Annotated in this window: 42 protein-coding genes, 6 tRNA genes, 1 riboswitch and 1 other annotated feature (1 of these 50 running past the window's edge); of the genes, 5 read left to right on the top strand and 43 right to left on the bottom strand. The window is 39.2% G+C overall.

Annotation, left to right across the window (positions count from 1 at the left end):
• The 22 genes from FGQ66_RS07280 to FGQ66_RS07175 form a co-directional block, all read right to left on the bottom strand.
• Positions 1–32 carry the start of a GNAT family N-acetyltransferase gene (locus FGQ66_RS07280; RefSeq protein WP_138302069.1) on the bottom strand. The gene continues 436 nt to the left of window position 1, outside the view, so the window shows 32 of its 468 coding nt (coding positions 1–32); its start codon is at positions 30–32; its stop codon lies off the left edge, out of view.
• A 169-nt stretch (positions 33–201) separates the two neighbouring features.
• Entirely contained in the window at positions 202–1,455 is a 1,254-nt protein-coding gene (locus FGQ66_RS07275; protein WP_138302068.1) for a PTS sugar transporter subunit IIC, read from the bottom strand.
• Positions 1,456–1,489: 34 nt separating this feature from the next.
• The gene (locus FGQ66_RS07270; RefSeq protein WP_005877906.1) at positions 1,490–1,807 is read right to left on the bottom strand and encodes a PTS lactose/cellobiose transporter subunit IIA; all 318 of its coding nucleotides are present in this window, start codon (positions 1,805–1,807) and stop codon (positions 1,490–1,492) included.
• Positions 1,808–1,827: 20 nt separating this feature from the next.
• A complete protein-coding gene (locus FGQ66_RS07265; RefSeq protein WP_005877911.1) occupies positions 1,828–2,148 on the bottom strand; it encodes a PTS sugar transporter subunit IIB in 321 nt (106 codons plus the stop codon).
• 562 nt (positions 2,149–2,710) lie between these two features.
• The gene (locus FGQ66_RS07260; protein WP_113846485.1) at positions 2,711–3,706 is read right to left on the bottom strand and encodes an aldo/keto reductase; all 996 of its coding nucleotides are present in this window, start codon (positions 3,704–3,706) and stop codon (positions 2,711–2,713) included.
• A 409-nt stretch (positions 3,707–4,115) separates the two neighbouring features.
• Positions 4,116–4,910, bottom strand: a complete 795-nt coding sequence (gene msrA, locus FGQ66_RS07255) for a peptide-methionine (S)-S-oxide reductase MsrA (RefSeq protein ID WP_138302067.1) — start codon at positions 4,908–4,910, stop codon at positions 4,116–4,118.
• A gap of 180 nt (positions 4,911–5,090) precedes the next feature.
• Complete coding sequence (locus tag FGQ66_RS07250; protein ID WP_138302066.1) at positions 5,091–6,113, bottom strand: sugar kinase; 1,023 nt, start codon at positions 6,111–6,113, stop codon at positions 5,091–5,093.
• Between the two features lie 29 nt (positions 6,114–6,142).
• Positions 6,143–6,790 carry a bifunctional 4-hydroxy-2-oxoglutarate aldolase/2-dehydro-3-deoxy-phosphogluconate aldolase gene (locus FGQ66_RS07245; protein ID WP_138302065.1) on the bottom strand — a complete coding sequence of 216 codons (648 nt, stop codon included), beginning with the start codon at positions 6,788–6,790 and terminating at the stop codon, positions 6,143–6,145.
• Positions 6,791–6,995: 205 nt separating this feature from the next.
• Positions 6,996–7,802, bottom strand: a complete 807-nt coding sequence (locus FGQ66_RS07240; RefSeq protein WP_005877919.1) for a gluconate 5-dehydrogenase — start codon at positions 7,800–7,802, stop codon at positions 6,996–6,998.
• Between the two features lie 670 nt (positions 7,803–8,472).
• Positions 8,473–9,591 (bottom strand): non-hydrolyzing UDP-N-acetylglucosamine 2-epimerase, encoded by a 1,119-nt coding sequence (wecB, locus tag FGQ66_RS07235; protein ID WP_138302064.1) that lies wholly within the window; start codon positions 9,589–9,591, stop codon positions 8,473–8,475.
• Positions 9,592–9,740: 149 nt separating this feature from the next.
• On the bottom strand, positions 9,741–11,300 hold the full coding sequence (locus FGQ66_RS07230) for a phospholipid carrier-dependent glycosyltransferase (protein WP_138302063.1): 1,560 nt from the start codon (positions 11,298–11,300) through the stop codon (positions 9,741–9,743).
• Positions 11,297–12,598 (bottom strand): glycosyltransferase, encoded by a 1,302-nt coding sequence (locus tag FGQ66_RS07225; RefSeq protein WP_138302062.1) that lies wholly within the window; start codon positions 12,596–12,598, stop codon positions 11,297–11,299. The genes FGQ66_RS07230 and FGQ66_RS07225 overlap by 4 nt, the downstream gene beginning before the upstream one ends.
• A 547-nt stretch (positions 12,599–13,145) precedes the next feature.
• Positions 13,146–13,886 (bottom strand): tRNA pseudouridine(38-40) synthase TruA, encoded by a 741-nt coding sequence (gene truA, locus FGQ66_RS07220; RefSeq protein WP_005877929.1) that lies wholly within the window; start codon positions 13,884–13,886, stop codon positions 13,146–13,148.
• 72 nt (positions 13,887–13,958) lie between these two features.
• Entirely contained in the window at positions 13,959–14,594 is a 636-nt protein-coding gene (locus FGQ66_RS07215) for a DUF998 domain-containing protein (protein WP_138302061.1), read from the bottom strand.
• Between the two features lie 213 nt (positions 14,595–14,807).
• On the bottom strand, positions 14,808–16,247 hold the full coding sequence (locus FGQ66_RS07210) for a response regulator transcription factor (protein ID WP_138302060.1): 1,440 nt from the start codon (positions 16,245–16,247) through the stop codon (positions 14,808–14,810).
• Positions 16,222–17,979 carry a sensor histidine kinase gene (locus FGQ66_RS07205; protein ID WP_138302059.1) on the bottom strand — a complete coding sequence of 586 codons (1,758 nt, stop codon included), beginning with the start codon at positions 17,977–17,979 and terminating at the stop codon, positions 16,222–16,224. Before FGQ66_RS07205 ends, FGQ66_RS07210 begins: the two co-directional genes overlap by 26 nt.
• The gene (locus FGQ66_RS07200; protein ID WP_113846492.1) at positions 17,972–18,586 is read right to left on the bottom strand and encodes a YesL family protein; all 615 of its coding nucleotides are present in this window, start codon (positions 18,584–18,586) and stop codon (positions 17,972–17,974) included. Before FGQ66_RS07200 ends, FGQ66_RS07205 begins: the two co-directional genes overlap by 8 nt.
• Positions 18,587–18,802: 216 nt before the next feature.
• Positions 18,803–20,257: an ABC transporter substrate-binding protein gene (locus tag FGQ66_RS07195; RefSeq protein WP_005877944.1), complete on the bottom strand. Its 1,455-nt coding sequence runs from the start codon at positions 20,255–20,257 to the stop codon at positions 18,803–18,805.
• Between the two features lie 38 nt (positions 20,258–20,295).
• The gene (locus tag FGQ66_RS07190; protein ID WP_138302058.1) at positions 20,296–21,216 is read right to left on the bottom strand and encodes a carbohydrate ABC transporter permease; all 921 of its coding nucleotides are present in this window, start codon (positions 21,214–21,216) and stop codon (positions 20,296–20,298) included.
• Between the two features lie 12 nt (positions 21,217–21,228).
• Complete coding sequence (locus tag FGQ66_RS07185) at positions 21,229–22,176, bottom strand: ABC transporter permease (protein WP_005877947.1); 948 nt, start codon at positions 22,174–22,176, stop codon at positions 21,229–21,231.
• Positions 22,177–22,437: 261 nt separating this feature from the next.
• Positions 22,438–23,163, bottom strand: coding sequence for a pseudouridine synthase (locus FGQ66_RS07180; protein ID WP_138302057.1), 726 nt, complete (start codon positions 23,161–23,163; stop codon positions 22,438–22,440).
• Positions 23,164–23,238: 75 nt separating this feature from the next.
• The gene (locus FGQ66_RS07175; protein ID WP_138302056.1) at positions 23,239–24,885 is read right to left on the bottom strand and encodes a putative polysaccharide biosynthesis protein; all 1,647 of its coding nucleotides are present in this window, start codon (positions 24,883–24,885) and stop codon (positions 23,239–23,241) included.
• Positions 24,886–25,195: 310 nt separating this feature from the next.
• On the opposite strand from FGQ66_RS07175, the gene FGQ66_RS07170 reads away from it, so the two are divergent.
• On the top strand, positions 25,196–26,698 hold the full coding sequence (locus FGQ66_RS07170) for a UDP-N-acetylmuramoyl-L-alanyl-D-glutamate--L-lysine ligase (RefSeq protein WP_138302055.1): 1,503 nt from the start codon (positions 25,196–25,198) through the stop codon (positions 26,696–26,698).
• A 283-nt stretch (positions 26,699–26,981) separates the two neighbouring features.
• Here FGQ66_RS07170 and celB read toward each other — a convergent pair whose 3' ends face one another.
• The 8 genes from celB to FGQ66_RS07130 form a co-directional block, all read right to left on the bottom strand.
• Positions 26,982–28,328: a PTS cellobiose transporter subunit IIC gene (gene celB / locus FGQ66_RS07165; protein WP_005877960.1), complete on the bottom strand. Its 1,347-nt coding sequence runs from the start codon at positions 28,326–28,328 to the stop codon at positions 26,982–26,984.
• Positions 28,328–28,846, bottom strand: coding sequence for a hypothetical protein (locus FGQ66_RS07160; RefSeq protein WP_138302054.1), 519 nt, complete (start codon positions 28,844–28,846; stop codon positions 28,328–28,330). The genes celB and FGQ66_RS07160 overlap by 1 nt, the downstream gene beginning before the upstream one ends.
• Positions 28,847–28,859: 13 nt before the next feature.
• The gene (locus FGQ66_RS07155) at positions 28,860–29,186 is read right to left on the bottom strand and encodes a PTS cellobiose transporter subunit IIA (RefSeq protein WP_081134143.1); all 327 of its coding nucleotides are present in this window, start codon (positions 29,184–29,186) and stop codon (positions 28,860–28,862) included.
• Between the two features lie 12 nt (positions 29,187–29,198).
• The gene (locus tag FGQ66_RS07150) at positions 29,199–31,178 is read right to left on the bottom strand and encodes a BglG family transcription antiterminator (protein ID WP_138302053.1); all 1,980 of its coding nucleotides are present in this window, start codon (positions 31,176–31,178) and stop codon (positions 29,199–29,201) included.
• A gap of 16 nt (positions 31,179–31,194) precedes the next feature.
• Positions 31,195–31,509, bottom strand: a complete 315-nt coding sequence (locus tag FGQ66_RS07145) for a PTS cellobiose transporter subunit IIB (protein WP_005877971.1) — start codon at positions 31,507–31,509, stop codon at positions 31,195–31,197.
• A 176-nt stretch (positions 31,510–31,685) separates the two neighbouring features.
• The gene (locus tag FGQ66_RS07140) at positions 31,686–38,000 is read right to left on the bottom strand and encodes a cell wall associated biofilm protein (RefSeq protein ID WP_138302052.1); all 6,315 of its coding nucleotides are present in this window, start codon (positions 37,998–38,000) and stop codon (positions 31,686–31,688) included.
• Between the two features lie 352 nt (positions 38,001–38,352).
• Entirely contained in the window at positions 38,353–40,767 is a 2,415-nt protein-coding gene (gene leuS / locus FGQ66_RS07135) for a leucine--tRNA ligase (RefSeq protein ID WP_138302051.1), read from the bottom strand.
• Between the two features lie 127 nt (positions 40,768–40,894).
• Positions 40,895–41,102 (bottom strand) — a binding site (T-box leader).
• A gap of 70 nt (positions 41,103–41,172) precedes the next feature.
• Positions 41,173–43,146, bottom strand: a complete 1,974-nt coding sequence (locus FGQ66_RS07130; protein ID WP_138302050.1) for a LysM peptidoglycan-binding domain-containing protein — start codon at positions 43,144–43,146, stop codon at positions 41,173–41,175.
• Positions 43,147–43,523: 377 nt separating this feature from the next.
• On the opposite strand from FGQ66_RS07130, the gene FGQ66_RS07125 reads away from it, so the two are divergent.
• The 3 genes from FGQ66_RS07125 to mnmM all read left to right on the top strand — a co-directional run bounded on the left by FGQ66_RS07125 (position 43,524) and on the right by mnmM (position 45,791).
• Positions 43,524–44,171, top strand: coding sequence for a phosphatase PAP2 family protein (locus FGQ66_RS07125; protein ID WP_138302049.1), 648 nt, complete (start codon positions 43,524–43,526; stop codon positions 44,169–44,171).
• 82 nt (positions 44,172–44,253) lie between these two features.
• A complete protein-coding gene (gene mnmL, locus FGQ66_RS07120) occupies positions 44,254–45,210 on the top strand; it encodes a tRNA modification radical SAM protein MnmL/YtqA (RefSeq protein WP_113846500.1) in 957 nt (318 codons plus the stop codon).
• Positions 45,210–45,791 (top strand): tRNA 5-(aminomethyl)-2-thiouridylate-methyltransferase MnmM, encoded by a 582-nt coding sequence (mnmM, locus tag FGQ66_RS07115; RefSeq protein ID WP_081134137.1) that lies wholly within the window; start codon positions 45,210–45,212, stop codon positions 45,789–45,791. The genes mnmL and mnmM overlap by 1 nt, the downstream gene beginning before the upstream one ends.
• 689 nt (positions 45,792–46,480) lie before the next feature.
• On the opposite strand, the gene FGQ66_RS07100 is transcribed toward mnmM, so the two are convergent.
• Positions 46,481–48,250, bottom strand: a complete 1,770-nt coding sequence (locus FGQ66_RS07100; RefSeq protein ID WP_113846502.1) for an ABC transporter ATP-binding protein — start codon at positions 48,248–48,250, stop codon at positions 46,481–46,483.
• Between the two features lie 2 nt (positions 48,251–48,252).
• Positions 48,253–49,965, bottom strand: coding sequence for an ABC transporter ATP-binding protein (locus FGQ66_RS07095; protein ID WP_113846503.1), 1,713 nt, complete (start codon positions 49,963–49,965; stop codon positions 48,253–48,255).
• A gap of 116 nt (positions 49,966–50,081) precedes the next feature.
• Here FGQ66_RS07095 and FGQ66_RS07090 point away from each other — a divergent pair, with 116 nt between their 5' ends.
• The gene (locus tag FGQ66_RS07090) at positions 50,082–50,741 is read left to right on the top strand and encodes a TetR family transcriptional regulator (protein WP_138302048.1); all 660 of its coding nucleotides are present in this window, start codon (positions 50,082–50,084) and stop codon (positions 50,739–50,741) included.
• A gap of 107 nt (positions 50,742–50,848) precedes the next feature.
• Here the strand turns inward: FGQ66_RS07090 and FGQ66_RS07085 are convergent, their stop codons facing one another.
• The 11 genes from FGQ66_RS07085 to FGQ66_RS07035 form a co-directional block, all read right to left on the bottom strand.
• Positions 50,849–51,928: an FUSC family protein gene (locus FGQ66_RS07085; RefSeq protein ID WP_138302047.1), complete on the bottom strand. Its 1,080-nt coding sequence runs from the start codon at positions 51,926–51,928 to the stop codon at positions 50,849–50,851.
• Between the two features lie 63 nt (positions 51,929–51,991).
• Positions 51,992–52,534, bottom strand: a complete 543-nt coding sequence (locus tag FGQ66_RS07080; protein WP_115234827.1) for an acyl-CoA thioesterase — start codon at positions 52,532–52,534, stop codon at positions 51,992–51,994.
• 256 nt (positions 52,535–52,790) lie between these two features.
• On the bottom strand, positions 52,791–53,585 hold the full coding sequence (locus FGQ66_RS07075; protein WP_005877994.1) for an alpha/beta hydrolase: 795 nt from the start codon (positions 53,583–53,585) through the stop codon (positions 52,791–52,793).
• A 113-nt stretch (positions 53,586–53,698) separates the two neighbouring features.
• Positions 53,699–55,174, bottom strand: coding sequence for an MDR family MFS transporter (locus tag FGQ66_RS07070; RefSeq protein WP_138302046.1), 1,476 nt, complete (start codon positions 55,172–55,174; stop codon positions 53,699–53,701).
• A gap of 167 nt (positions 55,175–55,341) precedes the next feature.
• Positions 55,342–56,535, bottom strand: coding sequence for a methionine adenosyltransferase (metK, locus tag FGQ66_RS07065; protein WP_005877990.1), 1,194 nt, complete (start codon positions 56,533–56,535; stop codon positions 55,342–55,344).
• Positions 56,533–56,612: riboswitch (SMK box riboswitch) on the bottom strand. (Overlaps the previous gene by 3 nt.)
• A gap of 569 nt (positions 56,613–57,181) precedes the next feature.
• A tRNA-Glu gene (locus FGQ66_RS07060) sits at positions 57,182–57,253 on the bottom strand.
• Positions 57,254–57,266: 13 nt separating this feature from the next.
• Positions 57,267–57,340, bottom strand: a tRNA-Ile gene (locus FGQ66_RS07055).
• 14 nt (positions 57,341–57,354) lie between these two features.
• A tRNA-Gly gene (locus FGQ66_RS07050) sits at positions 57,355–57,425 on the bottom strand.
• A 4-nt stretch (positions 57,426–57,429) separates the two neighbouring features.
• Positions 57,430–57,502, bottom strand: a tRNA-Phe gene (locus FGQ66_RS07045).
• A gap of 3 nt (positions 57,503–57,505) precedes the next feature.
• Positions 57,506–57,578: transfer RNA gene (locus FGQ66_RS07040), tRNA-Asp, on the bottom strand.
• Positions 57,579–57,596: 18 nt separating this feature from the next.
• Positions 57,597–57,670: transfer RNA gene (locus tag FGQ66_RS07035), tRNA-Met, on the bottom strand.
• Position 57,671 lies beyond the last annotated feature (1 nt).

Here is a 57,671-nt window from a genome sequence, read left to right as displayed (position 1 = left end):
TCCCTTAACTTTATTAGTTGGTATCCTTTCATATTTCTCCCACTCCCATTCACATTTGCCCTATTATAGCATGCTTATTCGTGAACAACTCCCCTGTTGCTTTTTTCTACTAAAAAGCAAAGAAGATGAGATAAAAGTAAAGATCACTTTTATCTCATCTTCATATAAACTGCATTATCGTAATGCTCGATAATCAACTATTTAAGCGCTTAATTCTTCTTTTCTTTTTTCTTGGATCGTCGCTACTTTAACGAACGGTAGATAGATCAAGACTGATAATAGCAAGTTGACTGCGGCTAAGATACCGCCAGAAATACTTTTCGTTGCTAAGACCCCGCCAATGATTGGTGGTGTTACCCATGGTGGCATAACTGTAGCTGCTGGAACTAGACCAGTAGAAGTAGCAAAGTAAGCTACAGATACTAAAACCATTGGTGTCAAGATGAACGGAATGAACATGATCGGGTTCAATACGATCGGCAAACCAAACATTGTTGGTTCATTGATGTTGAAGATACCTGGTGCGATCGACAAGTTCGTCACGACCATGTATGGTTTGTTTCTGCGGCCAACTAAGTAAATCGCTAATAGAAGACCTAAAGTAGCTCCTGTACCACCTAAGTTAACAAAGCTGTCAAAGAAAGGTTTGTTAACGATGAATGGTGCGCTGTGTCCTGCGGCAATTGCATTCACATTTGCTTCAATTGCTGGTGCGTTGATTGTTTGCATCAATGGATCGACCATATTTGCACCATGTAAACCAAAGAACCATAAGAATGGTGTGATGAAAGCTAAAAGTAGTGCTGATGGGTAAGAGTTTGCTAATCCCATGAATGGTTCTTGAACAAGTGTATAGAATGCACCAACTATATCAGCCACGCCGAATGCAGCAAAGATTGCAGCAACCAATGCAAAGAATGAGATCGTGATCATTGCTGGTAATAGTGAAGCAAAAGCTTTCGCAACTGCTGGTGGTACACCATCAGGCATTTTGATGATCAATTTTTCATTTCCACTTAAACGAACAAAGATTTCTGTTGAAATAATCCCAACAATAATAGCAATAAATAAACCATTTGAGCTCATGCCCAAAGCTCCGCCTAGAGCGAAGAATGATCCTAAAGAAATAACGCCGGCAGATACGCCGTCTTTACGATAACCGTTTGCTAAATGATAAGCGAGTAAGAAAGCAATCAAAACAGAAAGGATCGCAAAAGTTCCGTTCCAAGCTGATGTTCCGAATCCTTTCCAAGCTTCTCCACCAAAGATGGAATTCATCAATTCTTGGAATCCTGGAATCGGTAAGTTATTGATCATTACCGCCAAAGCACCCAAGATCATTAATGGCATACTAACCATAAATGAGTCACGAATCGCAACTAAATGGCGCTGTGCCCCAATTTTAGATGCGACAGGTATAAAATGTTTCTCCATAAATGCAACAAATTTATCCATGTTTCTTTCCTCTTTTCTATTTTACCATTTCGATTTATGCGTCTAAGCGACGGTATAGATCGATAATTTCTTTTGCTAAATCAGTAAAAGCAATCGAAGTCATCAGGTGATCTTGACTATGAACAGTCAATAATGTTACTTCCACATGATTCCCTTGAGCTTCTTGTGTCAGCATTTCTGTTTGAGAATGATGCGCTTGTACCAAAGATTCTTCTGCATCTTTGATTTTTGCATCGGCTAATTCAAAATCGCCTTTTTTCGCAGCGGCAATCGCTTCCATTGCATCGCTTTTTGCATTTCCGCCAAACATGATCAATCCCATGATGGCTTCAAGATTTTTTTGATCCTCCATTGTGATTCCTCCAATCCTTCTTATTTATTGATTAATGATTCTGCTTGTTCCAATACTTTTGCACCATTCATCATTCCATAATCTTGCATATTGATAACATCCAAAGGAATACCTTTAGGTGCAAGTTTTTCAGCAAATTGATTCTGCATGAATCGTACTTGTGGGCCTAATAATAAAACGTCTACATTTTTTGATTCTAATTGATTATCTGCATCGGATGCTGATACAGCAAAGATATCCGCTTCGACTCCTTTTTCTTCGGCTGCTTTTTGCATTTTTGTTACGAGTAAACTAGTACTCATTCCTGCTGAACATACTAACATAATTGTTTTCTTTTCCATGTGGAACACTTCCCTTTCTTGTTTCTTACACTTTTATATAAAGCAAGTATCGTGCCAACTTTTAAAGCGCTTCACCCTTGATATAATAGCGTTTTCAACATTTTAGAGTGTACGTCCACATCTGTTTTTCGTTTGCACACTAAAAATAGTGTGCAAAAAAAAGAGAGTTAACCTCTTTTTGCGCCAATCTCCTAACACTATCTATCAATGCTTTTCAGCTACATGTGTGTTCTAGTGATGTTTTTCTTTCTATACTCACAAAATCAGTACTCTATGATAGTACTCCGGCAAAAAAAATATCGCTAATTCATACAGCACGTTAAATGAAATAAACTACGCCTCGACTTTTTTTAAATCCCACTTCATAACCACGACAAAAAGAGGTTGGGATAGAAGTGTTTAACTCCGAGAAATAAGAAGAAATTCACGAAAATTGTTTTTCAAATTTTTGTGAATTTCGGCTTATTTAAGAAGGAGTTACTTCTGCTCCCACCGTTTATTCGTTTTTAAAGAATGAGACAAAAGTATTTCTTACTTTTGTCCCACACTCAAACTGATTACTTTAGTCCTGTTGTAAAATCGTTTCGATTTTATCCTCTTCTTCTGGTGAAAAATGGAGATTGTCCATCATTCGAACACTTTCTTGTAATTGACTTAGACGACTTGCTCCCACAAGCACGCTCGTCACTGACTCCTGCCTTAAATTCCAAGCTAATGCCATCTGCGCAAGAGACTGATTTCTTGTCTCAGCTAATTCTTGCAACAAAGTGATTTTATGCAAAGTAGGCGTTACTTGATCTTCTGAAAGAAATGGGATCTCTTTGCGATGGGCACGAGAATCTTCAGGAATCCCATTCAAGTAACGTTTTGTCAGCAGACCTTGAGCTAATGGGCTAAAAGTGATTGCTCCAAGGCCATTTTCTTCAAGTACAGGGGCTAGATCATCCTCTAGCAATTCTCTTGAAAACATGTTGTAACGCATTTGGTGGATGATAAAAGGCGCCTCTTTTTTTCGAAGAATCTCAGTCATTTTCTGCGTATCTTCTCCATTATAGTTAGAGATCCCAACATACAGCGCTTTTCCTTGGCGAACCAGTTGCATCAATGCTTCTGCAGTCTCTTCCAAAGGTGTTTCAGGATCTGGACGATGGTGGTAAAAGATGTCCACATAATCAAGACCCATTCGTTGCAAGCTTTGGTCACAACTTGCAATGATGGATTTACGTGAGCCCCACTCACCGTAAGGACCTTCCCACATATGGTACCCTGCTTTACTTGAGATGATCATTTCATCACGGTAAGCAGTAAAGTCTTCTTTGAAGATCCGACCAAAGTTCTTTTCTGCAGCTCCAGCCGGTCCACCATAATTATTTGCTAAATCAAAATGAGTGATCCCCATATCGAACGCGCCTCTTAAAATCTCACGTTGATTACTGATTGGATCATGATCTCCAAAATTTTGCCATAGCCCTAAGGACAATAGTGGCAGCTTCAATCCAGATTTTCCCGTTCTTCGATACGTCATTTTTTCGTAACGATCCTGTTTTGCTACATACATTGCTATCTCTCCTTTATCTTTTTAGCATAGCCACTCTAAAAAAAGCGCTATCATTTTATTTGTTCATCGGTTTTCGATTTACCAATGGCACCTCTGTCAAACAGCGTCCATCACCCTCCTATATAGACTGAGTGATTCTAGTTCAACTGTTACAGTTAATTATACCCTTTGGAACCAAGCATTACTAATTTTTACAGCAACTATCATCTTGTATGCTTGCTATCTGCTGAAAAACTTTTTTCAACACCCTGACTTTCTAGCAACACTCCATTAGTCACTATATATAGTAGGATTCTTTAAAAAAATTCCAGAATTTAAATAAGTAGGTAAAACTTGATCGGTGCTTTTCAAATGAAGAAGCAGATTTATAATAGAAATTAGTGACTTTGATTCCTTCCCCTCCTGTATCTCATTTTTTCCGTTTAAAGAAAAGATAGAGTTCATGAGAATGCTTCATCTTTTTGTAGCGTTTAGGCTGTTTAAGATAGAAACGTTGATGGTAGTTTTCAGCAGGCCAAAAAGTTGTCGCATCGCGAATCTCAGTGATGATTGGCTGATTGAATCGTCCTGATTGGCTTAATCGTCTTTTTGATTCTTCTGCTTCGGCCCGTTGTTTTTCATTTTCAACAAAAATAATCGAACGATATTGTTTGCCACGATCCTGAAATTGTCCAAACGCATCTGTTGGGTCTGAAATTTGCCAGTAGATGTCCAGTAATTCAGTATAGCTGACCTTTCGTGTATCAAACAGGATTTCCACCGCTTCAACATGTCCTGTATAACCTCCGCTGACCTGATCATAACTCGGATGTTCAACCTCCCCACCTGTATAGCCTGATAAAACAGAAAGGATTCCTTCTTTCGTTTCAAAAGGTTCGACCATACACCAAAAACAACCTCCAGCAAAGATAGCTCTTTCTTGATACGTTGGATCGGTGAGCTGGTGTTTAGAAAAATCATAGATCGTTTCTTCGTCTTGTTCTCCCGTAATTTCCGCATAGAAATCCATGACATCAGGGGTTAAGTTTCTACGAATGGCTAAAGGACGCAAATCAGCCTCTAGTTTTTCTACTTCTTGTTTGACAGAAGCCTTCTCCCCTAGCCGTTCTTTTGTCTGTCGAAGTAGCGTCCTTTCCCATTCCCGCGTGTTAGGGTTCAAGATCAAATTATAAATAGTTGCAATTACTTCTTCTTCATCCAACATCATTCACTCCCCATTTCTGTTATATACTTTATCGCTTTTTTGAAATGATTTTATTGAAATTTAGCATAAAGAACAAGTTTACGCGAATAGTTGGTTTCTATTGGGATTATTGAAAAAGACTTTGGCGATATCCACTCAGGAAATATCATCAAAGTCTTTTTTTATAATAGAATGAATGTCTTATCTAGATAAACGTGCGCCATTCCCATTTTGGGCAACTTGATTGATTTCTGCTTCTGAAACTAAATTCAAATCTCCAGTGATCGTCAACTTCAAGACACTGGTAGCTAAAGCAAATTGGATCATTTTTGCTTCATCAAATCCGCTAACAAGTCCATGGATCAAGCCAGCACCAAATGCATCGCCGGCTGCTACACCTTCCATGACATGCATATTATAAGTCGTAGTTTCGTAAAATTTGCCTTCTGACAACAGTAGTGCCGTCCATTGGCTATCTTCTACTGAATAGATATTTCTCAAAATACTTGCAACTTTCTTACAGTTCGGGAATTTTTTTGTCACTTGCACCATTGCTTTTTTAAAGGTTTCTTTTTGATCGATGCCTCGGGAATCATCACCATCGAACGCTTTGATACCTAAAGTTGCTTCAAAATCTTCATCATGTGCAATACAAACAGTGACAAATTCCATGATTTTAGAAATCGTTGCTTGCGCTTGTTCTGGCTCCCACATCTTACGGCGGTAGTTCAAATCAGAAATAATCTCAATCCCATGTTCTTTACAATATTGACAAGCTTCCAAGACGATTTGTTCCAACTCTTTAGAAATTGCCGGAGTAACCCCTGAGAAGTAAAAGTAATCGACATCTTTAAAAATTGCTGGCCAGTCAAATTCCGTTGCTTTGACCTGCGCAAATGAACTATAAGCCCGATCATAGACAACATTCGTTGAACGGATACTTGCACCTTTTTCAAAGAAATAGATCCCTAAGCGATCACCGCCTCGCAAACATTTTGCTGTATCTACTCCATATTTTCTCAACGTATTTATAGCGCTCTCCCCTAAAAGATTTTCAGGAAATTTAGATAAGTATTCTACTTTATTGCCTAACAACGCTAAGGAAACGGCTACATTTGCTTCCGCTCCACCGTATGTGGCTTCAAAATTTTGTGTTTGCAGAATTCGTTCATTGGTTGGCGGTTTCAGCCGTAACATCATTTCCCCAAAAGTTAATATTTTCATCTTTCATCCACCTTTTCGTTTTTTATCTGTTATGCCTTCCGAATGCTCTTCAATTTATCGGCATATTGTGTGGCTACTTCAGTCACTTTTTCGAAATCGCCTGTAGCAGCTGGTGCTAGTAGGTTGCCGCCAACGCCTACAGCAACGACACCTGCAGCAAACCAATCCTGCATATTTGCAAGGCTGACACCACCAGTTGGCATGATATTCAAGTGAGGGAGTGGCGCTTTGAATGCTTTGACAATGCTAGGACCAAAAGCACTGCCTGGAAATAATTTGACGATATCTGCACCATAAGTGAGTGCTGTTTTCATCTCTGTAATGGTCATACACCCTGGTAAGTATGGGATTTGATATAAGTTACAAATTTTAGCTGTTTCTTTGTCAAAACAAGGGCTGACAATGAATTCCGCTCCAGCCATGATAGCTAATCGTGCGGTTACTGCATCAAGTACAGTACCTGCACCAATAACGATCATGGGATCTTTTTCATAATTTGCAGCTAATTCTGCAATCGCATGATCAGCATTTGGAACTGTAAACGTCAATTCGATCCCAGTGATTCCACCTTTAACAATCGCATTGCTTGCCTTGATTGCTTCTTCCACAGTTTCCCCACGGACAACTGCGATCACTCCGGCATTTTCTAATTTATTTAAAATAGCTGTTTTTTTCATAATTTTCTCTTCTTTCTATTTATCTGTTCGCCACACCAAAACCAATCACTTATTTGCATAAAATATTCGCCAATACCCACGATCGCGCCTTTAGAAAATACCTTTATTCACTTATTCACAAATCATTTTTAGTACTAAGCCTTAAACTTCCAAAAAGAACACGTTTTTTGAAAGATCAAGGCTCACTATTTTTACTATTTGATATTTATGGTTGTTTACCGATGTATGCCAAAATACCACCGTCTACATATAAAATATGCCCGTTAATAAAATTGGAAGCGTCTGAAGCAAGGAAGACTGCAGGACCTTGTAAGTCATCTGTATTTCCCCAACGCGCAGCTGGTGTTTTAGAGATAATAAATTGATCGAATGGATGACGAGAGCCATCAGCTTGGAGTTCTCTTAATGGTGCAGTTTGCGGTGTAGCAATATAACCAGGGCCAATTCCGTTACATTGGATATTCGCATCCCCATATTCAGAACAGATGTTACGAGTCAGCATCTTCAATCCACCTTTTGCAGCAGCATATGCACTTACTGTTTCGCGTCCTAACTCACTCATCATCGAACAAATATTGATGATTTTTCCGTGCCCATTTTTGATCATTCCTGGGATGACCGCTTTAGAGACAATAAAAGGCGCATTTAAATCTACATCGATCACTTGTCGGAAATCTTTAGCACTCATTTCTAACATTGGAATTCGTTTGATGATGCCAGCATTATTCACTAAAATATCAATCAAACCAACCTCATCTTCTACTTTCTTGATGAAATCAGTAACTGATTCTTCATCCGTCACATCACAAACATATCCATTTGCAATGATCCCATTTTCCTTATAAGCGGCAATTCCCTTATCAACTAATTCTTGTTTGATATCATTGAATACAATCGTCGCACCTGCTTTTGCAAAAGCTGAAGCAATCGCGAAACCGATTCCATAGGAGGCTCCAGTGACTAATGCTACCTTTCCTTTTAAGCTAAATGAATCTAACGAAAAACTTGACATAAAAATTCCTCCTCTTTTTAAATTTCTTATACAGAAATTATAATTACCTATTAGGAAATCACATGTTTATTATAGGACTAGGTTTTCCCTTTTGCAATCGCTTTTCAATTAAATAATCGAGGTTACGCTTTTTTTGATTATCCCTCTCCATGAAACCGTTATTCCATTTAAGTTCTTCCTATACAAAAAAAATATAAAATAACCAAAATCCTTAAACGGTCTTGTTTTTTACCTATCAGAATAAAAAAATACACAAAAAAGAGGTTGGGACAGAAGTGTTTAACTCCGAGAAATAAGAAGAAATTCACGAAAATTACTTTTCAAATTTTTTTGAATTTCGGCTTATTTAAGAAGGAGTTGCTTCTGCTCCCACCGTTTATTCGTTTTTAAAGAATAAGACAAAAGTGTTTCTAACTTTTGTCCCACGCTCTTGGAACAATTCTAAAAATCAGTTCTGCTACAGATTCTAGAATAAACGGCGTCCAAAAGTCAGGTTTTTCGGAAATTTCAAAAAAACGAGCAATACAAAAAGCGTATTGCTCGTTTTTTTCTCCAATTCCTCAAACCGAAACAACTTTTGTCTCGACCTCATTACAAATTTATTTAGTTTGATTCGTTCACTCTTTTTAGCGATTAGATGGTTTCATAAAATGACTTCTCCAAAGTTTTTTCACATCGCTACTTTTACCTCGGAAAAGGCTGCACTGATGATTTCAATAATCCGTTCACTCGCATGACCATCACCGTAAGGATTTTCTTTTTGAGACATTTCTTCCTGGATTTCTGGGTGCAGCAAAATATTTTTTGTTTCTTCATAAACAGATGTTTCATTGGTTCCAATCAGCTTGAGTACACCAGCTGCGACACCTTCTGGTCTTTCCGTAGTATCTCGCAACACGAATACGGGCACGCCTAATGATGGTGCTTCTTCTTGGACACCGCCAGAATCAGTCAAAACTAAGTAACTATGGGCAGCAAAATTATGAAAATCAAGTACATCCAGAGGTTCGATCAACTCGACATTTTCTAAAGAACCTAAGATTTCTTCAGCTGGTAGGCGTACTTGAGGATTCTTATGCATAGGGAAAATAATCGACACATCAGGAAATTCTCTCGCGATCTTAGCCAATCCCCTGAAAACATTGCGCATCGGTTCTCCGATATTTTCGCGGCGATGCATCGTCACTAAAATAATTTTTTTATAATCTTTAGGCAAACGCGCATGCTGATAATCCCCTGTAATCGTATAATTCATTGCGTCAATTGCCGTATTTCCAGTAACAAAAATCTGACTTTCTGGATGATTTTCTTTTAGTAAGTTATCCCGACTTAAATTAGTTGGTGTAAAGTAAAAATCGGCTAATACATCTGTCAATTGCCGGTTCATTTCTTCGGGAAAAGGCGCGTATTTCTGCCAAGTACGCAACCCAGCTTCCACATGACCGATTTTTATTTTTTGATAAAATGCTGCTGTTGCTGCGGCAAAAGTAGTAGTAGTATCGCCGTGGACTAAAACCAAATCTGGCTTTTCTTTTTTAAAAATCGGGAAAAGTTGTCGTAATATTTTAGTAGTGATATTAGTCAATGTCTGGGTGGTACTCATAATATCCAGATCATAATCAGGGGTTATATCAAAAATTTCTAAGACTTGATCCAGCATTTCGCGATGTTGAGCAGTAACTGTGATGAGTGAGTCAAAACGCGGATCATTTTCGAGAGCTTTTACTAATGGGGCCATTTTGATTGCTTCTGGTCGAGTACCAAAAACAGACATTACTTTTATTTTCATAAAATCACTTACTTTCCTACTTGAATAATTTCAAAAATAAACGCTACTGATTATTTTCCAAAAACTTGTACAGTTAAAACTACTAGATCATTACACGATGATATCAAAGTAAAAACATGTCGTGTAACTCTTATCCTAAACTCACCCTGTTATTCTTCTTTTATTTTTCTCAGGCTGTTGTTTTTTGAATAAAAACCAAGAGCTACAAATGAGGTCAAAGACAAATATAGCGGTACTTGATAACGTGATTGGATTTCCACGATCAGGTAAAAAACGATGATTGCTACATAAAGCATTTCAAAATAAAACAATCCATTGTCATTGTGGGAAGAAAGTCGTGGATGTCTATTCCAAAACAGTCTTTTTAGTAAAGCTAGTAAACTTGCGGCAATGAATAGCAATTGATTGCTAGTGATGATAGCATCCCAGATCTTGACACTCTTTTTTTGAATAAATACTTCATCTGAAGGATATAATTTGATATTTTGATAAATCAAACGTACCCAAGTTTCATCGGTCGCAAAATTTTTCATTTTTGCTTCTAAAAAACCTGTCCATTGTCCGAATGTTTTCCTTTGCGCAAATTGATTGTCACGATACTGGATCAAGTATGTTTGCATCTCATCAAATCGTTTGGCTTGGCTGATTGTTGTATCTTCTTTTATTTTTTCTAGTTGCTCGATGATTTTTTCATTGTACATACCATTTTTGTCACTATTTTGACCTGTAGCGATCGTGTAATCGATCCCTACATTGGCATTAGCCACCGGTAACTGATACCACAAGCGATCTAGCTGAGTTTGAAATCCGCTGACCACCAGAAAGGCTCCTAAAATAATCGCGGAGGTAGCGATCCTCTTTTTAGCCGAGTAACGCTGTGATGCTCGATCATTTCCATAACTAAAAATAGCGTATAAAAAGTTCGCAGCAGCAATGATCAACATCATCGGGCGAAATAGATTTCCCACGAGCAGACTAGCAATCACTGCAGCAGTAAACGCCCAATATTGGCGCGTAGTCCGCTCATATTCAGGCCTAAATAGTTTGTTGAAGAAGAAGACACTCAATAAAACAAAGGTTAACCAAAGAGGTTCAGCACCGATCAATCCACTGTAGATATAATAATTCGGGATCAAGTAAAAAAGTAGGGCAGCGATGATGCCTGCACGTTTTCCACCCCAAAATTCAATGATGTAGTAAAGTAAGATTGCATCAAGAAATGTCAACGTGATATTTAAGAATTGTAAAACCAAAACATTTTTCATTACTACCCAATAAAAAGCCCCAAACAGCGAACCAATATGCAAAACATGCGGATAAATCAAATCTAGATCCAACATTCCTCGTTTAAGCAATATAGGCCAGCTAAAGCCCGAAGCTCTGAGATCGGCTAACACATTGTAAGACCACATATCTGATACCGGTTCAAGTGGATAGATAAATATCATGATGATTTTAGGTATAGTCAGAAGAAACAATACCAGCAATAGCCAGCCTAAATAGTTTTTCTCTAACACTTTACTGATTTGTATGATCGCGATGAAAACACCAATACTAATTACACCGCCTATCACCAGCCATAGCCAATCAGCACGTGCATTTTCAAAATAAGCTTGCCACACGATCCAAAGAGAATTTCCTAAGACTACAAATGTCAAACACAGACCAAAATAGTGAACGATTTTTTTTAACCCTAATTCTTTTTTCACTTTACTTCCCCCAGTTCTTTGGAAGATTGACTGCCATCGTGACTGGTTTTTTCCCAATTGTTTTTACCTATCACTAAACGGAAAAAAGCGATGTAAGCTACTGGTGACAACAGCCATGTATACAAAAGATTGCCATAAGCAAACTTTAAAATCGATAGTTTATTATCCAGTGTTTTATCCACTTTTAACACATAGGCAGTCGAATAATACACTGTAAACGCAATGAGTCCGTTGATCAGAAGGATGCCACAAAAAATGAAAAAAGTAGATAACGGATAATGGAAGAATAGAATGATCATTACAATGATCGATACCAATGATGATGGAAAAATCAGCATCGAAAAAAAGGCAGAAATCATAAAAGCCACAATATCCGATTTTAATTGCGGACTGATCATTTTACTTTTGAAAACAGATTTTGTGTACCGAAAAAAGCATTGCATGCCGCCTTGACACCAACGAACACGTTGCTTGATCAACTTGTGATAACTCAAAACTCCTTCCTGTGGGACCAGTGTTTGGGATAAGAAACCACCATAATACCCTTTCAATAAACCATTGATAGAAAAATCCAAATCATCTAGCAATGTTCCTCGCCAACGAATTTCACTAGTCATTTTCAATGTCATGAATTGCCCATTTCCACTTGCCAAAGCTGAACCCCAATCGTTACGAATAATCTGTGACAACAAATTGATAATCTCAAATTCAAATTTTTGCATCAATGTTAAAAAGCTGTTGGCATTGACGATTTGAACGCCAGTTTGGATCAAATCATAGTTGGAATGAATAAATGCTTGGTAAACATTTGAAAAGAGTAAACTATCCGGGGTACTGTCACTGTCAATGACCCCAACGATTGTTTTATTTTCATCTAGACCTAGCGTTTCGATCCAGTCTAATCCTGCATTTAATGCTGCTCCCTTCCCTTCTTGTGCATCAGGTAGTTCTCGTGTAATCACTTTCAAATTTTGATGTCCCTGATAATCAGCAAGTACTTCGGCGGTTCCATCTGTTGAAGCGTCATTGATTACCACCAAGGTAATGGGAATCGCTTTTTTTAACTCGTTACTGATTTCCACTAAATTCTCAATCATCGCCCCGATTGTTTCCTTTTCATTTAGCGTAGGTATGAGGACAAACATTTTATCAAACGAACGTAAAACTTCTTTGACATAATGTTCTTTTGAACGTTTGTGGCGTAGGGCTAAAAAAAGCTCCCATATCCCGTAACCACTAACGGCAAACAATGAAATAAGCAATGGAATAAACAGATAGTTGACATGTAACTGTGACATAGGTTATTTCCTCCATAATTGAGACATACCATTTTTAACTTTGTGATTATTTCATGGTGCGTTGTGAAAAAATTTATGAAATAAGTTGTCCAGTTAATCCCTCATAAAATCGCCTTCTTATTATGTATATACAATATACTTACTTTGTGTAAGCCATTATAATCCTAGTCACTTTTTTCCGCCAGAAAAAATACTTTTTTCACAAAATCCGGAACATTGGTAGCGCTTCAATAAAATCAATTAGGAAAAATTATTCAAATAAGCGAAAGAAAAAGGAAAAAAAGCGAAAGAAAAAAATAGGCAATTTTAATGGGAAAAGAGTGGTACACAGCTAATCATATGTTGAATTTTATGCCGTTTATTTTCCTTGATCTATGACACGTTTTATTACAAGGAGAACAAAATCATTCTTCTCTATATACATGTACAATTTTTCACGATTCAATGCAAAATAGAACCTCCTAAAAATAGTGATCACTACTTTCGGGAGGTCCCATTGACTTTTCGACTTATATTTTTTACAAGCGCACTTGTATATTTATTCTATTTATTGATAATACACTTCATCTAGAAATAGACCTTGCGCAGGCACTGTTTCACCCGCTTGCTTTCGTATTTTGTTTTCAAAAATCTCATCGATTTCTGTGACTTGCATTTTGCCTGTTCCGATATCCAGCAAAGTTCCCATGATGATCCGCACCATCTTGTACAAGAAACCATCACCTACAAATGTAAAGTGCAACATTTGTCCTTCTTGTTCGATCGATAGTTCTTGAATCGTCCGAACCGTTGATTTTTTCGTCTTTTTCAATGCCGAAAAACCAATAAAATCATGTGTGCCTTCCAATTTTTGGCAAGCTTCCTTCATTTTAGCAAGATCTAACGTTTGGGGAAAATAAAAACTATGATTGCGTTCGAAAACTGTTGGAATTGTTTCATTCCAGACATAATAGCTATATTTCTTACCTTTTGCGTTGTAGCGTGCATGGAAACGTTCAGGCATTTCTTCGATTTGTTTCACCACGATATCTCTTGGCAGATAGCGATTCAAAAAAGCAAGCATTTCCTGTAATGCCATCTCCGAGGAAGTTTTAAAGTTTGCTACTTGTCCCCTCGCATGTGTTCCAGCATCTGTTCTGCCAGAACCAATGATTTCGATTGTTTCACCAGTCATCTTTGCTAACGTTGCTTCAATTTTTCCTTGGATCGTTTTATCGTCATCACCTAGCCGTTGCCAACCAGAGTATCGTTTACCATCATATTCGATCGTTAATTTTATGTTTCTCATCTAAATTTATAAGCTCCCTCATGGAATTTTTTATGCCTTAGTCGATTCATCTTATCATTTTGAAACTCAAAATCAAGGTTTTATTTGCAAGATACTTAATATTCCAATCGGCAAATAATTGAAGAAGAAACTAAGTCGTTGCCAGAAACCTAATTGATTCAACAGTGGCAACCGATTCACCCCAGGTATCCTAGCTAAACCGTACCCACTAGCAACTAAAAAGCTAATGATCGTCAACCCCAAAAAAAGCTGACTGAATTGCGTATTTCCCATTGTACGATAAATGAGAAAAACAATTAAGGGAAAGAGTAGGAAACCAGCATAACCGATCCCTGAACCTATATTGTGGACCCAAGTTGACAGATTCCATGAGGATTCGTTCGTATCCACACTGAATAGTCCAGTAAAAATACAGTCACATACCCCATAAAAACCAATAGCTGCAGCTAGTATCAAAGCCAATGGCCTTGATGCCGCTACAAAAGTCTGATACACAGCAGGAAGTGCTAGAACAAAGAAACAGCCTGAAACAACTGACCAAATCAAAAAGGCTTTTCTAACAGGACTGCCCACATCGCCAAAAACACTGATCACTGTGGTCATTTGATTTAATTGAGGATAGAAAAACCCTAAAATATAGGGTGTCAAAAAATCACTCACGACACCCGCCAATAAAAAATAAAAACCATATCTACGTAAAAATTCCATATTCTCCCTCTTCTCGTCTCTAAGAAAAACAATCTCAACCAGTTCATTTAAAGATTGCCTTACCTTACTCTATGGAAATTGTATCTAACTATGGAAAATTAGACAAGTTTCACTATATTCAGTTTTAGCTATATCTTTTCTTGAAATTGTTCCTAACAAAAAGGAGCCCAAGCGATTGCCTGATACTCCATTTCATCAAATGCATTAATTTGTTCAACCTCGTTCTTCTCGGTAATCTTTTGGAGATTTGCCTACGATCTTCTTGAATAGTTTAGAAAAATAAGTCGTGTTATTGTAACCTATCTCAGCAGATATCTCATTGATATTCTGATTGCTGTGGAGGAGCAGCCACTTTGCCTGTTCGATACGCAAATGATTGAGGTAGGCAGAAAAACTTTTTTTCGTTTCTTTCTTGAATAATTGTCCAAGATACATGACATTCAAATGCAAGTTCTCGGAGACATCTTTCAAGGTCAATGGTTCTTTGAACTGTTCATGTAAAATCGAGATCACTCGCTCAACATTCTCACTATATTTCTTTTGTTTTTGTTGAGCTTTGATCAGAGACAGCAATAATTCATGGAGTTCTTGCACTGTTTTAGCCTGATTGATGTACTGTATCCCTTTGAAGTATTCCTCATCTTCTAAACTGATCAATTCTCTTTGGATATCCATGAACAGTAAGAAGCTAAAATGCCGGATATCTTCTGGCGTCATGACGGCTGTCTGAAACTGCTCAAAAAAATCGGTCACCATCTGTTGTGCTACGTCCAGTTGACCACTTTGAAGTGAGCGGCTAAACGAAGAAAAGTCAATGGCCTGTTCTTCCGCTGCGGCTTGCTCTGCAAAAAAGATTTGTTGGTCTTTCTCCCCATAAAACTGGTGTAGCTGTAGATTATCCTTTGCATGTTGGTAACTTTCAGGTATCTTATCTGGATCTGCTGTTTCATCCCCTATACTGATGAACCACTCTTGATCGGTACACTGGTTTTGGATAAAACGGCAAAATCTTGAAATAGCTGTTTCATTCAGCAACAGCGTAAATAAAAGCATCTCACCGAAATTTCGTTGTGAATAAAAGGACTCTTGCTGATTTCTCAGCCACTCATAGACTGGTTTTTCCATCGTCCGTGGGAGTTGGGCCAATAAAATACGTCTTTGCTCTCCCCCTATTTTTGCTAACAGCTCTTCTTCGCTTGATTCATCAAGTTCCTCATTGAGCCATTGACTAAAAAGGACTTCTTGATAAATCTCTTGCTGGTTTTTTTGCTCATTTTGTTGATCTAACCGTTGCTTCACTTTTTTCAGGCTGTCACTTAGTTCTGCTTTATTGACTGGCTTCATCAGGTAATTGACCGCACCTAGTTGCATCCCGCTCTTTAGATAATCAAATTCCTGATAACCAGAAAGTATCATAAATTCAAATGTATGGTGTTCTTTTTGTGCCGCTTCGATAAATTCAAGACCATTCATCTCAGGCATCGTCACATCTGTTATGACTAAATCGATTTTCTGGTTTTCTAGTATTGATAGTCCTTGCATAGCATTTTCGGCAGTTGCTACCACTTGAAATCCTAAACTTGACCAGTCAATGATCTTTTTTAGTCCAGTCAAAATCATATATTCATCATCTACTAATAACACTCGATACATCTTTCTTCCCCTTTTCCTTGAATGTGATAGTAACCGTTAGACCTCCTTCTTTATTTTTTGTCAATCTCATTTGATAACTGCTGCCAAAGCTAGCACGCAACCGTTCATTGACATTTTGCAAACCAATCGACTGGTAAAGTTCGACTTTGGGTTGTGCCAGTCTAGCTTCGATCTCTTCAATGCGTTCTGGTGTGATCCCTTTACCGTTATCTTTGACGACGATCATTACTCGCTGCCCTTCATGAAAGACTTTGACACTCAATGCATTATCAAAACGAGTAAAGTCGATCCCGTGTTTGAAATAATTTTCGATCAAAGGTTGGATCACAAACTTGGGCACTTCGATTTTTTCTAGCTCAGGAGCAAGAGAAAAATGATAGGCAATGCGGTTCGGATAACGCATTTGATATAAATAGACATACTTTTCACAAAAATCCAGCTCTTCTTTTAAACTGATCGTTTTTTCCTGGTTTGTATTGTTCCGTAACAACGCCGAAAATGCGTAAACTACATCAGCTAGTTCTTCGCTTCCTTCACTTAGGGCATACATTCGGATATATTCCAGTGTATTATATAAAAAATGCGGGTTGATCTGCGCTTGCAGTGCACGCATATGCGCATCTTGTTGTTTGATTTCCAATTTATAGATGTCTTCCACAAACTGATTGATACTATCTAGCATTTCATTGATACCGACCGACAGATCCTTCAATTCATATTCTGTCAAAGTAGTATCGATGCGTGTATCCAGATTTCCTTTCGCAGTTTCATCCATTGCGGACATCACGATATCCACTTGTTGCGAATAACGTTTGAACGTGCGGTACAAAAAGTAAAGGAGGACGCCATCTAAAATGATCACTCCAACCACTAAAGGTGCAAGATTTCTGGCAATTGCCTGCCGAACAGACTGGCGATCCAAAGTAGCTAATACTCGATAATCATCTGGCAATCGCTGATAGCGGACAAAGTTGCGCTGATTCAACTCTTCGATCGGCAATGTAGAATTTTTTTGGAGGCTCTTTAGGATCGTCTGCTCTTGCATCGTCAATACTGTTTTAGGCATACCCTTGTCATGGAAAGTATAGAGCCGATTCGTCGTTCCTGAAATCATATACAACGACAACCCGTTGAAAGAATTCAGGCTTTCCAAGGTAGCGTCCAGTTCTTGTTTATCAAAGCCAACAAAGATACTCCCTACTTCACTCCCACCTTGTGTGATGGACAGTTTAATATAAAATGCATCTGAAAGCTTTGGCGTACCACTGTGAATAGTACCTCCTTTGTTCACCCTTGATGATTCAAAGTATTCAGGCAGTTGGCTAAAAACGACATACAAAGTACTGACTTCTTCATAATTCACATAGATATCCCGCATTTGATTGGGAAAGGATTGAAAATCTGCTATGTTTTGCTGTTGGTCATAGGCATACATCAAATACTGATCGATGGGTTTGGTCAAGTAAGTGGTCGCATTCTCGATTTTTTCTGAATTTCCGAATAACTGATCTTTGATGATTTTACTTAGGGTAGTTTTGTCGTTCAGTGTCCGACTTGTGCTTTGCAGTGCTTCATTCGTCATTTGTTCTGCTTGTGCTTGTGTTTGCATCCAAGTATGGACACTAATGATCCCTGTCGCTAACATCGTCAATAAGATCATGACCAGCGCATACTTTCTCAGCAACCGATTCAACAATGTCCCCTTCGCAAATAAGATACGTAGCTTACTCATAGCTTTCCAAGTGCGTGTCTAACTTTTCACGCCACTGTTTGGTCACCAAGCCGTTCCAAACGGTGAGCAGTCCGATCAAACCGAAAAGAATCAATCCCTTATAATTCCAAGTGATCCAGAAAATGATGCCCCCGCCGATCAATAATTTTAAAAATGCGGGAAAACTAGAAAAACTAGAGACAAAACTTAATTTTAGTAAATTAGGCAGTGAGATTTCATATTCGCTATCTAAGATCAAACTATATTGATACGTTGCATAAGCATAAAGCAAGGCAAAAATAAGTACAAAATCGATCACTAAAAACAAGATTCCCTTGATTTGAACGGATAGATACAAATTATAACCAAGCAAAAGTGCAACGACTAAAAATAAACCAAACAACAGATTTCCTCGCTTAAACGATTGCTTGAAAATTTTCCATCCCCGCTTAAACGTAATTTCTTTATACTCAAACTCGTACGTATAAAATAGTTCATTCACAGCCTTGCATGCTGGACCAATCCCTAGAACGATCCCTCCAAGTACTGTGTATGCCCAAAAATATAACGTCAGTTTCATAACGACCCAGACTCTGATAAATAATGTTTCCAATGCTTTCCCTAACATAACTATCCCCTCCAAGAACGACTTGTATTCCTTTTCATTATACAAGAGCAACGTATAAGTAAACCACACTTTTTCTACGATACCCTAATTTATTTTTCTTTTTATAAACGTTTACTTTACTAAAAAATAAGCAGAATCAACCAAAAATCTGAAGTGCAATTTTCGGAAAAATTCTGCTTATCTTTAGGAGCTTAGCACTTTGACTTAGCTTCTTATTTATTTACTTTCTTTTTGAAATGCATCGTATTGTTTTTGCATTTCCGTCAATACTTTGTCATAACCTGCTTTATCTAAAGCATCCATCAATTTAGGTAATGTTTCATCTGGATCAACTGTTCCTGTATTCAAGCCATCCAAATATTGGTTCATGACATTTGAAATGTTACTCATTTCTGTTTTCACGTTATCTGTATTGAAGCTGAATCCTAAGATTGGTGATACTTCTGCATCCGCAATCGATTGATCTCTTTTAGCGATCATTTCATCTGTGATCGTGTCTTGTGTGTAAAGGATCTTGTTGTTTCCTGTATTCCAAGCAGACATATGCATATTTGGTTGGTAGCCATCTAGCAATTTGATCTTGTCATTGCCATCTTTCTCCCATGCATCGCCTTCGATTCCCCATACTAAGCCATTCAACAGTTCTGGATCACTGTTTAGCAATCCCAAGAATTCAACTGCTTTTTCTTTGTTTTTAGAGGTATTAGAAACAACGAAGTTTGCCATTTGTGCTTGTGCTGTTGATTTCAATGGTACAGTGATTGCTTTTGAAACCAATTCTTGTTTTGCTGCATTCGTTAAGATCGTATCACCATAATCGTAAGGTCCTTGTGTTTCTCCACGCATCAACCAAGTGTTTCCTTCTAAAGGATAATCTTTGTTGCTTGTTGCAGCATCACTTGGGATCAATCCTTGTTTGTACCAGCTGTGCATCGTACGTAACATTTCGACAAATGATTCATTTTCATATTGATTGATGATTTTTGTTTTATCTCCGTTCAAGTCAACAGCAAACGGTGATACATTTCCTAATGGATAATCGAAATCTCCTTGGACTCTGAACCCCTGTCCAATCGCAAACGCTGCTGTGTTTGGTTCTTTTTCGTGGAATTCTTTCAAGACTTTTTCTGCATCTGCATATGTTTCAATTCCATCAATAGATAAATTGTATTTATCAAGCAACGGTTTATTGAATGTCAATACTTGTTGGGCAAAGACATTCCCGTTAACTGGCATGGCATACAATTTCCCATTGACTAAGTTTCCTTTTATATATGCCTCATCTAAAGAGTCATACGCTTCTTTTGCATATTTTGGTGCTAGATCTGTTAAATCAGTGAATGCGCCTTTTTGAGCGTTCGATACATAGTTATTGGCATAAGCAATATCATAATTTTCACCTGACGAGATGATGACGTTCATTTTTTTCTCGTAATCGCCCCAGCCAATGTAGTTGATATTCACTTTCACACCGATTTTATCTTCAATTCTCTTATTTGCGACATCCATCAATTGATCAAAATTATCTGGTTTGTCCCCAATTTGATACATTTGTAGCGTGGTTGAGTCACTTGCATCGGCCTTATCTTTTGAACCTGATCCGCAAGCTGCCAACGTTCCTACCATCAGTGCGGAAACCCCTGTAAAGGCTAGTTTCTTCCATAACTTCATTTTTCTTCCTCCTAAATAAGTTTTTATTTTTTGTTGCATTATTCTTTTACTCCACCAATCGTTAAACCCTTAACAAAATGTTTCTGGAAGAATGGATAGCTGATTGCGATCGGCAATGTTGAGATAACGACGATAGCCATTCGAGCTGATTCTCCCGGAACAGAAGCAAGTCCGCCTGATAATTGACTCCCCGCTCCTGAATTTTGTGTCAAATATTGAATGTTGCTTTGGATCTTCATCAATAAATACTGTAAAGGAACTAACTTATCATCTTGGATGTAAAGCAAGGCATTAAACCAGTCGTTCCAATACCCTAAGGCTGCGAATAAACTAATAGTCGCAATCCCTGGAATCGCTAAAGGTAAAACAATCTGAACAAAAATCCGTAATTCAGTCGCCCCATCGATCCTAGCTGATTCAATGATCGAATCAGAGACTGAACGCTTGAAGAAGGTACGCATCACAATGATATTGAATGGGCTGACCGCCATCGGTAAAATCAATGCCCAGATGGTATCTTTTAATTGTAAAAGGTTCGTCATGACCAAGTAGTTCGCTACCATCCCTGGTGAAAACAGCATGGTGATCAAACAAAAAACGGTAAAGAAGCGACGGAATGGAAAGTTCGATCGTGAAATCGCATATGCGTATAACGAAGTTGCGGTACTGTTGATCAACGTTCCTAGTACCGTTACGAGAATCGTCACGAACAAGGCTTGGAAAATCTTATCTTGCATTTGCCCGAAAAGATAAGTATAGCCAAATGTACTGAATTTTTCTGGCCAAAAGCTATATCCGTGTGTGGATAATGCTGATTCGTCGGTAAAAGAAATGGCAATAACAAACAGAAATGGCAAGATACAAGAAAGAGCAAAAATTGCAATCAATATATTGGAGAAGAAATTCGCTGTTTTATTAAATGAGCGAATTTGGACTCGTTCAACTTTCTTTTTTTTCATTTTTTCTCCCCCTTAGAACAATGCAGATTCGCTATCGAAGCGACGTGCAATCGTATTTGTGATCATCAATAAGACAAACCCTACAACCGATTGATACAGGCCAGCTGCGGCAGTCATCCCAAAGTCACCTGTAGAGGTCAAGCCATTATAAATATAAGTATCCAACACTTGTGTTACATCATAAAGTGCCCCCGAATTTCTCGGAATATTGTAGAACAAACCAAAGTCTGCACGGAAAATGTTTCCGACAGCTAAGATCGTCAGGATCGTCATTAATGGTACTAATTGAGGCAGTGTCACATGCTTGATCTGCTGCCATTTGCTTGCGCCATCGACCATCGCTGCTTCATAGTAAGTTGGATCGATCCCCATTACTGAAGCAAAGTAAATGATACTGTTATATCCGATACCTTTCCATGTTCCAATAAAGACTAAGATGAATGGCCAATACTTCGGTTCGTTATACCAATTGATTGCTTCGCCACCATGTCCCGTGATCCATTGGTTGAAGATCCCTTTATCCGGACTCAAGAAAGCGTAAACAAAATAGCTGATAATGACCCAAGATAAGAAATATGGAAGTAACGACATCGTTTGATAGACTTTTACTAAACGTTTATTTCTCAACTCACTCATGATGATAGCAAATACAACGGAAATCAATAAGTTTAATAGAATAAATGTCACATTATATAGAACGGTGTTTTTAGTAATCAAGAAAGCTTGATCCGAAGAGAATAAAAATTTGAAATTGTCCCAACCGACCCACGGACTCTCTCGTAAACTAGCTAAAAATCCGTCAGCTGAAATATGGAAGTTCTTGAAAGCTACAACATTGGCTAATACGGGGATATAAAAGAAAAAAATCATCCAAAGCATACCCGGGATCGCCATAAAAACTAATGCTTTATATCTCCATAAATTAGCAAAAAAATGATTTAACCCCTTTCTCTTTTTCATCTTAAAACTCCTTTCATGTCATTCACAACGCAATTATAGCGCTTACAAAAACAAGAATAAATAAACAAACTATAGATAAAATGAAACAAATTATAGAGAAGTTGTCGGATAGACGTGGTTCACTCTGAGAAATAAGAAGTGATTTATGGTAATTACTGCTGAACGAATGCTTGCTAAAATCGATGGATGCGACAATACAGCTAAGTTGATTGTAAAAAAGCAGAACATCAACGATGGCGCTGACATCCTGCTTTTCTCACTTTATTTATTCTGTTCTTGCAACTGGAGCAATTCATTTTCTGTCAGTTCCCGGTATTCGCCGTTGTCTAATGACTCTGGCAATAGGAAGCCACCCATGCGAAGCCGTTTTAAGTAGGTCACTTCTTTGCCGACTGCCTGTACCATTCTTTTTACCTGATGGAATTTTCCTTCATGAAGGATCAAGCGGATCGTTGACGTTTCTTCTTCATGATCGACGGAATCAATGAATAATTGTGCAGGTAATGTTTGCTCCCCTTTGTCAATGACTAGTCCACGTGCGAAACTGTCAATATCTTCTTCTGTCATCACACCTTTGACCTTCGCAAAGTATTCTTTTTCTACATGTTTTTTAGGTGAGAGCAACCGATGGGCCAATTTTCCATCATTGGTGAGGATCAATAATCCTTCGGTATCTTTATCCAAACGTCCTACAGGAAAAAGATCTTCTCGATAATCCTCATCACTTAACAGATCCATCACTGTTTGTTCATAGTTGTCTTGTGTCGCTGAAATGACACCTGCAGGCTTGTTTAAGACATAATAAAAATCTTTTTGATAGACTAACGGTTCATCCAGATAAGTGATTTGATCGTCAAATTCCTTCACTTGGAATTTATCACTTTTGATGACTTCTTCATTGACTTTTATTTGTCCTTTTTTGATAAGCACTTTTACTTCTTTACGACTGCCGATGCCGACTTCTGCTAAAAATTTATCTAAACGCATAGACTCACTTCCATTCTTTCATTGAAAAAGGAGTTAACGATAATGACACGCATGATCTTTAACTCCTTTGATTGGTTATTTGATTCTTAAACGATGACGTAACCGGATCATGCTTGGTCCTAATAAGCGTTCTGCTAATCGAAGTTTAAGGGCGAGGTAGGCATAGACAAAACCACCTACTCCTGCAACCAGTAAGATCAACAACAGGGATTGGAACTTGCTTTCTTGGCTCAAGAAGAGGCCGAAAAACAATTTTGTGATCCACGCTGCAAGTAACATCATCATTGTCAGGATAAAGATCAGTAAGGTTCTTCGCCAAACGAAACTTGGTTTAAAATGAGCGACTTGGTGGATTTTTTTCAAAATCAACGTACATGATACGGCAAAGCCGATCATCGTTGCAAATAAAGGACCGTAGACTTCGAATAGACGAATCATTGGGTACTGCAAGACCAGTTTTACGACAAAGCCGATCGCTAAGTAACGGATAGCAGCCGCATTTTCAAACATTCCTTGTAGCATATTGGAAACAAGCATATAAAGCCCTAAGAACAGACCGGCAAAACTTGCTTGGATCAATACATGACTGCCTAATCGATCTGGGGTATAAAACAAAGTATTCAGCGGGTAAGATAAAAGCATTACCCCAAACGTCGCGGGAAACATAAAGAAAGAGAAGAGTTGGAGGTTCCCACTCGTTAGTTTGGCTAGTCCTCGGTGGTCTTTCAATGTCACCGCTTCTGTGATCAATGGTAATCCAGTAGCTGCAATCGATGTCGCTAATGCGATCACGACCATTGTCAGCTTATCGGGGTTTGCACTAAAGATCGAAAAAAGATCTAACAACTGTGCTTTAGAGTACTCGGTAGTGGCAGACATGATTTTGATAAACGTAAACTGATCCACTAATTTAAAAATCGTCACACCAGAACCAACGATGATAAATGGGATCGCTTCTTTGATCGTATCTACCAGTAATTCTTTCGTTGCGATATTTACTTGATTATTGCTGTACTGCACACGGGCAGAGGAATAGCGTTGGTGTTTTTTCAAAAAATAAAGCAGGACGAGGATACTTGCCACCATTCCGATAAATGCGGCAAATGTCGATTGCGTAACTGCAGTGACATAATCCCCCTTCATGACCTTCATGATGATAAACGTCGTGAGTAACAAATAAAAGATCCGCGCCACTTGTTCAACGATTTGTGAGAGCGCATACGGCATCATTTCCTGATTGCCTTGGAAATATCCACGGATCACACTCATACAAGGAAAGACGAGGATAGCGATACTGAGCGAACGCATCGTCGGAATCAGGTCTTCCCCACCGCCAGAAGCATGTGCCAACCAAGGAGAAGCCACATACATAAATACGGAAAATATGATACCTAAGACACCCATCATCTGTAACGCTCGAATAAACAACTTCCGAGAAGTACCATATTCATTCAATGAGTTGTAACGAGCTGTTTGTTTGGCGATTGCAGCCGGTATCCCAGCCGTAGAAATCAGTAAGAACAATGCATAGATATTGTAGCCCATATTGAATAATCCATTGGCAGCTTTCGCATTTTCACCCATCCAGGCATACCATGGAATAATATACACAGCCCCAAGCAAGCGAGAAATGATATTGCTGGCAGTCATCCAAGCAGAACCTCTTGCCATCTTCTCTTGTGGGGACAAATCTTCAGTTGCTGATTTTCGTTGAGTATTCATCGATTCGATTCCAACTTTCTACAAAGCATTACCCCTATTTTAATTGCAAAAAGCAAAACTAGCAATCTTTTTTGTATGGATTTCCTGACAGCACCTTCAAAATAGATAGCGTTTTCTTATATCGCTGCTTTTTTATTTTTATATGTAGGAGATAAAATGGAACATTCGAAAAATCATCTTGCAAAATTTTGAGAACTCCTCGCTACATCCTGTGAATTTTCCTACCTGCCTTTCGTCATTCTAGCAAGTTGCCTTGAATGTGCTATAATGAATCAAGAAATCCAACGAAAATGAAGTGAGGGATGATCCAGTGAACTTCTCTTTAGAAGATGTCCGCAACTTATTATTAAAAGAAAACCTATTAAAAGAATTTGTTTCTGAAAAAGGGTGGCATTTAGACGCCCCTGATCAGTTTACCTTTAGAAAATTATGCTATGATTCCCGGCAAGTCGATGCCGAGACTTTATTTTTCTGTAAAGGATTAAACTTTAAAGAAGACTATTTAACAAGTGCCGTCTCACAAGGATTGCTGTATTATGTAGCAGAACAACCTTACGAACAGTCGGCAGTCGGCATCATCGTGACCGATATCCGGAAAGCAATGGCGATCCTTTCTATGGCATTCTACGGCTATCCACAAAATGATCTGCAGGTGATCGGTTATACTGGGACAAAAGGCAAAACCACTGCTGCCTACTTTACTAAAGCGATCCTAGACCATACAACAGCGAACAAAACAGCGTTGCTTTCCACGATGAATACAACACTGGATGGAAAAACGTATTTCAAATCTCATTTAACAACGCCGGAATCCTTAGATCTATATCGTATGATGGCCGAAGCTGTAAATAATGGGATGACCCATTTGGTGATGGAGGTTTCTTCTCAAGCTTACAAGACACAACGTGTTTATGGACTAACTTTAGATGTAGGGATCTTTTTGAATATTTCACCTGACCATATCAGCCCAATCGAACACCCGACATTCGATGATTATTTTTATTGCAAACGTCAGTTGATCTTAAATTCAAAGCAAGTGATCTTGAACCATGAAAGTGATTATTTTGATTTGCTGAAAGAAACAGCTACTGTCTATGGTATTCCTGCCATTGTTTATGGTCGTTCCACACAAGCAGATTACGAAGTCAAAAGTTTAAACGACGGGACCCATGCCTTCCAAGTGATCAATCATCATGGTAACTTAGCGATCGATACGACTTACACGATCAAATTAGCTGGTGATTTCAATCAAGAGAATGCGACTAGCGCGATCATTGCGGCAGCATTGACTGGTGCCTCTGCCACAGATGCGCAACAAGGTCTAAAAGAAGCCCGTGTTCCTGGACGAATGGATCAACTTGTACAAAAAAATGGCGCCCACGTTTACGTAGACTACGCCCATAACTATCTAAGTTTGAAAACCTTGCTCGAATTTGCTAAAAAGGAACATCCTAAAGGGAAAGTCATTGTTGTGCTAGGAAGTCCAGGCAATAAAGCCATTTCTCGCCGGCATGATTTTGGAAAAGTTCTATCTGAAACAGCAGATATCGTCTTCTTGACCGCAGATGATCCTGCATTTGAAGATCCACAAAAGATCGCAGAAGAAATCAATGAAGCAATCACTAATCCTGATTTAGACGTCCATTATGAAATGGACCGCCCAACGGCAATCAAAAAAGCCCTAGCGAAAAGTACCTCCGCAGATTCAGTTGTCATTGCTGGGAAAGGTGTTGACCCCTATCAAAAAATCAATGGGGTCGATGTTCCGTATGAAGGAGATTACGAGGTCGTCAAACGATTGCTTGAAGAGTAAAAAAAAAGAATGGCAACCCTAAAAATCAGGTTTGCTACAAACTCTCGAATAAACGAAAGTCCAAAAGTCAGGTTTTTCGGAAATTTCAAAAAAAAAACGAGCGTGGAACAAAACTAAAAATCAGTTTTGCCACAGACTCTAACTCCGAATAAACGGTGGGAGCAGAAGCAACTCCTTCGGAAATAAGCCGAAATTAACAAAAATTTGAAAAGCAATTTTCGTTAATTTCTTCTTATTTCTCGGAGTTAAACACTTCTGTCCCAACCTCTTTTTACAAAATTTGTTATTCAGCTGCTGCTAATTCAGCAGCTTTTTCTCTTTCTTCTGTCAACAATTTGTTGTCGTAGAATTTGATGAATGGCAACCAGATAAAGAAGGCAAGGATTGCGCATAGTACAGCTAACACAGCCGCTTTCCAGTCACCACCACTACCAACGAAGGCTCCGATACCAACTGGTGAAGGCCAAGGCATTTGTGCTAACATTGGTTTTACGATCTCAAATTTGATTGCGAAATAAGCAAGTGAAGCAGACGCCATCGGTGCTAGGAAAAATGGAACAGCTAAATATGGGTTATACACGATTGGCATCCCGAAAATAATCGGTTCGTTGATATTAAAGATTCCTGGCACCAGTGAAGCTTTCCCTAACACTTTTAATTGATCGGATTTTGCTAAGAAAGCAATGAAAATGATCAATCCTAATGTCGCTCCTGAACCGCCGACTGTTACATAAGAGTTGTTGAACTCTCCAGCTAGTGGGAAGTTAGCACCTTGTGCATTCGCTGCCATATTCGCTAACACGATTGGGGTCAAGAAGGAAGTGATGATATTTGCCCCATGGATCCCCACGATCCATAACGCATGGATCAAGAAATAGATGACCATGATCCCTAGCCAAGTATTTGTCAACTGCGTAACGAAACCAAATGGGATCGAGATCATTTTAAAGATATCTGTGCCTAATACAATCAAAAGTCCGTTAACGATCATTACAGCAAATGCAATGACAAAAGTAGGAATCAATGCAGTAAATGAACGAGATACACCTGGCGGAACAACATCGGGCATCTTGATGACCCAATTACGTTTGACACACATACAATAAAGTTCAACAGCAATGATCGACATGATGATCGCTGTAAAGATACCTGAAGTGCCTAAACGTTCAACAAATGCGCCCATCCGTATACCACTGACTACAGTTTCAGTATCTGTCACACTTGCAAGCAAGCGAACTTTTCCATCGCTCAAGCCCATTTCAGGAATACACATGAAGAAGGCGAAGACGGATAATAATGCACCTGTCAGCGGATTGACATTCAATCCTTGTTCTTCTTTTTCAATCGAAGTCAGTTCATAAGCAAAAACAATAGCAAAATAAATGGATAAGATCCCCATCGTCATTGTATTAACGATCATATATAAATCACTGACTTTGAAAAAGGTACTATTGAAAAAACCTTCAAGAAACGGAAATGGTAACGGTAAAATATTCAAAACCAAAAACATGGAACCTACGATCGTGAATGGGATAGACGCCATCCCAGCCGCCATGACAGCACGAACGATTTTAAACTGAGCGATTTTCCCCATTGGACCCATTAAGTACTTCTGCAAAAAATTAAACATTAGTTACTCTCCTTTCCTAAATACGCTGCTTGTTCAAATGTTTTGATCCTTTGATACTGACGATCTTTGTTTACCTGGATGCTTTCCAAACGTTTATGACACAGAGCACAAATCAGGCACCCACTCCCTAAAAATACGATCATCCCTAATTTCCCATATAGATTATCGACCATAAACGGAAACATTGAAGTATAAAACGGCGTAAATAATAGACCGCAGAGTAGCCCGTTCATGATCCCTTGCCACTTAAAGTACCGTTTTGTTCGTGGCACAGTGTTTTGATGTTGTCGATAGAGCCGGATTTGTTCACCCACAGCAGGTAAGATCAAACCGATTAGTCCAATCGGAACAATCAGAAAAATACTTTTGCTGACTAATAGAATAATCAACCAGTAAAGATTCATAAAAAAGAAGCCCGCTGTTAGATAACGAATGATCAGATAACGATTGAAATACATGATTTTCAAACTAAACTGTTTTTTCTCTATTACCAATTGTTTTTTTTCTGCATCTCCCATCTTACTTACCCCTTTATGAATGTTTTTGATACAGATACGCCATCTCAGTCGCCACTTCCAGTAAGGTCATCGTTGTCATCAAATGGTCTTGTGCATGAACCATGATGATCTCCATTTCGATTTTTTGTCCACTGGCGTATTCCTTCAATAAGTTCGTTTGTGCTTTGTGCGCCTGTAAAATCTCCTCATTGGCTTTGGTCAGCTGTTCATCTGCCTCTTCAAATTTTCCCTGACGCATGTCTTTGAACCCTTCATGAATCAACGTTCTTGCATTTCCGCTATGAAGAATGATATCGAAAGCGGTTACTTGCAACTCTTCACTACTGATAGTTTCAGACATTTTTTCTCCCCCTTACTCGACCATTTGGCTAAATTGATCATTAAAATTGTGAAATGTAGGTGTTGCTAAAATATGGTGCTGTAAATCAGTCCGATCAATAAATCGGACGATTGCTTTGGTCACTACAGTAATCCCTTCGTTTTCAATAAAAGAAGGTGAAACTAAAAATACAAACTGGATGTCTTCATGTTCATCCCAAGTCATGCCTCCTGGAATAAGGGCAACCGCGATTTTCGTAGTTGCTCCGATAGGAATCGCAGGATGAGGAACAACGATATTCTCACTAAAGATGATCTGCCCCATCTTCTCCCGTCTCTTTATTTGTTCCGTCATTTCAAAAAGATATTCATTTGCTTCTTCTTGTCCTAAAAGTTGGAGCAATTCTTGGATTACTTCTTCTTTTGTTGGTTGTTGTGCATAGACAGTGAACCATTTTTCCGAAAGCAACTGTTGGTAGTAGTGTTGCTTTTTCTCAGCTGGTAAACTGATGCTTTCCTTCTTTATACTCTGACAAGGCAGACATTCAGCAATCGTTTCACGAATTTTCTGAATATCTTGGCTATTCAAAAAGACACTGACATGCAAAACTGGTATTTTGAAAAATATGGTAGATAAATCAATCGAAGAGATGATCATATCGGCTTCTTTCAATACAGCTTCATTGATTTCGTAATATCCTTTTACATTCGTTACGACAATCGTTTCACCAAATTCGGACAACACTCGATTTTTGAGTAATTGGGCACTGCCGTAGCCAGTTGCACAAATGATCAATGCATGGATTTTATGCGTGGACTTGATTTTTTCCAATGCTGCCATGATATGCAGCGTTAGATATGCCCACTCATCGTCATTGATTTCATAATTACTTAGTAACGGCATTTGGCTAAAAAGCTGTTTTGTTTGTTCAAACGCTTGCCGATCTTCTTTCATTATTTCTTCTTTCAACGGATTTTCTAGCGTGATTCCTCGTTCTAGTCGGACGAGCATGGGTGCCAAGTGATTCAGCAAGCCGTTTTTCAGTTGATGGTCTTCATTCAATGGGCGATGAAAAAATTGAGCGAATTGATTCAATGTAACGGTTAATTCTGCAAGAAGTTCTTGATCGGTCACCTTTTCCTCTCGATTCGATTTTGCCATCAAATGTAGCGCTAGATAAAACACCTCTTCTTCTGGAAATACTACTTGCATTACTCGTTCGATTCGCGCCATTATATTTTTCGATACCTGAAATTCTAAGCGACTCGCAATATCTTCGGTCAATGGGATGCCTTCGATGTGAAACCCTTCTCTGACACGCTTGATCGCTAATGCTAAATGCAGTGTTAAATTTTGGATGATAAAATCCGATACTTTTAGATTCACTTCTCTTATCTCATCCAAAATGATGATCACTAACTCTTCAATGTTGATTTCTTTAAAAAAGTGACTCGTTCCTAAATATTCTTTGAGTGAATTGGTATAATGGTTCCCAAAAAATATATCCATGATAAAATGACGTTTGTCTTGCTCGTGCCCCTCGATCCACATTCCCTGATGCGGTTTCGAAATGATTCTCAGTGCATAGGGCAGTAATTTTTTCTTGATTTCATGAATATCATTGACTAGACTTGAACGACTGATGAATAATTCATCTTCTAAATCTTCAATGAAGATGGCTTCATCTTCCAACAATAACTTATTCAAAAGATACTTTTGCCGATCTTCTGATTCAAAAAATTCTGTGACTTGCAGATCACTACGAAAAGCAACTTCCCTTTGCTTCAAAAAACGAGAAAATTCCAAGTGATCAAAGATTTCTAGTTGGTAGCCCTGTCCCTGTTTTGCAGATAGTTTTCCGCCATGCTCTTCCACTTCATCTTTGATCACTTTCATGTAATTACGGATCGTTCGATCAGATAAAGATAATTCAGATGCGAGACTCCGACTGGTGACATATTCTCCTTGATGGTCGATCAACTGTCTCAATAACAATTTTTCTATCTGTTTCATCTTTATCCACTCCTAATTAAATATTCTCCTCAATTAGCCCTGCCAAATTTTGGATGCCGGATGGAATGGGTACATAAGCTTGAAATGGAATGCTTACTACTGGTTTATCCACCGTTTTACCTAGTTTAACAAATTTATCCAGAAACATTGTGGTTTGAGGGCTGATCAAGAATAAATCAAAGTCACTGTTCTTGATCATTTTATCACCTTCGGTAGCAGAAACAGCATCCACCATAATGTCTTCGCCTTTGTCTTTAAATAATTCTGTTGCCTTTGACGCCATCATAGAAGATGACATCCCTGCTGCGCAAATAATCAATGCTTTTTTCATTGTTTTCCACTCCTTATGTTTTATTCTTTCTATCTAAGAGTTTACAGAGTAAGCGTTTGCTTTTCAAAATAAAAACTTCCGTATCATTAAGGAAAGGAATTACATTTTCTTGAACGTACAAATGAACGTACAAAAAAAGCGTGTGACCACAAGTGATCACACACCTTTTAACAATGTTAGTTTATCTCAAAATTGAATTGTACAGCATACTGTGGCTTCAACGGATCAGTCAAACTATCAAAATCAAAGTTTTGGCCGACTGTACCGTAAAGTGAAAAGGCAAAGGAACTTGTCTTTTTCGGTAAAGTCACTAACTCTGTTTTCTGTGATAGATTTTGACCGTTCTCAATCAAAGGAATCTTAGCATCGTTGTAGTTATTCGACATTAAAAGATCGATGTCTGTTAGCTTCTCTGTTTGAGACTGACTCGTCATAGACGCCACTGACACAGTCAGTTCTTCATTAGAGTTGTTTTGGATTTGATATTTTGGTGATACGATTCCACCACTTTCTTTACTTTCAGCAAAAGAAATACGTGCTGGGATCGTCACATCGACATATCCTTTCAAATTCATTTGGATCTCTAACTCACCTGAAAGATCTGTTGTATTCCCATATTCATCCGCTAAAGTAAGGACAAATTTATGCGTTCCTACTGTTAAATCAGTGAAGTCCGCATTATTTTCATAGGCTACCGTTACTTTGATTGCTTCAGGTGCCGTCCAGTTATCGAAAGGTTCCCCATCTAAATAATCTCTTGCATTTGGTTCTGCACTCCCTTTTTGGAACGCTAAATTTTCTTTCAGTTTTCCTTGTGGCCCTGTTGTGTCCACAATGTTTGCTGATATCTTCATTGGTGAAGACTTGTTGCCTGCTTCGTCCTCCAGTTGGATATACGCATCAAGCGAAGTTCCTGGATTCATCCCTGCAATAGATGTTGCTGATCCGTCTGCATTGACTAAATGGAATCTTATATCCTTAGATAACGTCCAGTTGTCATTTACGGACGTAAAAAATTGGCGAAGTTCAGCTTGGCTTAAATCGCCAGTTCTACGAGCTTCGATATCCATATGCTCATTTTTTACAGTTCCCGTTGGCGCTTGCGTATCGTTGATCCGAACCAAGGCTCTTTCAAAACGTTTGCTATTTTTTTCTTCATCCGTTGCTGTGATTGCTAATATATAATGGTTATTTGCAGTATTTGGACCTAGTGAAGATAAACTACCTGAGCTCTTCAAAGTGATATCTTCGAGATAGCTCCAGTTATCTGATAACTCTTCAAAAAATTGACGCAATTCTTCTTGCGTGAAATTCCTCGATCGATCTGCTTCCATCGTCACCCTGGATGTTTTAACTCTTCCTTCTGGGGATTGTGTATCAACGACCGTATAGTTTGTTGTTGTCTGCTGTGTTGCATTTGTTACTTTGTTACGGATCGTAACATTTGCTTGACCTGCTTTCCCTGGTTCCCAGCCATTCGCTGATTCAGGTGTGGAAAAATCATAATGCTCATCGACCATACTAGGTAACCCTTGGAACCATGATTTGATCGTCTCTTTCGATAGTGCAGGCATCCGTTGTGCTTGGATAAGCACATTAGGTTCAATCACAAAAGACGTCAAGAAAAATTGAACAGGATAAGACCGCTTGTTTCCTGCCTCGTCGGTCAATGTCAATGTTGCTTGTTGCAAGATGACACTTGGTGAAAAATCTACGATGGATCGATCCATTGTAGGTGTGATGTTTTTATGTTCTGACCAGTTATCGGAAAGTTCACCACTAAAGAACGTCAACAATTCTTCTCGGCTCCAATCGCCTTGGGTACGATACTCAAAAGTAGGTATCACAGTGTTCAATGTGCCTGTTGGTGCTTGGGTATCCACGATTTTGAATTCTGCATATCTACTATATTTATTTCCAGCTTCATCATAGATATCGATGTACGCCCAGTTATCACCAGGACCTCTTCCAGCAAGTTGTATGATGCCATGATTATCTGTTGCTTCAATTCGAATATCTTCCGGCAAGCTCCAGTTGTCCTGCAAATCGCCATCAATGAATTTCAACAAATCTTCGCGTGTCCATTCGCCCGTTCTTCGTGCTTCGATTTCCACGCCCTTCGTTTTGATTGTCGCAGTTGGTGCTTGGGTGTCGACAATGCGGATAAAGCTTCCAATTGGAAATGACTGATTTCCTGCTTCGTCTTTTAATCGAAATACGCCCGTTACTGTTTTTCCTGGTGCTATGCCAGCAACAGTTGTTATCCCATCATAGAAGGATAACTGAACCTTCATATCTTCTGGCAACGTCCAATTGTCATTCATCGTCGTGTACATTTTCCGTAACTCTGCTTGGCTAAGGTCTCCGCTTCTACGAGCTTCAACCTCGATATTATCTTTCATGGTTCCTGTTGGGCGTTGTGTATCTACAATACGAATCGATACACTCATCCTTGATGACTTATTTCCTGCTTCATCTTCTAGTTGAAGGTGAAAATTATGCGTACCTGGTGCCTTACCAGCGACAGTTGCCGCTGCCCCGTTTGCATCGACTAAATGTATTTTTATGTTCTCTGATAATGTCCAGTTGTCACTTATCAGTATGATATGCCAACGTAGTTCTGCTTGGCTGAGATTGCCACTTCTACGAGCTTCTGCTTCCACATTATCTCTTGCAATTCCCGTTGGCGCTTGGGTATCTACAATACGGATCGGTATACTCATCCCCAATGACTTGTTTCCTGTTTCATCTTCCAGTTGAAGATAAAAAGTGTGGGTACCTGGTGCCTTACCTGCAACGGTTGCTGCTGCCCCATTTGCATCAACTAAGTGAACGTTTATATTCCCTTGTGACGTCCAATTATCACTCATTGTTGTGAGAAATCCTCGTAGTTCCGCTTGGCTAAGATCGCCACTTTTGCGAACCTCAATCTCCACCTCACCTTTTACAGTTCCTGTTGGTGCTTGGGTATCGCGAATGAGTAAACTCACTTGATTCTTAGGACCAGGGATCGTTTGATTTCCGAATTCATCCGTCATTAATAAATGCCCTGTAATGACTGTTCCTGGTTTTTGATTGACATCCACCGCAACATACCCAGTTCCTTGAGGTACGACTACTGCCAATGAAATATCAGCAGGCAGTGACCAGTTATCCGAAAGACCACCATCTACAAATCGAAGAAGTTCTTCACGCGTCAATCCACCAGTTCTGCGAGCTTCGACAGCGACTGTTTCGCCTTTGATTGTTGCTGTTGGTGCTTGCGTGTCCACGATACGTATCGTTGTGCTGGGATTTAATGACGTATTCCCTGCTTCATCCTCCAAACGTATATAGCCCAACAAACTAGAAAGTGGTGCCTTACCGACAATGGATAATGGGGTACCAGAAGGATTGACTAAATGAATTTTCAAGTTCTCTGGTAATGTCCAGTTGTCGCTCATCGTTGTAAAAAATCCCCGTAATTCCGCTTGACTAAGTTCGCCACTTCTACGAGCTTCAATGTCGATTGTTCCACTTTTTACAGTTCCCGTTGGACGTTGGGTGTCTACAATCCGTATACGTATATACATCTGAAAAGATTTATTTCCTGCTTCGTCTTCTAGTTGAAGGTAAAAAATACCGGTGCTTGGTTCCTTACCCGCAACTGTTGTCGCCGTTCCGGTTGCATCAAGGAGATGTACTTTCATATTTTCTGACAATGTCCAATTATCGCTTATCGTAGAGAAAAATCCTCGTAACTCAGCTTGGCTAAGATCACCACTTCTGCGAGCTTCAACCACCTCAACCTCACTTTTTACAGTTCCTGTCGGTGCTTGCGTATCTACAATCCTTATCGTCACACTCGTTCGTGCTGACTTATTCCCGGCTTCATCTTCTAGTTGAAGGTAAAAATCATGTGTACCTGGTGCTCTTCCTGCAATTGTTGTTGCCGTTCCGTTTCCATCAACTAAATGTACTTTCATATTTTCTGACAATGTCCAATTATCGCTCATCGTCGAGAAAAATCCTCGTAACTCTGCTTGGCTAAGATCGCCATTTCTGCGAGCTTCAATCGTAATATCGCTTTTTACGGTTCCTGTCGGTGCTTGTTTATCCACGATTTTGAATTCTGCATAGTTACCATTTTTATTTCCAGCTTCGTCATAAATATCTATATAAGCCCAAGTATTACCAGGTGCTCTTCCTGCAAGCGGATAAATCCCATTGTTATCTGTTGCTTCGATCCGAATATTTTCTGGCAAACTCCAGTTATCCTGTAAATCGCCATCAATGAATTTCAACAAATCGGCTCGTGTCCAATCTCCACTTCTTCGTGCTTCAATTTCAACTCCTTGAGTTTTGACTGTAGCTGTTGGTGCTTGGGTGTCTACAATGCGTATCCGCTTGCTTCCAACATTTCTCGAAATATTTCCTGCTTCATCCTCCAGTTGAAGGTAAAAAGTAGTTTCTGTACCCGGTGCCTTACCTACAACAGTTGTCGCTGTCCCAAAGTCATCCACCAAATATACTTTTATGTTCTCCGATAACGTCCAATTGTCATTCAGCGTCGTGAAAAGTTCTCGTAGTTCCTGTTGGCTAAGATTTGTACTTCTGCGAGCTTCCACATCGATTGTTCCACTTTTTACAGTTCCTGTCGGTGCTTGGGTATCCACGATTTTAAATTCTACATATTCACCATATTGATTTCCAGCTTCGTCATAAATATCTATGTAAGCCCAAGTATTACCAGGTGCTCTTCCTGCAAGCGGATAAATTCCATTGTTATCTGTCGCTTCGATCCGAATATTTTCTGGTAGGCTCCAATTATCCTGTAAATCGCCATCAATGAATTTCAGCAAATCGGCGCGTGTCCAACCTCCCGTTCTTCGAGCCTCAATTTCAACGCCTTGCGTTTTGAATTTAGCGGTTGGCTTTTGTGTATCTACAATCCGTATCCATACCTCCAGCCGAGAAGATTTATTCCCTGCTTCATCTTCTAGGTAAAGGTTAAAAATACGGGTGCTTGGTTCCTTACCTGCAACTGTTGCCTCCGCTCCGTTTACATCAAGGAAATGTACTTTCATATTTTCTGACAATGTCCAATTGTCGCTCATCGTCGAGAAAAATCCTCGTATCTCTGCTTCGCTAAGTTCTCCACTTCTGCGAGCTTCAATCGTAATATCGCTTTTTACAGTTCCTGTCGGACGTTGTGTATCTCTAACCGTATACCGAGTAGTGAATGTGTGTGTCGTACCATTCGAATTATGTTTCATAACCACTGTAGCAGTTCCTGTTGCGCCAGGTGCCCAACTAGCTGGACCTGTTGCGGAAAACGTATAGTCATTCGAATTTGACGGCAGTGTAGTAAACCAGGATTTGATCGTATCTTGAGACAATTCGTTCCTAGTAGCTTCTACATCAACGCTGTCTTTGATCGCAACAGATGGCTTTGGATTATTCACGACGATTTCTCCGATAACTGCATCGGAATAATTCACATCTGCGATTTTTTTGGAGTAGTTATTGACCTCTGGTGCAACAGCAGTTGTTCCCATTGTTAAGTTTCCTAAAAGACGTATAGTATCCTTTTCATTCGTATCAATAGTCGTGGCTTTCGTCCTTACGATCGTCACATTGATTGTCACTTGACGACCACTAATAGTAGGTGTTGCCGTAACAGACAAATAAGACGGCACACCGGACCACCTCAGATTATTCAACGTATATGGATTTGAGAAGGATGGATGATTTCCATAATACATCTGCTTAAAATAATAATCAGGTGCAGTGCTCAAATTACTAGCGATCCAAGAAATCCAATCGTTCCCTACGCCTTGCACCATCGCATACGCATCAAAAGTGACTGTAAATCTTTGAACTGCTCCTGCTTCTGCTCCTAAAGTCAATGTTCTATTCGTAGCTCTCTGCATCTTACCCTCAATATAAGCACTTCTTCCATTATTGACTAAATAAGGGCGATACGCGTTAAGGTTAGGTAACGAGTAAGTGCTCATCCGCATCGCTTCTGGCAAGACCATCAGCTGTTCTGTTTCCTCCTCTTTTGGCAAAACTGGCGAAGGTAGTCCATTTCCTTCACTACTTTCTTTCCCGTCTTCTGCAGAAGGAGTGGTCGTCTCTACTGTTTCTTCAGATGTTTCCGGAATAGGTGGTTCCGTAGTCTCTACTGTTTCTGGTTGTTTCGGTTGTTCTGGTTGTTCTGGTTGTTCTGGTTGTTCTGGATTCGAATCCTCTGTAGTTGGTACTTCAGCAGGTTCCGTATGTACAGGTTCTTCTGCGGTCGATTCAGTCGTTGGAGGGTTGCTTTCGATCGCTGGTAGTTCATTTTGCTCTTGTAAACGCTGAACCAATTCCGTGTCAATTTCAACTGGTGCCTCTTCTGCAAAAATGGTGACTGGAAAAAGGCAGTGTTGGAATAATAAGAGCGAAGTGGCTATTGTTCTAAAATTTTTCATTTGCAAATGTTCTGTCCCCCTTTCTAGTTCTAACATCATGAGCCTATCTAAAAATCATCTTATCTTAAAGCATTGCTTTTTCTTATTCATTCAAGTGCAGCCACTCATCGAAACGATGACTTACAAAAATCAACGGTTCTCTTATTTTTCATACATCCCCCCAAACATCATAAAATCCCCACACTAAAATTATCCATGATTCTATTATTAGAAGAAAACCTTTTTTTACCGACAGATTGGTAAAATAATACCTTGAGAAGGAAAAAAGAGCAGGAAAAAGTATGGGTACTTTTTCCTGCTCTAAATGGCGGGCTATCGTCTTTTTTTATTTTTTATCCCTGGATTCTGCTAATATAGTTACTTTTTTCTAGCTATATTGCCGAATTTCTTAGTTTGCTACGATGTTGACCAATTTATTTGGCACCACGATCACTTTACGCACTGTTTTGCCTTCGATATTTTCTTTGATCAACTCGTTTTCTAAGGCTAGTTTTTCCAAATCTTCTTTTGCTAGGTCACGAGCAACGTTGGCTTTTGCACGAACTTTTCCGTTGACTTGGAAAACTACTTCGATTTCATCTTCCACTAAAGCAGCTTCATCATATGTTGGCCACTTAGCATAAGAAATACCACCTTCATTGCCTAAGATCGCCCATAGTTCTTCTCCCATATGTGGTGCGATCGGTGCAAGCAACTGAACGAAACCTTCAATATATTCGTAAGGAAGAGCATCTACTTTATAGGCTTCATTGACAAAGACCATCAATTGAGAGATTGCCGTGTTGAAATGCAGTGTTTCATAATCTTCCGTTACTTTCTTCACTGTTTGGTTATACACTTTATCTAATTTGCCATCGTTCAAAGTAGTGATACGATCACGCATTTTGTTGTTTTCGTCTACGATCAAGCGCCAAACACGATCTAAGAATTTACGGCTACCTTCTAAGCCATTTTCACTCCAGGCAATCGATGCATCTAATGGGCCCATGAACATTTCATACAATCGTAATGTATCCGCACCATATTTAGCTACAACATCGTCAGGATTCACTACGTTCCCACGAGATTTAGACATTTTTTCATTGTTTTCGCCTAGGATCATTCCTTGGTTATATAGTTTTTGGAATGGTTCTTTTGTTGGAACGACACCGATATCATATAAGAATTTATGCCAGAAACGTGCATACAACAAATGAAGTACCGCATGTTCTGCTCCACCGATATAGATATCTACTGGTAACCAACGTTCTAATTTTTCGTAATTGGCTAGTTCTTTTTTGTTGTGTGGATCGATATAACGCAAGTAATACCATGAGCTGCCCGCCCATTGTGGCATCGTATTGGTTTCACGACGTCCTTTTTTACCTGTTACAGGATCGGTCACATTGACCCATTCATCAATGTTCGCAAGTGGTGACTCCCCTGTTCCACTAGGTTTGATGTTTTCCGTTTTAGGTAAGCGTAAAGGTAGTTCTTCTTCTGATAAAGCAGTGACTGTTCCATCTTCCCAATGGATGATCGGAATTGGTTCACCCCAGTAACGTTGACGTGAAAACAACCAGTCACGTAAACGATAGCTAGTTTCTCTTTTACCTACGCCATGTTCTTCCAACCACGTGTTCATTTTTTCGATTGCTTCTTGTTTGTTCATTCCATCTACGAAACCAGAATTGATATGCGCACCATCTTCTGTATACGCAGCTTCTGAGATATCTCCGCCTTCAATTACTGGCATGATTTCTAAATCAAATTTTCTAGCAAATTCATAATCACGTTCATCATGCGCAGGTACTGCCATGATTGCGCCTGTACCGTAAGAAGCTAACACATAATCTGCGATCCAGATTGGGATTTCTTTCCCGTTGACAGGGTTGATAGCGTACGCTCCAGTAAACACACCCGTCTTTTCTTTCGCTAGGTCTGTTCTTTTAAGATCCGATTTTTTAGCTGTTTCTTCAATATAAGCTTCGACTGCTTCTTTTTGTTCAGGTGTCGTGATTTCTCGCACTAAGTCAAGTTCTGGTGCTAATACAGAATAAGTTGCGCCAAATAACGTGTCGGGACGTGTCGTAAAGACCGTATACGCTTTGTCTGTACCCGCTACTTTAAATTCTACGTTGGTTCCAACTGAGCGACCGATCCAGTTTCTTTGCATTTCTTTGATGCTTTCTGGCCAATCGACTAACTCTAAATCATCTAAAAGGCGATCTGCGTAAGCTGTGATTTTCAACATCCATTGACGCATTGGTTTGCGTACGACATCATAGCCACCACGTTCGCTTTTTCCGTCGATAACTTCTTCGTTTGAGATAACTGTTCCAAGCTCTGGCACCCAGTTCACAGCTACTTCTGCTTCATACGCTAAGCCTTTTTCATATAGTTTTGTAAAGATCCATTGTGTCCATTTATAATATTCTGGATCAGTTGTATTGACTTCACGGTTCCAGTCATAACTAAACCCTAAAGAATTGATTTGACGTCGGAATGTTTCAATATTTTTTTGGGTAAATTCAGCAGGATCATTCCCAGTATCCAACGCATATTGTTCTGCGGGAAGACCAAATGCATCCCACCCCATCGGATGTAATACATTGAATCCTTGGCTTCGTTTGAAACGAGAAAGGATATCTGTTGCTGTATAGCCTTCTGGATGTCCTACGTGTAAGCCTTGTCCAGATGGATATGGGAACATATCCAATGCATAGAATTTAGGTTTTTCATGATCGTCATGGGTATTGAAGGTATTGTTTTTTGCCCAATATTTTTGCCATTTCTTTTCAACTTCTTTATGGTTATAACTCATTTTCTATCCCCCTGCTCTATTTTCCATCTTATAAAGATGAATACAACGAATGTCTTTGCACGAGCAATCCATTCGCCTGTTTTCTAATCAAAGAAAACAAAAAAATCCTATAAAAAGATTGCTCTTTTTATAGGACGTAAACTACGTGGTACCACCTAACTTTGCCTTTTTGAAAAGGCCTCGAACGTTGTAACGGTCGTCACCGCCTCTGCTTACTTCTATTTTCAGCAGATGCAACTCAAAGGCGAGTTCAAAAGCGTCCGTACACATTTCCACCAGCCATGTGCTCTCTAAAACTTTCGTCTTTTTACTACTTCCTTTTCAAACGTTGGTTTATTAAAAGTGTAGGTTCATAGTAACAAATAAATGACATAAGTTCAATTATTATTTGAGTGGTTCAAGCATTTATTTTGCTACGATCAATTGTTGGCCTGGATAAATGAAATTGTTCTTGATATTGTTCCATTCGATCAGTTGGTTCATCGTGATGCCATGGCTATCAGCGACTCCCCAGACAGATTCTCCCGCTTTGACCGTATATGTTTTTTGCCCAGTCGTTGGTGCAGATTGAGTAGTCCCTTTTTTGACGATTACTTGCTGCCCTGGGTAAATGAAATTATTCTTGATATTGTTCCATTGGATCAATTGATCCATCGTGATGTTGTGCTTATTCGCAACGCCCCAAACAGACTCTCCTGCTTTGACTGTATAAATCGTATCGCCAGTTGATGCAGTACTTGTCGTATTCGAGGTATTCGGCGTGCTTGGCGTTGTTGCTGTTGTAGTTGAAGAAGTGTTCGTGCTAGTTGCAGCACTTCCGCCTTTAACGATCAACTGTTGCCCTGGATAAATGAAATTGTTTTTGATATTGTTCCATTGGATCAATTGGTCCATCGAAATACCATTTTTATTCGCAACACTCCAGACAGACTCACCCGCTTTGACTGTATAGGTACTTCCTGTATTCGTTGTTGCACCTGTATTCGTATTGGTATTATTTGTCGTATTTTGGTTGGTCGTCGCTGAACTGCTTGAAGAACCATTCGAAACGACTAATTGTTGTCCTGGATAAATGAAATTGTTTTTGATGTTGTTCCACTGGATCAGCTGACTCATTGATATACCATATTTATTGGACACGCTCCAGACGGAATCGCCTGATTTGACCGTATATTTGGTACCAGAAACTGCCGTGTTCCCTGCATTAGAACTACTTGATGCGTTCCCAGTATTCGTCGTAGTGGAAGAAGAGCTTCCCCCATTTGACACAATCAATTGTTGCCCTGGATAAACAAAATTATTTTTGATGTTGTTCCATTGGATCAGTTGATTCATTGAGATACCGTGGTCATTTGCGATCTTCCAAACAGAATCACCTGATTTGACTGTATATTTTGCACCAGAAGTTTGACCAGTACCTGCGGAAGTATTACTGTTTCCAGAAGAATTGGTATTATTTCCAGAGTTGTTTGTTGAAGAACCGGTTGTTTGACCACCTTTGATCGTTAACTTTTGTCCTGGATAAATAAAATTATTTTTGATATTGTTCCATTCGATCAACTGTGACATACTGATGCCAAATGAATTCGAGATTCCCCAGACAGAGTCACCCGATTTGACTGTATAAGTAGTTGAAGTAGTTCCAGTACTCCCTGTATTGGTGTTACTACCCGTATTTCCAGTATTTGTGTTGCCACCAGTCGTTGCACCACCGCCAGCATTACCGCTTGCTGGTGTATCATATTTTGTTAAGCCGTAAGTTAAAATGATATTGTTCAATTTTCCAGCATAACTTGGGTCTGTTGCATAGCGTCCAGTCAAGTAAGCTGTTGCATCTGTATAGGATTTCGTATTGCTTTTCCAAGTACCTGCATAATAATAGCCATTACCAAATGAAGTATTACGTAAAACATAGGCGTTGTCACTGAATGATTCCGCAAAAGAAGGGTATTGACGGAATGGTTCTTTCTTAGTCACCCACTGATTGTTCAAGTATTCAAGTGTATCCATATAAACGGTTTGTCCTTGGTAGCTACCCTTGATACCAAATAAATTGTGATACGGTGCTTGGGACAACGCGCTACTACCCCAACCACTTTCAACGACCGCTTGGGCGATCATCACGGAGGCGTATAAATCATTGGCTTGTGCAATTGGTTGAGCATAAGTCGCGATTTCCGTAATAAATGCTGCAGTATTGATTCTTGCACCAAATTGAGTTGGCGTTTGATCAGCATTTACTGGCACTGGTTGTATCAACGGTGCCGCTACAGAACAGCCTACCATTGCAGTACCGACTAGTGCGGCACTACGTTTTACTTTGCGGAATCGCTTGGTCTCTTCTAAACGTCTGCGTTCCTTTCTTGCAATGTTTTCCATCTTCTATCCTCCAAATTCTGTTTACAATTTCTCTACTATTATAACAATTATAACTTCTCTTAAACTTTATTAAAAGTTATTTAAGACTCATTATCCTTATTGTAACCAGACTGTAATTTTTCGTAATTTTCCATATGTAGGAAAAAATAAAACGTTGGTATGACTAGACTGCGTGTTTTCAGCTAAACACATCGCTGTCTTTTATGAAAATAAGTATGTCGGTTATATTACCTGAAAATGTCTAAGTGATTACATTGGTGTATTGCCAAATAGAAATGTTGTTTTTTGCGTATAATTTTAACTCACATAACAGATATGAAAGTTTTTTATAAGTCTAAGAATGCTATAATGAATTATTGTTGAAAAGGAGGAAACTTATGAAACAAAAAACAACTTTTCATGTAGTCGGTACTCTTTTTTTATTCCTATTTTTCATATTAGGCTACATTGTTAAATATCGGATCAACTTATTATCAGGATTTGATCAAACAATAACTGAAATCATACGCACACCTTATCCTGATTGGAACCACTACCAGCTATTTATCACAACATTCGGAAATGCACTGACTGTGATTGTTGTATTTTTACTTGTTCTGGCATTTTTGTGGTGGAAGAAAAAACACATTGAACTGATTTGGCTTGCGACTAATTTTGTCGTGATAGCCGGAATCATCAATCCATTGATCAAATTATTCGTGATGCGGTTGCGTCCAACGCTTCCTCACTTAGTTGTTGAACACAGCTACAGTTTTCCTAGTGGGCATTCTGCTGCAAGTATGATTTTATATGGGACACTTTTATTTTTACTTCCTAGCCTGATCAAGAAAAAGGGAATCGCCACATTGCTTCAACTTCTGTTGGCGTTTATTATAGTAAGTGTTGGTGCAAGCCGAATATATCTAGGTGTCCATTTCCCAAGTGATGTTTTAGGTGGATATTTGCTCAGCCTAAGTTGGCTCTTTCTCACTTATCCAACCTATAGAGAAAAAAAGGAACAGATTGAACTTCAGACGATAGATTAACATTAACATTTCAACAATTATTTTTTAGATATTTAAAGGGGTACGAGAAGACTTCTCGTGACCTTTAGAAAGAAGGATTTTTATGGACTTTCCTTATTCAGATGGAAACAAACGTTACCATTCATGGAACTATGCTTTAAGAAATGAGTTTGGTGGCAAGATTTTTAAAGTACCGATAGACGGCGGTTTTGATTGTCCGAATCGTGATGGCACAGTCGCTCACGGTGGCTGTACTTTTTGTAGTGTTTCTGGTTCAGGAGATATGATCGTCGCTCCAGAAGATCCATTACCTATCCAGTTTCACAAAGAAATCGATATGATGCATAAAAAATGGCCTGGTGTGGACCAATATATCGTTTATTTCCAAAATTTCACCAATACGCACGCTCCTGTCGAAGTGATCCGAGAACGATTTGAACAAGTAATCAATTTACCTGGTGTTGTTGGATTATCCATTGGGACCCGCCCTGATTGTTTGCCAGATGAAGTGGTGGATTATTTAGCAGAGCTAAATCAACGTCTTTATTTGTGGGTGGAATTAGGCTTACAAACAACCTTCGAAGAAACCTCCACTCTGATCAATCGTGCCCATGACTATCAGACCTATTTAGATGGTGTGGCGAAGTTACGCAAACATGATATTCGTGTCTGCACCCACTTGATCAATGGGTTACCTGGGGAAACATTAGACATGATGCGGGAGAATGTTCGCCGAACGATTTTAGATTCGGATATCCAAGGAATCAAACTTCACTTGATGCACTTGATGCGTAAAACAAAAATGTTGCGTGACTATCATGAAGGACGATTGCAATTGATGAGTCGCCCCGATTATGTAAACGTCATTTGTGATCAATTAGAGATGATCCCTAAAGAAATCATTATCCACCGTTTAACAGGTGACGCACCGTGGGATTCACTGATCGGGCCTATGTGGAGTCTAAAAAAATGGGAAGTCTTGAACGCAATAGATGATGAACTTATTCGTCGTGATAGCTACCAAGGAAAATTCAATATAAGAGAAGGAGTACTCAGCTGATGTTACAGACGGCATTGCACTTTAGCCACTCTTTATTAGAAGAAATCCTCCAACCCGGTGACCACGTCATAGATGCCACCATGGGAAATGGGTATGACACAGTCTTCATGGCTGAAAAAATCGGCAAAACTGGACATGTCTATAGTTTTGATATTCAAAAAGAGGCTTTGCTTTCTACTAAGAGTAAGCTTACCGAACAAGATTTACTCGACCGTACCTCTTTGTTTTTACAAGGTCATGAAACACTAGGTACAGTAGTCGATGAAGCACAACCCATCAAAGCAGGCATCTTTAATCTAGGCTATTTACCAAAAAGCGATAAATCAGTCATCACCCTACCCGAAACCACTCGTACAGCAATGGAAGAAATCCTCAAGCGCCTCGTGCCAAGAGGTCGGATGATCCTAGTCGTCTATTACGGACATGAAGGCGGCGAAAAAGAATTAGATATGGTGCAAGACTATTGCCAATCACTACCACAAGAAAAGTACAATGTCCTAAAATACCAATTCATCAATCAAAAAAACAACCCACCGATTTTGTATTGCGTTGAAAAAAAGGTTGTGAAAAGAGCGCTTTGACCTGAGCGATAAGGAGGAAAATCTCGAAATAGCTTTTCATATTTTGAGATTTTTTGACTTATTGCCGAAGGTCAGCTCTTTGAACACCGTGGAAAAGGTTGTGAAAAAGCCCGTACAGCTCCGCTGACAATAAGAATGGATTTTTCGAAACAGCTTTTCATGTTTTGAAAAATTCAGACTTATTTCAAGGAGTTGGCTTTTGAACACCGTGGATTAGGTTGTGAAAAGGCTGCTCTGCATCAAGCAATAAGAATGAACAGAGAAAAACAGCTTTTCATGTTTTTCATCTGTTTAGGCTTATTGTTGAAGATGCAAGCTTTTGAACACCGTGGAAGAGGTTGTGAAAGAAGCGTACAGCTCCGAGCAAATAAGAACTAGATTTCTAAAATAGCTTCTCATATTTTGGAAATCTAGAACTTATTGCTGAGGAGTTGGCTTTTGAACACCGTAGATAAGGTTGTGAAAAAGCCGTACAGCTCCGCTGACAATAAGAATGGATTTTTCGAAACAGCTCTCCATGTTTTGAAAAATCCAGACTTATTTCAAGGAGTTGGCTTTTGAACACCGTGGATAAAGGTTGTGAAAAGCCTGCCCTGCATCAAGCAAATAAATATGAACAGCACCTTGTCAATAAAAAAACGTACGATGGAAAGATCACCAAAATCTTCCCTCGTACGTTTTTTCTTCTATTATTCAAATACAAATTGGTTGTGGTATAACTCTGCATAAAAACCGTCTTCTGCTAATAACTGATGATGATTTCCTTCTTCAATAACTTTACCATCTCGTAATACAACGATTCGATCAGCATTTAAAATCGTCTTCAAACGGTGAGCGATCACAAAACTTGTCCGTCCTTTGATGGCTTCGTCCATTGCTTTCTGGATTCTAGCTTCTGTCACAGTATCTACGTTACTAGTTGCTTCATCTAAGATCAGTAAAGCGGGATTTGTGATGATTGTCCGAGCAATACTGATCAACTGTTTTTGCCCCGTACTAAACAGATTATTTTCTTCAGATACTTCCGTTTCATATCCTTTATCTAAATTCATGATGAAATCATGGATATTTGCTTGTTGGGCTGCATTGATGACCTCTTCATCTGTCGCATCTGGTTTTCCGAATACGATATTGTCGCGAATCGTTCCAGAGAACAAGACAGATTCTTGTAAAACGATCCCAACATGTTTACGTAAAGCATCTAGATCGTATTCGCGGATATCTGTCCCATCAATCGTAACTGACCCGCTATTGACATCGTAAAAGCGATTGAGTAAATTCATGATGGTCGTTTTACCTGAACCAGTAGGCCCCACTAAGGCAACCATTTCCCCTTTGTCCACATTGATCGATACATCATTTAGCACCATTTTATCAGGACTGTAACCAAAATCTACATGATTTAACGCTAACCCTTTTTCAATGCCGTTAAACGGTTGTCCATGTTCTGGTTTCACTTCATCTTTTTCAGCAAACATTTCATTTAATCTTCTTGCTCCAGTAATCGCTAATTGAATCATGCTGTAACCAGAAGAAATCTGCATCAATGGTTGGTAATATTGTTGGGAGTATTGAACAAATGTGACGACTAATCCTAAAGCCACTGAACGTTCCAGATCCCCATTCAAGGCTAACCAACCGCCAAAGAAAATGACGATTGCAGTATTCACTAGTGACATTCCTTGCATCATCGGGAAGAGTAAACCAGAATAAGCCTGTCCTTTGAATGTTGCTTTTCGAACAGTTTCATTGTGTTCCAAAAATCCGTCAATCGTTTCTTCTTGCAGTCCATTGGTGATGATCACACGCTGTCCACTGATTTTTTCATCCATATATCCATTCAGTTTACCGACTTCGTCTTGTTGTAGATCAACATATTTTCTTGCTTTTCGAATAACCAGTACTGCGATTAAAATAGCAACTGGGGTGGACGCGATCGTTGCCCATGCTAATTCGACATTTTGACGAAACATCATGATCAAGATACCAAAAAGTAACACAATATTGGTAATTACTTGAAGCAAAGCTTGATTTAAACTGTTTTGGATGTTATCCAAATCACTGGTAAAGCGACTTAAAATTTCACCATCTTGATGAGAATCAAAAAAGCGGATCGTCAATTTTTCCAATTTATTGAATAGCCCGATACGCATGCGGTTGGTTGACTTGCCAACAACTTGTGTAAACAAGATACTGTAAATAAAATTCGCTGCACTCGCCAACACATAGAAAATCAACAGCTTCCAGATAATAGAAAGAAAACTACTTTTATCATCTACCCCTTGCATCAAGGCGCCAATATAGTTTGCTAATTCTTGGAAGGCTTCACCAATATACTGTGGTGCTTTGACCTGGAGATACGTCGCAATGATGACTGTAACAAAGATAAAGAAAAAGGAGACCTTATAACGTTTCAAATAATGATAGAAAAACTTACTTGCTTTGATCAAATCAGTCATGGTTACTCCTCCGTTCCTTTTTGAGTTTCAAAAATCTCTTGATAGATGCGGTTTGTTGCAGCTAATTCTTCATGTGTGCCTTCACCAACAAGTCTACCTTCATCTAAAACCAAGATACGATCTGCTTTCACAACCGAAGCAATCTTTTGCGCAATCACGATGGTTGTTGTATCTTTCAATTCTTTATTGAGTGCTTCTCGCACTAATTTTTCTGAACGTGCATCTAACGCACTTGTACTATCATCTAAGATCAAGATCTTAGGATCACCGATCACTCCACGAGTAATCGACAACCGTTGTTTCTGACCACCAGAGAAATTACTGCTGCGTTCTTCTACTGGTGCTTCGTAGCGGTCAGCCAGTTTTTCGATAAATTCCTTGGCTTGAGCGATGCCAGAAGCATGCTCCATGTCTTTTTCCGAAGCATCTTTCTTCCCTTGACGTAAGTTTTGTGCGATAGTACCAGAGAATAAAATAGCTTTTTGTAGGACAAATGCAACGGTATGGCGCAAGCTTTTTTCATTTACTTGGCGTAAATCGACACCACCGACTTCGACTTTTCCTGTTGTTGGGTCGAATAATCTTGGGATCAACTGTGCTAAAGTCGATTTACCTGCACCTGTTGCTCCAACGATCCCAACCATTTCCCCTGCTTGGATCGAAAAACTGATATCTTTTAATGTATCTTCATCGTCCCCAGGATAGCGGAAAGAGACATGATCGAACGTAACGGAGCCTGACAATTCCTGTTCTGGAACATCTGGATAAGTCAAATCTGGTTCTGTATCTAAAATTTCTTTGATTCGTTTTAAGGAAACTGCCGCTCTTGACGTCATCATCATCATCATTCCACCAATGATGATCGCCATCATGATCTGCATCAGATAATTCATGAATGAAGCAATCCCACCGATCAATGTTGGATCATCTTTGGCTATATCACTAACAAAGAAAATTGCGCCAACGACTGCTAGATTGGCCGCTAACATAAACGAAGGAATCATCACAGAAAATAAGGTCCCTACGATGATATTGTGTTTTGTTAAGTCTTCACTTACTTTACTAAAATTCTTTAATTGGTTTTCTTCTTGAACGAAAGATTTCACTACTCGAATCCCCATGAGGTTTTCTTTTGCGATACTGTTCACTTTATCGATCAATTTTTGGATGATCATAAAATGTTTTCCCATTCGCGTAAAGGATAACACCGTGATCAAAAATACTGCCACGATCAGCGCTACGATGATCCACCATAATTGTGGCATAGTCAACATTGCTAGGATAAATGCCCCAATAAATAGAAATGGGATTCTAAATAATGATTGCAACGAGATCATGACTAAGTTCTGGATCTGCGTAATATCATTGGTCAAACGTACAACCAAGTTTCCTGCAGAAAATTGTTCGATATTTCCAAATGAAAAGGTTTGGATTTTTCGGAAAGCTTCTTCACGGATGTCTGCACTGACACCTTGGGCAACCTTTGCAGAAAAAATCGTATTCGTCACCCCAGCCGCTAGACCTAACAAAGCCAAACTGATCAAATAGACCCCGATTGTTTTCATTTCGTCGTTATCTTCTGTAATGATTGCTTCAAGTACTTGCTGCAGCAGTTTTGGTTGCCAAAGTGTGGCAGCGACCATGATAGCCACAGACAACAATGAAATGAAGACAGCACTCTTATATTTTTTGGCATGTCTTAAAATTAAGTTCATTGGTCGTTACACCCCTTTTTTTCAAAATTGACAGGCCTTATTTAACACTGTAAAATTAGACCGACTAACAATTTACCATGTATAAAAAAATAATGCAATACAAGAGGTTGATTAAATTGGAAACAAAGCTTTCTCAAGAAATAATTATCCAAACTGCCTTTGCGATTCTGGCAGAAACACAGGAACTTTCAAAATTATCCATGCGTAATCTAGCGTTTAAAGCAAATGTCAAAGCACCTGCAATTTACTGGTACTTTAAAAATAAACAAGAATTACTGCAAAAAATGGCAGAATCCATGGAAGATCAGCTTGTTATTCCTGCTATCCAGTTATCTTGGGAAGAACGACTTTTTCAATTTATGGAAAATTACTATGATCTTTACACTACGTTCCCTTGCGGTGCTGAACTTGAGATCAATACCATTCCAGCCTACTCTAGTCGGTTAGAGCATTTAGAAATGATGATCCAAACTCTGATGGAAGCGGGCTTTTCGGTCACCCAAAGTCGGCAAGCCGTTTCCTCTCTGCATAATCTTTTGATTGGCCAGCTGATGGACCATCAACATGAACAACAGCTTCGTCAAAAAATCATTGCAGGCAACCCTTCCCTAAAAACCGCGATCCTGACAATGAAAAATTATGTCGAAGAAAATGAATTAACTGGCCTAAAAGCCAGTATCACTGCACATCAACACGCAGAGAGTGAAAAAAAGCTTTTCCTTTCAAGTATTTCTATATATATTGAAGGATTGAAACACATTAACTTCAAAGGTTAAGCTACGTCATCCCTCCCCCACACTTTTTGACTCACTAAAAAAGAATCCTTGATAAAATCGCAGCTCGAAATCATTCAAGTATTGCATTTTATCAAGGGTTCTTTTTATCATTCAAGAAGCGACTGTTTTCTTCTGTCTTTGTACCACTCCATTTTTTTACTATACCATTGAGTAAGCCAGATAAATAAGAGTGCCACTCCCACACCAATCATGTTATCTATTACTCTCATCATTGTTGCTTCTGTTAATCCAAACAAACTACTTGCGACAGTCAATGCCCCAAAGCAGTTGAAAACTGTCTTATAGCGATAAGTCGAACAGATGCCCAATATAAACCCGCCGCTAAGACTCAGTAAATCGCTTGGTAACAAGGAACTTGCGACTATAAACAAGGCGCTCCCTAATATAGTCCCAAGGATTCGATCAATTGCCCGCTCTTTGAAAGTGATTCCTAAAAATCCATAGCTGGAATATAAAGAAGAAAAAGCAAATCCAATCCACATGAAACGCTGAAAAGGACTATAGCGACTTAGCACAATCAAAATAGAAATACTTAGAGAATAACCAAATAGCCACACTAGTTGTCGTCTTTTTCCATTTCTCCATACAGCTAAAAATGAAGTCGTTTTGTTTTTTGTTCGATGTTTTTTGTATAATATCGCTGCAAACATCCCAAAAAAGAGAAGGAACAGGATACTTCGATTGAGCCATTGCTGCGGGGCTAATTTTTCTCCCCAGATAGAATACACAATAAAGATATACGCGAAACCATATAATCCTGCATTTCCCATTTTCGGCTCACTAGCAGTTACCAACAAAATGATCGTCAACAATCCAAAATACACAACTAAACGAAGCATAGCGGAAGGAATCCACTGTATTTCAGGTAAAATAAAAAAAGCACCCATCACGCCAGCTAAGCCCCAGATAGAATGCGTGATAGTGTAACCAAAATCAACAAACCGTAGGCTCAACAGCATACAAAAAAATACGACAGCCTCCGCCTTTACTTCTATACCAAATATCGCCGTGACAATAGAGATCATCAGGACCGCAAAAGCCACAATCAAGCAGGAACGGCTAATTAATGAAGCCAGCCATCTTCTTTTTTCTTTCTTTGTTTTCGCCTCTTTTATCTTTTGTTTCAAAATAATCGGGTCTAACTGTAGAGACTGATAAAAGCCCAAGGGTCTCTCCTCCTTTAAAAGATACAATTATTTTTCTCATTCAAATGAAAAATTTTTCTACCTCTAGCTTTCTTTTTCTGACTCGTTCCAAGGAAGCTCCAGCGACAATCCCTTGGCGAATTCTTTATACTCATCTCGTTCATGTAACCTCTGAGTTCTTCTTTTTTCATACCCTGAACAAACCATTGCTTCTTCCGTACTGCTGGGAAGGACTTTAGGAACAGTGAATTCCACTTCTTCATTCATATGAGAAGGAACTGCGACAAAGGTAGTGAAGCATGTAGCCGCAAGATAACGTTCGCCTGTTGTCAGATTCTCACCAATAATTTTGACGAAAACTTCCATTGATCTATGGTGCGTACCAGATACATAGGATTCCACACATACGGAATGATTTTCATGTAATGGTTTCAAAAAATTCAAGCTATCTAAAGAAGCCGTAACCGCTCCTCTTCGACAATGTCTCGTCACTGAAATTGATGCAGCATCATCGATCATCGTCATCAACTTTCCCCCAAACAAAAAACCAAACGGGTTCAGATCAAAAGGAAAAATCCGATGCGTCTGGATCACCATTGACTCTTTACAATACTTCGTTTCTTCCAAAAAATTCACCTCATAAAATTATTTCTATTTTTTGTATTGTTTGCGTAGAGGAATATACCATAAATCATCAGGAAAACAAATAGATAACGTTCATTCAAAATGACTACAAAAAACAAAGCCCTGTGTAACGAAATAAACACTTCACTACACACGACTCTCATTTTTCAACGCTCAAATTCAATTATAAGATAAAAAACGACTGACCATAAACGGTGCCAAAAATAAGCCTTTGGCAACCAGAAGTCAGCCGTTTCAATTAATTTTTATCTTCTTCAAAAAGCCAGTCAAGAGCCCGCTGGATCCATTGATCCCAGAAAATCCAATTGTGGTCTCCTGGTCCATGTTCAAAAGTGACACCAACGCCATTTTGTTTCATTGAATCCACCATTTCCTGATTGACATCATACAGAAAATCAGACTCACCGCAAGCTAGATACATACGAGGTGCGGTTTTTCCACTTTTGACTAATTGTTCCAACAGATACTGAGGATCATTAACCGAACCTTTGATTTGTTCTAATGGACCAAAAATGCCTTCCCAGAATTTTGCTTTACGGACCATTAAAAGATCATCCATACGGTTTCCAACAGAAATTGCTCCAGATAGAGAAATGATCGCAGCAAAATTTTCCGGTTTTGCTAAGCCAAGTTTCAATGCACCGTAACCACCCATTGATAACCCAGCAGCATACGTTTTTTCTCTTTTTGTCGTCAACTGTGGAAATAACTCATGACAGATTTCAGGAAGTTCTTCTGCTATAAATGTCCAATAATTCATGTCATAAGCCGTATCTGTGTACCAGCCAAGATCAGTAGAAGGCATGATGACTGCTAAGCCATGGTCTGCTACATATCTTTCTATCGACGTTCTTCGTTCCCAGACACTGTGATTTCCTCCCATTCCATGAAGAAGGTATAAAACTGGCACATCCATTGTTTCCTGCTCTGAACTCGTACCGATCACTTTTTTTGTCTTTTGCGGAAGGATCACATTTAGATTGACCTCCATCTCTAAGACATTCGAATAAATATTTGCTTGAATAAACGCCATGTTGAAACATCCTTTCTAAGGCTGTGAATGTAATCTTGTTTCTTATGTGAGTGGTATCTCTTCAAAATAATTACATGATTACCTTACGCCAATGGTTCTTTCGCTGTCTCATTTCAATACTCTCTTATTCTATCACTTTTATCTCGAACAAAAAACGTTAAGGCAAAAGCAATTACTACTAAGAGCAATCCTACAAAATAAACTTGATGTAACCCATCATACAATATTCCACGTAATGGTGTAAGTAATCCCGCTTCGATTTCTTTCGCTGTTTGCGGATTAACAAGCTTGTTCATGATATCTGGATCATCCGTCAGATTCCTTGCTGCTAGTTCGCTTTGTGTAATGCCGTTGATCAATAACCCGAATATCGCCACCATCACTGTTTGACCAATTGTTCGAACTAATGTATTAAATGATGTAGCAACACCTAACTGTTCTCGTGGTACACTATTTTGCGCACTAACTGTTGAGGTCGTCATCGTTATCCCTAAGCCCACACCAATAACTGTTGAAATAGCAAAAAACCATAGAAAATTACTGTGGAATGGCATCAACCAAAGCCATGCCCCCCCGACAGCCGCAATAAACAAGCCGATCCGTAAGACCCAATTTGTTGCCATTTGTGTCATCCATTTACTTGCTAAGAAAGAACCAACCATCCAAACAAGAGAAAGTGGAGCCAATACTAATCCGCCCACTGCGGCATTCAATCCTAATACCCCTTGCATCCACATTGGGATATATACATCGATTCCCATCAAAAATCCACTAGCTAAAGCAGCAGCTAAATTCACGACTACAAATAGCGGGTTAGAAAACAGATGCAACATGATAACAGGGTCTTTTGCTCTTTTTTCTGCAAAGATGAACAGTCCTAGTAAAGCCACACTCCCTACAAGCAGACTGATCACTACAGGCGTAAACCCTTGATCTCCCAACAATTGAAATCCTAATAACAAGGCAACTAGCATCGCCATCAGACTAAAACTACCAAAAAGATCCATTGGTTTTGATTCATGTTGTACTTTCGGTTCGTTCAAGTACAACCAAATCAAGATCATCAATAAGATCCCAATCGGAACATTGATAAAAAAGATCCAGTGCCAGCTGATCGTTTCAACAATAAATCCACCCGCTAATGGGCCAAACACACTAGCGATCCCCCAAGCTGAACTGTTGAGCCCTAATACCTTTGCTCTTTTTTCGATTGAATACAGATCACCGATGATCGTTAATGCAACAGGCATCATCGCTCCTGCTCCCATTCCCTGAACAGCTCGAGCTACAATCAAACCAATCATCGTTTGAGAAAGACCGCAAAATAGTGAACCGATAATAAATAATAGCGTACCAAAAATAAAAATCGGTTTACGTCCAATTTTGTCAGCTAACTTTCCATAGATAGGTGTCAGCATCGCATTTGTCAGTAAATAAATAGAAAATACCCAGTTCATGATTTCCATTCCATGAAGTGAACCTACAATCGTTGGCATCGCCGTTGTAACGATCGTTCCCTCGATTGCTGTCATAAAAGTCGCGATAAACACACTGATCGTTACGAGTTTGACATTTGTTTCTCTTTTCATCTTATTCCTCCTTTTTATTTTTACAAGAATCATTTTGAGCCAAAAAAAATAAGCTAAATGACTTATCAGAAAATACCAGCTAAAAGCGATCGCTAATTTACAGCTGATTTTTACCATAAAAAAACTGGAACAATCACCCTAAAGGCAATCATTCCAGCAACAAAACTCTACTTACCTAAACTTGCTTTTAATGCATCTACTTTGTCAGTATGTTCCCAAGGCAGATCAACATCTGTACGGCCAAAGTGACCATAAGCTGCTGTTTGGCGGTAGATTGGGCGACGCAAGTCAAGCATTTCGATGATACCTGCTGGTCGTAGATCAAAGTTTTCTCTAACCGCTGCAATCAAGTCTTCTTCTGGAACTGTAGAAGTACCAAAAGTATTGATTGAAATAGAGACAGGTTGTGCAACACCGATCGCATAAGCGAGTTGAACTTCCACTTTATGTGCAAGACCAGCTGCTACGATGTTTTTAGCAATGTAGCGTGCGGCATAACTTGCTGAACGGTCAACTTTTGTTGCATCTTTACCAGAAAAGGCACCACCACCATGACGTGCATAGCCGCCATAAGTATCAACGATGATTTTTCTGCCTGTTAGACCAGCATCACCTTGAGGTCCGCCAATCACGAAACGGCCAGTAGGATTGATATAGTATTTTGTTTTATCATCTAGTAATTCAGCTGGAATAACTTCTTTTATTACTTTTTCGATGACATCACGATGAATTGTTTCATTATCGATTGCGTCATCATGCTGAGTAGAAATAACGATCGTATCAACACGTTCTGGTTGTCCATTATCATCATATTCTACTGTTACTTGTGATTTTGCATCTGGGCGTAAATAAGTCAATTCATTTGATTTACGCAAATCTGCTAAGCGACGGACTAAACGATGACTCAATGCGATTGGTAAAGGCATCAATTCTGGTGTTTCATCTACTGCGAAACCAAACATCAACCCTTGGTCACCTGCACCGATTTCATCTAATACGTCTTTTTTATCTTCATCTCGGATTTCTAGTGCTTCATCCACACCTTGAGCAATATCAGGAGATTGTTCATCGATTGCAGCTAATACAGCTACCGTATCTCCATCAAATCCGAATTTGGCACGTGTATAACCAATTTCTTTGATTGTTTGGCGAACAACCTTTTGGATATCTACATAAGCTGTTGTAGAAATTTCTCCAAATACTAATACAAGACCAGTCGTTACAGATGTTTCACATGCAACTCGTGCTGTTGGGTCTTGTGCCAAGATTGCATCCAAGATGGCATCGCTGATTTGGTCAGCAATTTTATCTGGATGTCCTTCAGAAACAGATTCTGAGGTAAATAAATGTCTTTCTCCCATAAGTGATTCCCCCTAGTTAAATTCGGTTACAAGGCATCTCCGTATCGTACGGATCCTCTCGGGAACTTGCAACGAACCCAGTATAGCAGATAAAATAGATTTCTGCTCGTTTTTTTGTCGCTTTTAAATAAAAAAATGATTTTCATTTCATATAAAACGCTTCTTACTTGCTAACTTTGAGACTATTGGAAATTACAGCGTGCTTCAATCCACAGCTGTAAATCACTTTTACGACAGGAATAGTTTTTTTACAAAAACGCTTGCTCCTCACTAAACAGTCCAGATAGAAAAACACCTGATTTTCTTTTAGATTCTATAATATTTGATGTTGTTACTCTTAAAAGTAGGAATGCCAACGAGTGTGGGACAAATCTAAAATTCAGTTTTGCTACAGACTCTCGAATAAACGGCGTCCAAAAATCAAATCTCTCGGAAATTTCAAAAACGAGGCTGGGACAGAAGTAAGAAACACTTTTGTCTCGACCTCAATACCGAAACGTCTCACTTTATCCTTCCAAACAATCAGAACAAATCAACAGGACCTAAAAAGACTTAGCACAATTATCCAGTAAGATAACTCTGCTAAGCCTTTTGAAATCATTCATTCGGACAAAAAGAAAAAGATACTTGAAAAAGTATCTTTAAATGACCCGTACGGGATTCGAACCCGTGTTACCGCCGTGAAAGGGCGGTGTCTTAACCGCTTGACCAACGGGCCAGGATGAAACTAATGGGCCTAAATGGACTCGAACCATCGACCTCACGCTTATCAGGCGTGCGCTCTAACCAGCTGAGCTATAGGCCCATAAAAAAACTAAAAGCGGGTGACGAGAATCGAACTCGCGACAACAGCTTGGAAGGCTGTGGTTTTACCACTAAACTACACCCGCAGTATGGCGCGGGACAGAATCGAACTGCCGACACATGGAGCTTCAATCCATTGCTCTACCAACTGAGCTACCGAGCCAAACGGTTCCGACGGGAATCGAACCCGCGATCTCCTGCGTGACAGGCAGGCATGTTAACCCCTACACCACGGAACCAGTGTTTTTAGTTTTTAATTGCGGGAGCAGGATTTGAACCTACGACCTTCGGGTTATGAGCCCGACGAGCTACCAGACTGCTCCATCCCGCGA

The sequence above is a fragment of the Enterococcus sp. BSD2780061688st2 D3 genome (assembly GCF_005844145.1).
Taxonomy (GTDB): Bacteria; Bacillota; Bacilli; order Lactobacillales; family Enterococcaceae; genus Enterococcus_B; species Enterococcus_B durans.
Note: the sequence above shows the minus strand (reverse complement) of the source record. Positions and strands in the feature narration are given on the sequence as shown.

Bases quoted from the DNA above. Each gene is read 5' to 3' on its own strand.
- FGQ66_RS07140 (WP_138302052.1), bottom strand. From the start codon at position 38,000: ATGTTAGAACTAGAAAGGGGGACAGAACATTTGCAAATGAAAAATTTT.
- FGQ66_RS07100 (WP_113846502.1), bottom strand. From the start codon at position 48,250: ATGACTGATTTGATCAAAGCAAGTAAGTTTTTCTATCATTATTTGAAA.
- FGQ66_RS07215 (WP_138302061.1), bottom strand. From the start codon at position 14,594: ATGGAATTTTTACGTAGATATGGTTTTTATTTTTTATTGGCGGGTGTC.
- FGQ66_RS07190 (WP_138302058.1), bottom strand. From the start codon at position 21,216: ATGAAAAAAAAGAAAGTTGAACGAGTCCAAATTCGCTCATTTAATAAA.
- FGQ66_RS07145 (WP_005877971.1), bottom strand. From the start codon at position 31,509: ATGAAAAAAGCATTGATTATTTGCGCAGCAGGGATGTCATCTTCTATG.
- FGQ66_RS07175 (WP_138302056.1), bottom strand. From the start codon at position 24,885: ATGAATACTCAACGAAAATCAGCAACTGAAGATTTGTCCCCACAAGAG.
- FGQ66_RS07240 (WP_005877919.1), bottom strand. From the start codon at position 7,802: ATGTCAAGTTTTTCGTTAGATTCATTTAGCTTAAAAGGAAAGGTAGCA.
- FGQ66_RS07245 (WP_138302065.1), bottom strand. From the start codon at position 6,790: ATGAAAAAAACAGCTATTTTAAATAAATTAGAAAATGCCGGAGTGATC.
- FGQ66_RS07125 (WP_138302049.1), top strand. From the start codon at position 43,524: ATGAAACAAAAAACAACTTTTCATGTAGTCGGTACTCTTTTTTTATTC.
- FGQ66_RS07095 (WP_113846503.1), bottom strand. From the start codon at position 49,965: ATGAACTTAATTTTAAGACATGCCAAAAAATATAAGAGTGCTGTCTTC.
- FGQ66_RS07130 (WP_138302050.1), bottom strand. From the start codon at position 43,146: ATGGAAAACATTGCAAGAAAGGAACGCAGACGTTTAGAAGAGACCAAG.
- FGQ66_RS07265 (WP_005877911.1), bottom strand. From the start codon at position 2,148: ATGGAAAAGAAAACAATTATGTTAGTATGTTCAGCAGGAATGAGTACT.
- FGQ66_RS07075 (WP_005877994.1), bottom strand. From the start codon at position 53,585: ATGGCGTTTATTCAAGCAAATATTTATTCGAATGTCTTAGAGATGGAG.
- metK (WP_005877990.1), bottom strand. From the start codon at position 56,535: ATGGGAGAAAGACATTTATTTACCTCAGAATCTGTTTCTGAAGGACAT.
- FGQ66_RS07275 (WP_138302068.1), bottom strand. From the start codon at position 1,455: ATGGATAAATTTGTTGCATTTATGGAGAAACATTTTATACCTGTCGCA.
- FGQ66_RS07185 (WP_005877947.1), bottom strand. From the start codon at position 22,176: ATGAAAAAGAGAAAGGGGTTAAATCATTTTTTTGCTAATTTATGGAGA.
- FGQ66_RS07225 (WP_138302062.1), bottom strand. From the start codon at position 12,598: ATGTCACAGTTACATGTCAACTATCTGTTTATTCCATTGCTTATTTCA.
- leuS (WP_138302051.1), bottom strand. From the start codon at position 40,767: ATGAGTTATAACCATAAAGAAGTTGAAAAGAAATGGCAAAAATATTGG.
- FGQ66_RS07260 (WP_113846485.1), bottom strand. From the start codon at position 3,706: ATGTATGTAGCAAAACAGGATCGTTACGAAAAAATGACGTATCGAAGA.
- FGQ66_RS07150 (WP_138302053.1), bottom strand. From the start codon at position 31,178: ATGAAACAGATAGAAAAATTGTTATTGAGACAGTTGATCGACCATCAA.
- FGQ66_RS07070 (WP_138302046.1), bottom strand. From the start codon at position 55,174: ATGAAAAGAGAAACAAATGTCAAACTCGTAACGATCAGTGTGTTTATC.
- FGQ66_RS07180 (WP_138302057.1), bottom strand. From the start codon at position 23,163: ATGCGTTTAGATAAATTTTTAGCAGAAGTCGGCATCGGCAGTCGTAAA.
- FGQ66_RS07270 (WP_005877906.1), bottom strand. From the start codon at position 1,807: ATGGAGGATCAAAAAAATCTTGAAGCCATCATGGGATTGATCATGTTT.
- wecB (WP_138302064.1), bottom strand. From the start codon at position 9,591: ATGAAAATAAAAGTAATGTCTGTTTTTGGTACTCGACCAGAAGCAATC.
- FGQ66_RS07200 (WP_113846492.1), bottom strand. From the start codon at position 18,586: ATGTTAGGGAAAGCATTGGAAACATTATTTATCAGAGTCTGGGTCGTT.
- FGQ66_RS07250 (WP_138302066.1), bottom strand. From the start codon at position 6,113: ATGAAAATATTAACTTTTGGGGAAATGATGTTACGGCTGAAACCGCCA.
- mnmM (WP_081134137.1), top strand. From the start codon at position 45,210: ATGTTACAGACGGCATTGCACTTTAGCCACTCTTTATTAGAAGAAATC.
- FGQ66_RS07205 (WP_138302059.1), bottom strand. From the start codon at position 17,979: ATGAGTAAGCTACGTATCTTATTTGCGAAGGGGACATTGTTGAATCGG.
- FGQ66_RS07195 (WP_005877944.1), bottom strand. From the start codon at position 20,257: ATGAAGTTATGGAAGAAACTAGCCTTTACAGGGGTTTCCGCACTGATG.
- FGQ66_RS07155 (WP_081134143.1), bottom strand. From the start codon at position 29,186: ATGTCTGAAACTATCAGTAGTGAAGAGTTGCAAGTAACCGCTTTCGAT.
- mnmL (WP_113846500.1), top strand. From the start codon at position 44,254: ATGGACTTTCCTTATTCAGATGGAAACAAACGTTACCATTCATGGAAC.
- msrA (WP_138302067.1), bottom strand. From the start codon at position 4,910: ATGTTGGATGAAGAAGAAGTAATTGCAACTATTTATAATTTGATCTTG.
- celB (WP_005877960.1), bottom strand. From the start codon at position 28,328: ATGTTTAATTTTTTGCAGAAGTACTTAATGGGTCCAATGGGGAAAATC.
- FGQ66_RS07160 (WP_138302054.1), bottom strand. From the start codon at position 28,846: ATGGGAGATGCAGAAAAAAAACAATTGGTAATAGAGAAAAAACAGTTT.
- FGQ66_RS07210 (WP_138302060.1), bottom strand. From the start codon at position 16,247: ATGTATCGAGTGTTATTAGTAGATGATGAATATATGATTTTGACTGGA.
- truA (WP_005877929.1), bottom strand. From the start codon at position 13,886: ATGAGAAACATAAAATTAACGATCGAATATGATGGTAAACGATACTCT.